Here is a 56,092-nt window from a genome sequence, read left to right on the forward strand (position 1 = left end):
CCACAGTGGAACAGGCTCTCGATGCCATCGGTTTCAGCGCTGAGCGTATATCTTCTCTTTTAAATCAGCGAGCCGTGGCCGTTTACGGTTTGTATGCCACCCCGGGGATGCTTCTACATCCAGGCGATCGCATTGAAATTCTTGACAGTCTGTGCTTCGATCCCATGGAAAGTCGTCGCAGGCGAGCCCGACACAAAGTACTCACAAAACGACAGAAAGAATTGGCCAGATACGAGCGCCGAAGCCGCAAGCAGTCAAAAACGACCACCTAAATCTTAAATTCCCCGGTTTTTCTGTTTGCAAACCAAAACAGGTGGGCTGGGTATCCTTTATAATTCGCTTTTGCGCAAGGAGAAATTGCATGCGTGTCACGCAGAAAGCGTTAACGTTTGATGATGTATTGCTGGTTCCTGCGTTCTCAGACGTTCTTCCCAAAGACACATCCCTGTCTACCCAACTGACTCGAAACATCAGCCTGAACATTCCTCTGGTGTCCGCCGCCATGGACACTGTGACTGAAGCCAGGCTGGCCATTGCCATGGCACAGGAAGGTGGGATCGGTATTGTTCACAAGAACCTGACAGCAACGCAGCAAGCAGCCGAGGTAGCGAAAGTAAAACGCCACGAGTCTGGCGTACTTCGCGATCCGATTACGATCGAGCCCGAACTCACAGTTCGTCAGGTCATAGCACTTACACAACAACACAAAATTTCAGGCCTGCCTGTTGTCAAGAACGGCAAGGTGGTGGGCATTGTCACGAACCGCGACTTGCGTTTCGAAACCAAACTGGATCAGCCCGTTTCCAACGTGATGACCCCGCGTGAGCGCTTGGTCACGGTGTCAGAAGACGACAGCCTGGAACAAGCCAAAGCACTCATGCACAAGCACCGCCTCGAGCGCGTGTTGGTGATGGATGCGGACAACACGCTGAAAGGCTTGATCACTGTTAAAGATATTCAGAAAGCCACTGAACACCCTTGGGCCAGCAAAGACATTCACGGCAAATTGCGCGTAGGCGCAGCTGTGGGCGTTGGTGACGGTACCGAAGAGCGCGTTGAAAAACTGGTTGCGGCTGGTGTCGATGTGCTCGTTGTTGATACAGCCCATGGCCACAGCAAAGGCGTACTGGAGCGGGTGCGCTGGGTCAAACAGAACTTCCCGCAGGTGGATGTGATCGGTGGCAATATTGCCACTGCCAGTGCGGCGCTGGCGCTGATGGAACACGGCGCAGATGGCGTGAAGGTTGGCATTGGCCCAGGTTCAATTTGTACAACACGCATTGTTGCTGGTGTGGGCGTGCCCCAGATTAGCGCAATTGCCAATGTGGCCAAAGCATTGAAAGGCACTGGCGTACCGGTCATTGCCGATGGTGGCATTCGCTATTCTGGCGATATTTCCAAGGCGTTGGCGGCGGGTGCGAGTGCTGCCATGATGGGCGGCATGTTCGCCGGTACCGAAGAAGCGCCCGGTGAGGTGGTGCTATTTCAAGGTAGAAGCTACAAGGCCTACCGCGGCATGGGTTCTTTGGGGGCCATGACGCAGGGCTCTGCGGACCGTTATTTCCAGGATCCAGCAAACAACGCCGACAAATTAGTACCCGAGGGCATTGAGGGTCGCGTGCCTTACAAAGGCTCTGTGTTGTCCATCATTTACCAGTTGGTGGGTGGAGTTCGCTCATCCATGGGTTACGTGGGCTGCAGGTCAATCGCAGAAATGCACGACAGGGCTGAATTTGTTGAAATTTCATCGGCTGGCATTCGAGAGTCGCATGTACATGATGTTCAAATCACCAAAGAAGCGCCGAACTACCATGTCGATTAACAAGGCCTGAAAACAGCGAAGTAGACATGCAAAAGCCAGACATTCCACACAACGAAGAAGAACGAACACGAGCGATCCAGAATTTGGGGATGATTTATTCCCCCTCGGAAGCAAGGTTTGATCGAATCACGCGGTTGGTGTGTCGGCACTTCGACATCGACACAGCGCTGGTCACCATTGTGTATAAAGAAATACAGTGGTTTAAATCACTGCAAGGCCTGAACGCATGCTCCACAGATCGAGAAGTTTCATTCTGTGGACATGCCATTCTCAGTGACGAGCCTTTGGTGGTTGAAAACGCCTTGATGGATCCGCGATTCACGGACAACCCATTGGTAGTGGACGGGCCGCGAATCCGGTTTTATGCGGGCCACCCCCTTCGGGATTCATTCGGGCTCACCATTGGTACGCTTTGCGTGATTGACAGCGTGCCACGCGTATTTTCCGTGGAAGACAAGCAGGATCTACGTGATTTCGCGCATTTGGTCGAAGCGGAAATTGCCAAACCCGTCGATGACAATGTGGTGACTCGTTTTGTACGCTCGCTCAACGAAAATCAACGTTCACTGCTAATTGATCCTGTTGTGGGCTCATGGAACCGGCGTGGCTTTGAAGCATTGTTAAAGAAAGAGCTTGAGCATGCCTGCCGCCTGGAAGAAGAACTTTCTCTGATCCACGTTAAGCTAAGTTCGTTCGATTTGATACTCAACCGGTTTGGTCGTGACCGAATTGTCGACTTCAGCAAATTCACTGCATCAATTGTGCGGGACGTATTGCCCAACGGTTCCAGTGTTGGCTCCCTTGGCGCTGATGCATTTGTGGCCGTTTGTTCCGGCATGACCAATTCAGAAGTGGCGCGTTTGCTGGAACAGCTAAAAACCCGCTTCGGTGAAACCACACTCGAAACTCATGGCGTGAAGGCCTTGGTAGATGTGGACATCAATTTTCTCACCTTGTCTGGCGACGAACTCAGGTGCACCTCGGTGCAGGCAGTCGACCGCTTGTTGAGCCTTAGTTAAGCCCATACAGAATTTGTATTGGGCCCATTACCTTTAAGACATTCAAAGAACTCTTCATGAATCATCAAAAAATTTTGGTACTCGACTTCGGGTCACAGGTCACTCAACTTATTGCCCGTCGAGTTCGTGAAAGCGGCGTTTTCTGCGAAATTCTGCCTTGCGATGTAGACGCCGAGCGCATTCAGAATTACGGCGCATCAGGCATTATTTTGTCGGGTAGCCACCAGTCTGCTTATGAAGAGAGCACCGACCGTGCACCCGAAATTGTGTTCAATCTTGGTGTACCGGTACTCGGTATTTGCTACGGCATGCAAACCATGGCCATGCAATTGGGCGGCAAGGTAGAAGCCGGTACTGTTCGAGAATTCGGTCATGCTCAAATTCGGGCACACGGCCACACCAAATTGTTTGATGGCATTCAAGACCAAACCAATGAACAGGGACATGGCCTGTTGAATGTCTGGATGAGCCATGGCGACAAGGTCACCGAGTTGCCGCCAAACTTTAAACTCATGGCATCCACACCATCTTGTCCAATTGCAGGCATGGCCGATGAGGACCGTGGCTTCTATGCGGTTCAATTTCACCCGGAAGTAACGCATACCCAAAAAGGCAAAGAAATATTGGCTCGTTTTGTACGCGACATTTGCGGCTGTAAGGGCGATTGGTCCATGCCAAGTTTTGTAGACGAAGCGGTTGAAAAGATTCGTGCCCAGGTGGGCTCCGATGAGGTCATTCTGGGCCTTTCGGGTGGAGTTGATTCATCCGTGGCTGCTGCGCTTATCCACAAGGCCATTGGTGATCAGCTCACGTGTGTATTTGTAGACCACGGCTTACTCCGCCTCAAAGAGGGTGAGCAGGTTATGGAAACATTCGCGAAACACCTGGGTGTGCGCGTGGTGCATGTGAACGCCACCCAAGAATTCATGGGTCAGCTTAAAGGCGTTATCGACCCTGAAGCAAAACGCAAAATTATCGGCAAGGCATTTGTAGACGTATTCCAGCGAGAGGCCGGCCTGCGCGCCAACGCAAAATGGCTTGCACAGGGCACCATTTATCCCGATGTAATTGAGTCTGCCGGTGCCAAAACAGGCAAGGCCACCAGCATCAAAAGCCACCACAATGTGGGTGGTTTGCCCGACACATTGAACCTTAGCTTGCTCGAACCCTTGCGCGATTTGTTCAAGGATGAAGTGCGCAAACTTGGCGTGGAGTTGGGATTGGATCCCGAAATGGTATACCGCCATCCATTCCCTGGGCCCGGCCTGGGTGTTCGTATTCTGGGCGAAGTGAAAGCCGAATATGCTGAAATTTTGCAGCGTGCCGATGCCGTATTCATTGAAGAATTGCGTAACACCAAGGCCACCGCAAAAGATGCGGCTGCCGAATTGTGTACGGCAGAGCAAATAGGCAAGTCGTGGTATGACCTGACCAGCCAGGCCTTCGCGGTATTCTTGCCAGTGAAGTCGGTGGGTGTGATGGGCGATGGCCGCACCTACGAGTACGTGGTTGCCATTCGCGCGGTGCAAACCCAAGACTTCATGACAGCCCATTGGGCACACCTTCCATATTCGCTGCTCGGGCGTGTTTCAAACCGCATTATCAACGAGGTGAAAGGCGTCAATCGTGTGGTCTACGATGTCTCTGGAAAGCCGCCTGCCACCATTGAGTGGGAATAAACATCGTTCTGTTGGGCTGATCACTTACCCTAACCTTACAAAAAGGCCCGCACATGCGGGCTTTTTTACGCCTTTGGGGTGAGGTTTGCCCTAATTCCCGAATGAAAATACACATGCCACCATCGTTGACGATATTTAACCAATGGCGCAGCCCAGCGCCAATTGGCACAACGACAATGACAACATGGAGAACCCATGGCAGAAGTAGTGTTGGAGACAAGGGCGTTGACCAAGGAATTCAAAGGATTCACTGCGGTCAGCGATGTGAATTTGAAAGTACAGCGTGGTCATATCCACGCGCTGATCGGCCCCAATGGCGCGGGCAAAACAACCTGTTTTAACCTGTTGACGAAATTTTTAACGCCCACGTCGGGTCAAATTTTATTCAACGGCAAAGACATCACCAAGGCCAAGCCCGCTCAAATTGCTCGACAAGGCATCATCCGTTCCTTCCAGATCTCGGCCGTGTTTCCGCACCTCACGGTGCTTGAAAACGTGCGTATTGGCTTGCAACGCCCCCTGGGTAATTCCTTTCATTTTTGGAAAAGCGAAAAGAAACTCTCTGTGCTGAATGACAAAGCCATGGAGTTACTTTCACTTGTTGATCTTGACGATTTTGCAGACACCATGACAGTGGACTTGCCTTATGGTCGCAAACGGGCATTGGAAATTGCGACCACCTTGGGGATGGAGCCCGCACTGATGCTGCTTGACGAGCCCACGCAGGGCATGGGCCACGAGGATGTAGACCGCGTTACCCAATTGATCAAGAAAGTTTCTGCCGGTAGAACCATTCTCATGGTGGAACACAATATGAATGTAGTCGCGGGAATTTGCGACCGCATTTCAGTGCTTCAGCGTGGCGCTGTGCTGGCAGAAGGAAGCTATGAAGAGGTTTCCCGCAATCCAGAAGTCATGGAGGCCTACATGGGTTCCAGCACAGGCGTGTTGGAAGGGGCGCATTGATGAGCACTGCACTTGAAATTTCTGGCTTGAACGCCTGGTATGGCGAATCACACATTCTGCACAATTTGAATCTCACCGTAAAAACCGGGGAAGTGGTTACGCTTCTGGGTCGAAACGGAGCAGGGCGGACCAGCACTTTGCGCGCCATCATGGGTTTGACAGGTGCACGCAAAGGGTCAATCAAAATCAATGGCACAGAAGCCATCAACATGGCCACTCACAAAATTGCGCACTTGGGTGTGGGTTATTGCCCGGAAGAACGCGGAATATTTTCTTCGCTGTCTGCTGAAGAAAACCTGATGTTGCCGCCTTTTGTTTCAAAGACAGACAAAGGCATGAGCGTGGCAGAAATTTATGACATGTTTCCCAATCTGGCCGAGCGTAAAAAAAGTCAGGGGACGCGGCTGTCGGGCGGCGAACAGCAAATGCTGGCCGTGGCCCGTATTCTGAGAACAGGTGCCAAATTGCTGTTGCTCGATGAAATTTCGGAAGGGCTTGCACCCGTAATTGTTCAGGCCTTGGCCAAGATGATTGTTACTCTGAAATCCAAGGGATACACCATTGTGATGGTGGAACAGAATTTCCGTTTTGCTGCCCCCTTGGCAGACCGTTTCTACGTGGTAGAACACGGCCAAATTGTTGAAGCTTTTGCTTCCTCTGAACTCGATGAAAAAATGCCTGTGCTGCATTCGCTGCTGGGCGTATAAAAACCAACCTTTCAAGGATTGGACTTCAACCAAAGGAGATGATGATGAAATTAAAACCAATCGCAACCGGACTGGCAGTACTTTTTGCTTTTGCTGCAGGCTCTGCCCAGGCGCAAATTTCCAACGACACGATCAAGATTGGTGTGATCACTGACATGTCTGGTTTGTATGCCGACATTGATGGCCCCGGCGGTGTAGAAGCAGTGAAAATGGCGATTGCTGATTTCGGTGGCACCCTGAACGGCAAGAAAATTGAAATCGTTTTTGCAGACCACCAGAACAAGGCTGACATTGCAGCAAGCAAGGCACGCGAGTGGTTCGATACCGAAGGTGTTGACATGCTGATTTCCGGCACCAACTCGGGTACGGCACTGGCCATGGCCAAAGTGGCTGAGGAAAAACAAAAACCGAATTTCGTAATTGGTGCGGGCACAGCCCGAATTACCAATGAGGAATGCAACCCATACAGCATTCACTATGCCTATGACACGGTGGCGCTTGCCAAGGGTACGGGTTCAGCGGTAACAAAGCAGGGCGGCAAAACATGGTACTTCCTGACGGCTGACTATGCGTTTGGTACTTCCCTTGAAACAGACACCACTGCGGTGGTGAAAGCCAACGGTGGTTCAGTGAAAGGCGCAATTCGTCACCCGCTGTCTGCATCCGATTTCTCCAGCTTCATGCTGCAAGCACAAGCTTCAGGTGCGCAAATTCTGGGCTTGGCCAATGCTGGTGGCGACACAGTTAACTCCATCAAGGCAGCCAATGAATTTGGTGTCACTGGCACAATGAAGCTGGCGGGTCTGTTGATGTTCATTAACGACGTACACGCCTTGGGTCTTGGACAAACCAAGGGCATGTACCTGACGGACAGCTGGTATTGGGACCAAAGCGATGAAACCCGCAAGTGGTCCAAGCGATTCTTCGACAAAATGAAGAAAATGCCCAGCAGCCTGCAAGCGGCGGATTACTCAGCAACCCTGCAATACCTGAACGCTGTGAAAATAGCTGGCACCGACGATGGCGCCAAGGTCATGGACACATTGCGCAAGCAAAAGGTCAACGACATGTACGCCAAAAACGGTTACTACCGTGCCGACGGCAGCATGATTCACGACATGTTCCTGATGCAAGTGAAAGACCCCAAGGAATCCAAAAAGCCTTGGGATTATCTGAAGGTAGTTCAATCCATTCCTGGCGAACAGGCATTCACCACCAAAGCAGAAACCAAGTGCGCTTCGTGGAAGTAATTCAATAAGACCAAAGCCCCCGGGGTGTAAAAACGTCGGGGGCTTTTGCTGGATTCGTATTTATGGAAATTTTTGGAATTCCCTTGCAGGCTTTTCTGGGGCAACTGCTTCTAGGCCTTGTAAATGGCTCTTTTTACGCCATGCTGTCACTGGGGTTGGCTGTTATTTTCGGCCTGCTTAACGTGATCAATTTTGCCCACGGCGCCCTGTACATGATGGGGGCATTTTTTGCCTGGATGGGCATGGCCTATTTCAACCTGAATTACTGGGTGATGTTGTTGCTTGCTCCCTTGCTGGTGGGTGCATTCGGAATACTGATAGAAAAAACAATGCTGCGGTGGCTGTATAAACTCGACCACTTGTACGGCCTGCTGCTCACCTTTGGCATCACCTTGATGATGGAAGGCGTATTTCGCTCAATCTATGGTGTATCAGGTCAACGCTACTCAGTACCTGAAGCCTTGCAGGGCGCGACCAATTTAGGATTCATGATTCTGCCCAATTACCGGGCATGGGTGGTTGTGGCCTCACTTGTTGTTTGTTTTGCAACGTGGATCATGATCGAAAAAACCAAACTGGGTGCATTGCTGCGTGCCGGCACCGAAAACCCGCGCCTGGTTGAGGCATTTGGTATTAATGTGCCATTGATGGTGACTTTAACTTACGGCTTTGGCGTGGCTTTGGCTGCGTTTGCCGGTGTATTGGCTGCTCCAGTCATTCAAATTTCACCGCTAATGGGTTCGAATCTCATTATTACTGTGTTCGCGGTGGTGGTGATCGGCGGCATGGGTTCTATTCTTGGCGCGATTGTTACTGGCCTGACCTTGGGAATCGTAGAGGGGCTCACCCGGGTGTTTTATCCCGAATTGTCGGCCACTGTGGTGTTCATCATCATGGCCATTGTGCTCATGATTCGCCCGGCCGGTTTGTTCGGTCGCGAGAAATAAAGGGTTTCAAAGAATGAACAAAAATACAATCATCGCCATTGCGGCAGTCATTCTTGCATTGGCAGCACCGTTTTTCATGTACCCGGTGCTACTCATGAAGCTGTTGTGTTTTGCACTGTTTGCCTGTGCGTTTAATCTATTGATTGGGTACACCGGATTGCTTTCGTTTGGGCACGCTGCATTTTTAGGCGGAGCTGGCTACATGGCTGGATATGTGATTCGAGACCTTGGAATGCCCTTTGAATTGGGCTTGCTTGCCGGTGTTGCATTTGCAGCCCTGATTGGTTTGGTCATGGGGGCACTGGCCATTCGTCGACAAGGCATTTATTTCACCATGATTACCCTGGCCTTGGCGCAAATGCTGTACTTCATCTTTCTACAAGCACCTTTTACCGGCGGCGAGGATGGCCTGCAAGGCATACCGCGCGGTACATTGTTTGGCGTGGTTGATTTAAGCGATGACCTCACGCTGTACTTCGTGGTACTGGCCATTTGTATGTTGGGCTATGCATTGATTGTTCGTACCGTGCATTCTCCCTTTGGACAAGTTCTAAAAGCCATCAAGGAAAATGAACCGCGCGCCATTTCACTTGGTTATGACGTCGACAAATACAAGCTCCTTGTGTTTGTTTTGTCAGCAGCCTTGTCAGGGCTTGCTGGTGCCACGAAGGCTACCGTGCTTGGGTTCGAGACACTGACCGACGTGCATTGGAGCATGTCTGGCCTGGTGGTGTTAATGACACTCGTGGGCGGTTTGGGCACCCTGGCTGGCCCCGTTGTGGGTGCAATTGTGATCATTGCCCTGGAAAACCGCATCGGCGAGTTTGGCACCTGGATGGCAGTGACCACTGACATTGCCTGGTTCCGTTCGCTGGGTGAGCAAGTCACGATTGTGACAGGCTTCATTTTCATTGTGGTGGTGCTGGCATTCCGGCGTGGCATTGTGGGTGAAATCATTGCCTGGAATCAACGTCGTTTGTTGAAATCGGAGCAGTAATCTGAACGAGTCAACAGAACATGAACCCGGCCAAGTGCCGGGTTTTTTTATGTCAAACTGACAGCACCGTTTTGGCTTACTTTCGAAAACATGCAAACCAGCAATTTTCCCAGAAAATTTTCGGTGCTGACCCACCAAGGTCAGGCTGAAGACTTGCCCTGGATGGAACTTGCACTTCAACAAGCCGAGCTTGCCGCACAACACGGTGAAGTGCCGATTGGCGCAGCCTTGGTCATCAACAGCAAAGCAGTGGCCCAAGCGCACAACGCGCCGGTTTCATTGAATGACGCTTGCGCGCACGCTGAAATCCAGGTTATTCGACAAGCCTGCCAAAGCCTGGGTAACTACCGTTTGGGTGCACAGGCTACTTTGTACGTAACGCTTCAACCTTGCCTGATGTGCATTGGTGCCATATTGCACGCACGCATAGGGCGGGTGGTAGTGGGCTGTTCACAATCGAGATTCAACGGTGATCTGACTCAATCGCTTGCGGTATTTGAACAGGCCGAAGCCTGGCACCCGTGCGCCTTTGAAACGGGTTGTATGGCACAAGCCAGCGAAAAACTGCTGGGTAATTTCTTTAAAACACGCCGCAAGCAACGCGAACAGGCGGTTGCCGATTTGGCCAGTCTTTTGCACCTGCCCAATGCCAACAAGCAAACCATTGACGAACTTGCATTGCTTGGATTTCACACGCCGCAAGATTTTTTGCTATTGGGCCTGGAACAGGCTAGCCAAAGGTTGGCGAAACGAAGTGCCGAGTTGAAAACAGGCCCGCATGAACAACAGGCCGCCATACTGGCCAGTTTGTGCGATTATTTGAATGGTGAGCCTGTTCGCTCATGGAAACAGTATTTGTGAAATTACACTGGCAACCGGAATTGAATTGAACACAAAACCACACAACGCACCGAATCAAATTGTCATGTTTTCTCCCAGTGGCGCACTGGTCGATGAGGCCTTGCTGGATCGCGCTTGTTTTAACCTGCGCGATCAACACGGCTTTCAGGTGACTGAAATGCCTGAAACTCGACTGCGTGTGCAACGCTTTGCGGGCGACGAAACCACTCGTGTGCTCAGTCTGGAACACGCACTTTGCTTGAACACCCCAAGCGTGCTCATGGCCACTCGGGGAGGGTACGGACTTAGTCGTTTGTTGCCGCTGCTGAACTTTCCTGAACTCGCATCACGATTGAATTCAAATGCACATCTCTTGTGCGGTCACAGCGACATTACCAGCTTGCAACTGGCGCTGATGAAAGCAGGGGCCGAGCCATCTACTTTGTTGCATGGACCCATGGCCTGTTTCGATTTTGGGGCAGAGCAGGGTGCAGACCCACTGACTGCTGAACACTTTTTGCGTGCCGTCAACAAATACGCCGTGGATATTGAATGGCCTGCAGCGCATTTCGGGATCGACAATCACAACCCTGTAACCACGTTTGAAGGCCCTGTGTGGGGTGGCAACCTGACCTTGTTGTGCAGCCTGCTCGGAACGCCTTGGCTACCCAGCATGCCAGGCGGAATTCTGGTGCTTGAAGATGTGAATGAGCCCGCCTACAAAATTGAGCGCATGTTGCTTCAATTGCTGCATGCCGGTGTACTGGCCCAACAACAGGCTGTTGTTCTGGGTAACTTTTGCGAGCCGAAGCCCGGTACACACGACAACGGCTACACTTTAAGCAGCGCAGCGGAATTTGTGCAACGTCAGTTGAACCATGTGCCCGTGCTGCTGAACTTTCCTTTTGGCCACTGCACCCCCAAGGCTTGTTGGTTTCAGGGTGGAATGGGCACCTTGATGCTTGGCAGCGGGCACTCTGCGCGCCTAACCCAAACCCCACGCTAGGGCGCCACTCAGAGCACCCACTTGGCGCACCTGAAGCTTGGGCATGTATAATGCCCCCTTCGTTAAAAATCACTGAATTTTCCAATACTTATGCTCACCGCAGCCAATATCACCATGCAGTTCGGCGCCAAGCCGCTTTTTGAAAACATCAATGCGAAATTCGGCGATGGCAACCGCTATGGCTTGATCGGCGCAAACGGCTGTGGCAAATCCACCTTTATGAAAATTCTGGGTGGTGACCTGGAACCCAGCAGCGGCAATGTGGACATTGACCCCCATGTGCGCTTGGGCAAGTTGAGCCAAGACCAGTTTGCATTTGAAGAATTCAGGGTGCTGGACGTGGTGATGATGGGCCACAAAGAAATGTGGGCCGCCATGACAGAACGCGATGCCCTGTACGCAAACCCGGAAGCCACCGATGAAGACTACATGCGTGCGGCCGACCTGGAAGCGGTTTACGCTGAATTCGGTGGTTATGAAGCGGAATCAAGAGCAGGCGAACTGCTGTTGGGCGCAGGCATACCCACTGACCAACACAATGGCCCCATGAGCGAAATTGCGCCAGGCTGGAAATTGCGCGTGTTGCTGGCACAAGCCCTGTTTTCAAAACCCGATGTGCTGTTGCTGGACGAACCCACGAACAACCTGGACATCAACACGATTGCCTGGCTTGAAAACGTGCTGAATCAGTATGAAAGCACGATGATTATTATCAGCCACGACCGTCACTTTTTGAACGAAGTATGCACCCACATGGCCGACCTGGATTACGGCACACTGCAGGTGGTTCCGGGTAACTACGACGATTACATGCTGGCTGCATCACAGGCCCGCGAACGGGCACAGGCTTCGAACGCCCGCGCCAAAGAACGTATTTCTGATTTGCAAGACTTTGTACGCCGTTTTGCGGCCAACAAGTCCAAGGCACGTCAGGCCACATCGCGCCAAAAGCAGATTGAAAAGATCAAACAAGACACTGTGATTTTGAAGCCCTCTTCACGCCAGAACCCGTTTATCCGTTTTGAACAGAAAAAGAAGATGCACCGCTTGGCCGTGGAGCTGGACAATGTCAGCCTGGCCTATGGCGACAACAAAGTGATTCGCGACTTTTCAATCATGGTTGAAGCCGGTGACAAGGTGGGTATTGTGGGTGCCAACGGTGTGGGAAAAACCACCTTGCTGAAACTGCTGGCCAAAGCAATGGAGCCAACTTACGGTGATGTGAAGTGGTCTGAAAACGCAGACCTTGGCTACATGGCCCAAGACGTTAGCGACGAATTTGATACCAAACTAAGCCTGCGCGAGTGGACAGAGCGTTTCTCACAAGAAGGAGACGACGATCAGGTCATTCGCGGTATTTTGGGTCGCCTGCTGTTTTCCAATGATGAAATTGGCAAGCAAGTGAAAGTGTGTTCCGGTGGCGAGAAAAACCGCCTGGTGTTTGGACGTTTAATGCTGGGCAGGCACAACGTGTTGCTGCTTGATGAACCGACGAACCACCTTGACATGGAATCGATTGAATCTTTGCAGTACGCCATTGAGAAATACGAAGGCACTGTGTTTGTGGTGTCGCACGACCGCCAATTTGTTTCTGGCATTGCCACGCGCATTTTCGAGATGCGCGAAGACGGTATTACAGACTACCGCGGTACCTACGAAGAATACCGCGATAGTTTGGGTTTGGCTTAAAAGCGGATTAACAATTAGCCAACAGGCTTCACTTTTGCAGCAACCCGTTTGGCCTTTGCACGCGCTTCATCCACATTTGGATCGCGTGCAAGCGCCACACCCATGCGGCGCTTAACAAACGACTCGGGTTTGCCAAACAAACGCACATCCGTACCAGGCTCTGCCAAGGCATCGGCAATGCCCTCAAAAGCAATACCCACCTTTTCAACGCCACCGTAAATCACCGCGCTGGCACCTGGTGTTTTCAAGCTGGTGTCTACAGGCAATCCAAGAATGGCGCGTGCGTGCAGTTCGAATTCGTTTTGCCACTGGGTAATCATTGTGACCATGCCCGTGTCGTGGGGGCGGGGGCTGACTTCTGAAAACCACACCTCATCACCTTTCACAAACATTTCAACACCAAACAAGCCGGTGCCACCCAAGGCAGTGGTTACGCGGTCAGACATGTGTTTGGCGTCTTCAAGCGCTTTCGTGCTCATGGGTTGCGGCTGCCAACTTTCAACATAATCACCGCCTACCTGAATGTGGCCCACAGGCTCGCAATACGACGTTTCAATCGCACCGTTTTTTGGGTTGCGAGAACGCACGGTCAGCAAGGTAATTTCGTAATCGAATTCCACAACCGATTCAACAATAACTCGACCGGAATTCACGCGACCCGCACTGCCTGCATAATCCCAGGCCGCCTCTAGTTCACCGGCGTGGTCTACCTTTGATTGCCCTTTGCCAGAAGACGACATCACGGGTTTGATAATGCAAGGGTAGCCAACAGGCTTTTGCCCATCGATACCTTTTTCCACGGCACGCTTCAGGGTGTCGAAATCGTCTGCAAATGCGTAGTGCGAACAGCTTAACTTCAACTCTTCCGCTGCCAAACGTCGAATGCCTTCTCGGTTCATGGTCAACCAAGCGGCATTGGCCGTGGGCACAACGCGCACTGCGCCTGCGGCCTCAAGCTCCTTCAATGCAGGCGTGGCAATCGCTTCAATTTCAGGCACAACAATGTGGGGCTTCTCTTGTGCAATCAGGGCTTTCAAGGCATTTGCATTCGTCATGTCGATCACATGAAAACGATGCGCAACCTGATGGCCGGGCGCGTTGGGGTAGCGATCTACCGCAATAACCTCAACCCCAAAACGCTGAAAGGCAATGATCACTTCTTTACCCAGTTCACCACTGCCCAGCAGCATCACTTTCAATGCGTTGGAAGCCAGTGGGGTGCCGATTTGTGTTGGAAATTGAATGGCTGTTGTCATGGTGAAACTCACTTGTTTAAATCATTATTTAATTGATGGACTCGGGGGTATCTTGATGATGCGCATGCGAGGCCTCATCAAAAAACACAACCAATAAAACCAGCAGCACCGGACCAATAATCAAGCCAACAATGCCCATGGTGATTACCCCGCCAAATACGCCAAACAACACGGCCAGGAATGGCAAATGCGTGCCACCCTGTATGAGCAAAGGCCGCACCAGGTAATCGGCAATCAGCACCACCAGCATGCCCACTGTGATCAGCACAATGGCCTCGGCCCCGTTACCGCTTAAAAACAGAATCATGCCCAATATCGCGAGCAGCCCAGGCGCAGCCATCGGGATAAACGCAATCAATGCCGTGATCGTGCCCAACAGCACGGGTGCATAAACGCCAGACGCTGCAAATAAAAGGGACAAAATAACGGCCTCTGCGAAACTTACAATGACCAAACCGTTGACGGCCGCGCGCAGGGCAGGGGGCATGTGCGACACATATGGCTTCCAGCGTTGCCCAAGCCAATCCGTGCCAATTCGGTTCATTCGAATGCTGATGCTGGAACCATCGCGGTAAAAAAAGAACAACACCCACAAAGCAAAAAACAACGTCGCAACCCGCCCAAGCAATTCCAGCAAAATAGCTGAAGCTGTACCTTGTACGTCACCCAAACGTTGGGTCAGGGTTTCTCGCAGCAATCCGGAAATTTGTTTGGGCACACTCAAATACTCTTTCCAGCTGGCCACGAGCATGTCGCCGAGCACTGGGATTTGAGGCAACCAGTCCGGCACTGCAACGCCCGCATCGTCGGCCTGTCGCAGAAAATTAGTGATCTGAAGAATGTCTTGAACCATGAACACGATCAAGCCGATCATGGGACCTACCAACAGGAATGCAACCACCAGCGTGGTTAGAAATGCTGCGCCATTGGGCTTTCCGGGAAAACGTCCGCGGATGCGGCAGTGCAGTGGCCAGAATGCTGTGGCAATAATGCCAGCCCATAGAATAGCCAGCAGGAATGGCGACAATACTATTGCTGCCCCTACCAAAATCAACACAGTAAACAGGGTGCTGATCAGGGACTTCGGTTGTCTCAGGTGTTCTGCCATGTCAGCCAGTCATGCGGATTACGCGTTATTTGAATGCTTGTTTGTGGTTCAATCATTGTAGCAATGCCTGAATTGCAAATTGACTGTTATTTCACTTTCACGAGAAGACACATGAAATTATCCAACACCTTGCGAATCGCTTTACTTGGCACCTCAGTGGGTTTGCTAGTCCCATCGGCTGCGTACGCTGACCTGTGCGAGAAAACTCCCGCGGTCAACCTCAACGCGATCAGCAGTGAAGATGTGGACAACGACATGGTGCGATTGAACTGGCAAGTTCAAATTCAGGCGGGCACTGCGAACGAGGCCATGACCGCCGTCAATACGGTTCTGGAGAAATCGATCAATAATTTGTCGAAAAACAAAGACATCACAAAACTGAAAAACAACATTCAAACCTATCCGCAATACGGAAAAAACAATGTGATACAGGGCTGGCAGGGCGTGGGTTCACTCACCTTTGAAATGCCTGTGCAGGCATTGAAAACACAGAAGAACTTGAATGTTGCCGATGGACTTACGCTAAGTAATCTGGACTATTTCCCAAGCGAAGCCCGCATTGAACAAAGCCGTGAAAAATTACTGCAAAGTGCAATGAAGGAATTTCAAAACAAGGCAAGCATTGCGGCAAAGGGATTTGGTAAAACCGGCTACACCTTGGGCGAAGTATCCATCAATGATGAAAACCAGGGCGCACCGACTTACCCAAGAATGTACGCTGCATCAGCAGACATGATGAGCAAGGGCATGGAAGTTGCCCCCGCAGCGGGCTCAAGCAAACTGAGTGTGTCAGTTAATGGGCGCGTTTGCCTGAAGCCGTAAAAGGAATCACGCGAGCCACATTGGCCACGGGTTCGGCTCGATCTGTAAGGCGATCAACCTGATCAACCAAGCGCAAGCCGTTTTGTTTCAAGGGGGCAGGGCTCAACTCCTGCTCCAGTTTTTGAACTTGTTCGCGCAGCTTGCCAAAAGATTCCCACATTAATTTGGAAGACTCCATGGCCGATTGCAGCGGACTTTTAGAGCGCTGGCGAATCATGCGGATTTTAAACAGAGTTTGCTCTAGCGCTAAACGGTGCTCAGGATCGACACTGGCCACGTAACCTTCCAGTACGGCCTCACGGCGCTGCTCAAAAGCGACAGGGTCTACCTGATACAGGTCGGCCCATTCCTTGAAATCAAAATGTGTCATGGCTGCTCCTTGCTTTGCTCAATGAGCTTGGCTTTGTTGCTGTCTTGATCGTCTGTTCCCATCAAAAACGCATGCACTGCTTTTTGCAGAGTCCTTAAACGGGCAGTTTTTAGGTTAAGCTCATGTCTAAGAGCTTCGTTCTCTTCCATGAGTCTGTCAACCAGTGCGAGAGTTTCAAATTTCTTTCCCAAACTTTCTACCCGGTTTACTTCAACGCTTGAATGATGGCCCATGATGACTAGTAATGTTGCTATTAACCTTTGTACTGCCAAACACAGCAATTGGTTTTAGTAATACTCTTCAGTTACAACAATCGAATGACAACAACAATGGTGTTTATGAAAAGCGCTTGGACTTTTTCTTTTTTCTTGGGTGTATTCGCATGGGCGCTTGCACCAGCCGCTTTGGCTCAAGAAGTGAGTTCAAATTTCACCCGCTGTGAAAACAGCTTTGGCAAAGAGCCCGTTGGTATCACTGTAGAGACTTGCAGACTTGAATTGACCGGGCCAGTTACACAAGAAAAACGGGTGAAAATTCTCGAAACCCTGGGAAAAGCTTACCTTGCACAAAACGAGGCAGATTTGGCGATATCCACATGGAATGAAGCCAGCCAATACAGCCCGTTGAGTCGTGAAAATCAGTCGGCAGCAGAGTCATGGACACGCCTGCAGGTCTTGATTGGCCAAACCTATGCGCAGTCCAACCGGGCGGAGCGCGCTGAAGAACATCTTCTGAAAACCTTGACCACGGTTGAACAGTCAATTGGACGATATTCGTTGCCAGCGGGTATGGTTCAAGACGCACTGGGCACTTACTATGCGTTACAAAGCAAGAAGGCACAATCTGAAGCGGCCTTCAAGCGCTCGCGTATTGTCTATGAAATACGACTGGGGAAAACAAATGCCAGAACCCTTGAAACACGCATGAATCACGCAGTGGGCCTGCTGGACATGGAGAAAGAACGGGATGCACTGGAGAGCTTTCAGGTGCTTGCTGAAATTATCAATTCTTCACCTGAATACAAAGTTGAACCCATTCGCGCTGAAATTCTGACATTTCTCGGCACACTTCAAATGCGCAGCGATCAATTACAAGAAGCAGCAAGAAACTACCAAACAGCCTTTGAAGTACGACAAGCGGCATTTGGTCCCAACGACATTAGAACAAGCCAGTCTTTGAATAACCTTGGCGTGGTGCTGTACAGGGCAGGGGATTTAAAGCGGGCAGAGATCGCCTTGAGCCGGGCTTATATTATTCGGTCCGATGCCTTGGGGGGCGACGACCCTTTGACACAAAGCACACAAAAGAACTTACAGGCCGTCATCGCCGCGCAGAATGCGGCGAAAACTGGCCCTTCAGAAAGTGTCAAACGCAATTAAGCTTTGTTGTTACGCGCCAGCTTACGGTTGACCTTGAATGATTTGAACTCATACACGGCCACCAAGAGCAACGCGGAGAACACACAGCCCAAAGCTGCCAAAATACTCGGACTTGCTACTTCATAGTTGATGTAATCCACAAAACCATGAACCAGCATGGCCGACGCGATCAACAACAACACCAATACACCTGGATAAGAACGAAGAGCTTTCATACAACACCTCTCAAAATTTACTGCATCAATTGCTGACCAATGAGTCAACAAGTGAACTTTACCATTGAGCGATGTCACAGATTGGAGCGCCACTTCTAACGTTGTATTTATCCAAACAAGTTCAAATCAATCTTCATTTTTCCTTTTAAAACAATGAAGTAAAGAAATACAGGCCAATAAACCCAACAAATTCAAGGCACCACCGCCACCGCCGCCGCCACTGCCGCCACTGGAACCAGTACCGTTGCCTGAATCACCAACAACGGCATCGCCAACGGCCGAGGAGGGTACACCTGCACCCGCGGACGCACCGTTAATCAATGGCGAAAGAAGACTGGCCAGTAAAGTAGGGGAGGTCGCCCCAGGATTGGCCACAATGACAGACGCTATGGCGGTTCTGCCACTGGCGGTTTGTGCACGCAAATCAAAACCACTGACACCCGCAGGCGCTGTTACATCCACAGTCAGACCACTGGCCGACAACACAGGATTGGAAGCATCTGGAGACGATTTCAACACATTGATGACGTCAAAGCTGACAGAAGCGACTTCCTGTCCCGACGTATTCAGAGAACCGGTAGACGAAAAAGTTCGGGTTTGCCCGGGTGGAATCACATTGCCGGAGTTGGAAAACAAATTCGTCAATCCACCGGAGGCTTGCGTATTGATCAGATTCGCAACGTCCAACATACCTGCGCCACACAGGGCTCGCGTGCAATTGCACTCAACCCCAAGGGTATCGCCAGTGCAGGTGGGGCTACCACCCAAGGACAAAAATGGACGGGCCGTGGTTTTCAACAGATTTTCAACTGTCGCCACCGACGCAGAAGGATTCAAGGACCAATAAAGTGAAGCCGCGCCTGCCACCAAGGGCGAAGAAAAGCTGGTACCGATTTTGGTGTTGTATGTATTGGTCAACGGCCCCGCGAAACCAGTATTGGACGCACTCCAAATGGGAAATGCGCCATCTCCACCCGGTGCAGAAAGCTGAATACTCGAACCAAAATTGCTGTAATTGGCCTTCAAACCTTCTTGATCAATCGCGGCAACGCCAAAGGCCCCTGGGCAATTCGCAGGTGAATCCACTGTGCTGCCATCGTTGCCTGCGGCAACCACCACCAATGAACCTGCCTGGCGAGCAGCCGCAATTGCAGCGCCCTCAATAGAAGGTACGCAAGCGCCTTCTGCACCCAGGCTTAAGTTGATCACTTTGGCAGGGAAGGGGTTGTTGGGCACACCTAACACACCAAGCCCTGCCGCCCAACGAATGCCATCGGCCAAATCACTCGAAAACCCACCGCACTTGCCAAGTACGCGAACTGGCACCACCACCGCATTCCAGTTGACCGAAAACACACCTTCGGCAGGAACCGGGTTACCGGCAAGCAATGCAGACACAAAAGTGCCATGCCAACTGGATTGACTCAAACTGGAACAAGCGGGATCGGCCAGAAGATCGGCTGGGCCAACACCGTCACCTGGATCGGTCGGGTCTGCATCGCGGTCAGAACCCGAGCTGCTTTGACCATCAGCGGCAATCACTGGGTCGGCCACAAAATCGTAACCGGGAAGCAAATGACCTTGCAACATGGGATGCGAGGGCAAAACCCCGGTGTCCAGAACTGCGACAACTGTGGGCGCTGTACCATGAAAATTAGCCCACATGGCCCCGGTATTTATCGACGCTGGCTGCGTGCCAATGTCCTGGTGAAACCAGGAGCGGCTGCGGCGGGCCGGATCAAGCGCATTCAACAATCCAATCAAGGGTGACTGCGCACGCAATTGGATACGGCGATCTGGCTGAACGGATTCAACAAGCGGGTCTGACAACAAACGCAAACGGAACTGTTCAGAATCCGCATGGCTTGGCGTCACAACCACCGCGCCAGACTCGCCAAAAGGGCGAACAAGCTGAAACGTCCGTTTGTGGGCTTTTGTTAGTACCGCCAAGGTCGAGGAAAGCGCAGCGCGACGTGCATCAAGCGAAGTCTGGTTCGTGGCGCGATCGGTGTTTTCCTTGAATTGAATAACCCAGCGATCCGCAGACCATGATGCGGAGGAAAACAAGACAAGCAAAACGAACAAACCGCTATGAACAGACGAGCGCGACAGCATGGGAAGACCCTGAGTGTGATTATTATTAATGGTACTGGGAAGAAGGGCTTGCGGATTCAGAAACAACAAACATTAGTTAACATAATACAAGTTATACGACAATTATAACGGCAGTTAAAAAGGGTTACCTAGAGTGACCCCCACCAATACTGGCGATGATCTTCAGCCGGGATTGGCCGAAAAAGTACATAGGTTCTTCAAACTTTATTCGAGGGTATCACCATGTACAAATTCATGTTCTTTGCATTGGTTGCATGTGCTGTGTATCCCGATTGGCCAATTGAAGCAGTTGCTGCTGGCCAAGACATCATCGAGGGATTCCAATCCCGTACCATTGTGGTTGGTCTGCGTTCGTAAATCTTTAAATTGAGGTCGATTTGGGCCTCTGTTGAAAGCCTGGCAACGGGCACTTGTTTCGTATGATGTGAAGGTAAATTGACCCCTATGGTATGGAACCTTCATGTCACAAACTGCCCAAAACGAACTCAAAGGCCGCAATGCCAGAATGGCCGCTCCCACTACAGCTGTGGAGCGTCTTCTGGATCCAAAAATTCCAATCGTGACCAAAACCGATTTGAAAGGTCGCATTACCTATGCCAACCCTGCCTTTGTAGAAATTTCCGGCTTCAGACTTGACGAGCTTTTGGGCCAGCCGCACAACGTTGTGCGCCATCCCGACATGCCCCGCGACGCCTTCAAAGACCTGTGGGACACCGGGCGCCGCGATGAACCCTGGAAAGGTCTGGTTAAAAACCGTTGCAAAGACGGCGGCTACTATTGGGTCGATGCGTACGTTACGCCACTGACTCAAAATGGCGAGAAAATTGGTTACATGTCGGTTCGCTCCAAGCCCAGCGACTCACAAAAATCCGAGGCTGAGGCCTTGTACAAGGCAATAAACGCTGGCAACGCTACATTCCCATTCACAAAACCTGCAAAGGGACGCCCTTTTATTGTGGACCTGGCTGTGGTTGCATTCTTGCCAGTCATCATCGCCCTACTCTCGTTGATCGGCATTCCTGCGGTGGTCTACGGCAGCACAGCCTTATCGTTTGTAGCGGCCGCCCTGGGTTTGCTCTGGCTTAAAGGTCGGGTTGAACACACAAACAAAGCCATGCTGGATGCGATGCGCAACCTGGCAGAGGGCAATTTCAAGCATGAAATTCCAGAAACGGGTACACGGGAATTCAACAAGGTACACACCGCTTTCAAAAGCATGCAGGTGAATTTGCGTGCGATTATTGCAGACGTGATTTCAAGCTCCTCAGAAGTTAAAAACAACGCCGAGGCATTAAGCCAGTTGGCCATTAATTTGATGAGCCGCTCGCAGCAACAGTCTGACGGCATCAACGGTGTTGCTGCCGCACTTGAGGAATTGTCTGTGTCAGTTTCAGAGATTTCTGAGGCCACTGGAAAAAGTTCAGCGCACGCCAAAAACGCCATGGACGTTGTGGATACCGGCGCACAAAGCATGGACAAGTCCACGCAAGCGACCCAAAAAGTTGCTCAGGTGGTTCAGGACGCCAAGCAAAATATTGAAGAGTTGAACCGCGCTGTGGTGAAAATCAGCAATGTCACGCGGACCATTACCGAAATTGCCGAGAAAACCAACTTGTTGGCCTTGAACGCAGCCATTGAAGCTGCACGTGCTGGAGAGTCTGGCCGAGGATTTGCGGTTGTTGCAGACGAAGTGCGCAAACTGGCTGAAATGACACGCCAGTCGACCACCGAGATTTCGGCAACGGTACAAGAGGTTCAAAGCGGCACGAACAAGGGCCTTGAAACCATGAGCCGTGCCGTGGATGAAGTCAATATTGGAACAACCCTGATTCTGGAAGCAAGCGAAAGCCTTCAAGCCATTAAGGTGGCCAGTCGCGGTGTTGCCCAATCGGCCAAAGACATTTCTGCGATGCTGGAACAGCAATCACAGGCCTCCCTTGAGGTGGCCAACAGCATGGAACGGATGAGTTCCTTGACAGAAAGCAACGTAGCCGCGATCAATGATCTGGACAATTCAGCCAAGCAACTGGCATCGACATCAGGCGAATTGCGCACGCTTGTGAAACATTTTGAGGCCAGTTTGTAATTACTTTCACCCGTCAATCAGGCGAATGTTTTAATTCGCCTTGTTAGGCTTTAAGGGCGCTGTTCTCAGCGCCCTTTCTTTTTTCATGATCTCGAAAGCCAATTCCTTGCGATCGGCTTTCATGGCATAGCCTGCCGCGTTGTAGCCAGCCTGGTTTTTTAATGCCGGGTTCGCGCCCAGTCTTAATAAGGTGCGGGCAGCCATCTCCCTGCCCTCACGCGCTGCCATCATCAAGGGCGTGGTGTCATTCGGCGAAAGCAGGTCAACAGAAACGCCTGATTTCACCAACAACTCTATCGATGCGGTCGAGCCTGAAGCGGCTGCATTGTGCAAAGCAGTCCACTGGCCATGCTCACCTGCTGTGGCCCCCTTGGCCAGCAAAGCAGCAACCCACTCAGTTTTATTCAGCGTACAGGCCACCATCAAGGGCGTTTCGCCACGGCGATCGGGTTGATTGGGATTTAATCTGCCAGAAGACAACAGCACCTGCACCGCATTGGGGGAATCTTGCATCATGCCGTAGGTAATGGCCGGAAACCCCTGTTCATTCACTGTGTTTGGGTCCATGCCTTTGAGCAACAAAGACTTCAAGCGGGATTCATCATCAAACTGAATGGCCAGAAAAAAGTCTTCAAAGGCACCGGCCAGCGAAACACCAGGCAACACCAGTAACAGCAAGCTGCTGACAAAGGCACGCCGCCTCAAACCGAGGCCGTTCCACTTTGCGCAAAACCAAACAAACGGTCGAAATTGGCCGATGTTTGCATGCCGATCTCCTCCACGGCAACGCCCTTCTCTTGCGCAATAACCTTGGCCACGTGGGGCACAAAGCTGGGTTCATTCGTTTTGCCACGATGAGGAACCGGCGCCAGGTAAGGCGAATCGGTTTCGATCAGGATTCGATCCATGGGCGCAAACCTGGCCACCTCGCGAAGGTCAGCCGCATTCTTGAAGCTGACAATGCCCGAGAACGACAGATACATGCCCAGATCAAGCGCCTTGCGCGCGAAATCAAGTGACTCGGTGAAACAGTGAATAATGCCGCCACAACCCTGAACATTTTCTTCAGCAAGAATTTTCAACGTGTCGTCACCCGCAGCACGGGTGTGAACAATCACGGGTTTTTTACACACATTGGCTGCGCGCAGGTGCACCCGGAAGCGCTCACGCTGCCATTCAAGGTCACCCTTCAAGCGAAAATAATCCAGACCAGTTTCGCCGATACCGATTACTTTGGGATGGTCGGCCAGCTCCAGCAGTTTTTCAACAGTGGGCTCTGTAATGTCTTCGTAGTCGGGGTGAACGCCCGCAGTGGCCCACAATTGCGCGTGGTTTTCAGCAAGTGCAAGTACGTTGGGAAAATCCTCAAGTTGAACGGAAATACACAAAGCGCGGCTGACCTGAGCTTCGTGCATTCGACTCAAGATATCTGGGAGCTGCTCAACCAGACCGGGAAAATCAAGATGACAATGTGAATCAGTAAACACTACAAGGTTGCTGTTTTTTTCATGGAATTTTGCATTTTACCAATCATTTGCTCAATTGCCACCCGCACACCTTCTCCGCTGTCGTCTTTCGGAAATTGCACACCAATACCTTGGGCCTTGTCGCCACGCGCATTGGCCCCGCAAATCCAGACCACCTTGCCATTGATCGGAAATTTTTTAGCCTCTTCTCCGACGGTCAGCAATACAAACACGGGGTCTCCCAGGTTGTATTCCTTGTCACTTTCAACAAACACCCCGCCACCCTTGATAAAAGGCATGTAAAGGCTGGCCGCCGTATTCTTGTCGCCCAACGTCAGGGATAACATCCAGGGGCGACTGGCTTCTTTGTTGTTGCGTGGGTTGTTCATCAAATTACTGGTCATGGCGTGCGCTGTCCGAAAATGGAGTTCTTCGATGAATTACTTCGTTAAATTTTGCCACTGCTGCCCCACATACTCTAGCGCCAAACGGGGGTTAATTGGGTGATTGGCCAATCGAAATTCTTTTTGCAGGCTTTGATACAGTTGACTGAATCGATCCATACCGATCGACTTTACCCACATCAATTTGGGTGCCAGCCAGGGAAAATTGCTCCCTTTCAGGCCGTGGGCCTGCGCCACGCAGTCGCTGCACAAGCGCATGGCCAATTCAAGCACCACGGGCAGCCCCACTTTCTCGAGCCCTGCCGGTGCGTTGGCATGTTGATCCGGGTTGGAAAGCCATTCCAGAAACTTTTTGCGTAAATCAATTTGATCGGCTGCAGTTTGAGCCAGGCTCAAGGCCTCAAACGGATCATTCATGGCCACACCCAAGGCCACATCGGGCTGGTTCACGCCCTGCACTTCCAGCCAAGCCAGGCATTCTGAAATTGTCGGCATCGGCATGGTCAATTCCTGGCAGCGAGACCGAATTGTGGGCAATAGTTTGTCGACCCGGCTACCCACCAATACAAACCGCAGCCCATTGGCTGGCTCTTCAAGCGTTTTCAGCAATGCATTGGCTGTGTTGGTGTTCATATTGTCAAAGGGATACACCACCACATACCGCGAGGCGCCACGGCTAGAAGCAGTATTGAAGTAGTTTTGGAGATCCCTGACATCATCGATGCGAATATCCTGACTGGGTTTTACACCACTTTTTACTTCTGGATTAAAGCCAAGCTCCAGGGACACGGCCTGCGGCATCAGGTATCTCAAATCCGGGTGATTGCCCGCCATGCGCATGTGGCACCCTGGGCATTGCATACACGGCTTGCTAGTAGCGGAAGTGGACTCGCACAGCACAGCGGCCAGGTAGTCGTTCACCAACTCGTAAAGCCCTTTTGGCTGGTGCCCGTGAACCAGAATTGGCGCCGTGGTCGCCTGCATTAAATGCGCCAACTGTTCTTGAGCGCGCCGCAGCCAGTTTGCTGTGCTCATGCCAGGCCCAGGTTCAAATGTGTTCGCATGAATTTATCCAGTTCAGCCAATACGGTTTCACCGACTTCGGACTCTGGTGGCTGCGCATCAATCAAGCGGATCCGGCGTGGATTAAGCTGAGCGCGTTTGATGAAACCTGCCCGCACCGCCTCAAAATAGCTGCTTGGCATTTCTTCAAATTTGTCACTGACCCCCGCCCTGCCCTGTATGCGGCTTTGAGAAACCGCAATAGGCAAATCAAACAGAAAAGTCAATGTGGGCTCAAACCCCTTCAAGGCCCATTTGCTCAACTGTTGGCAATCTTCCCAACTGGCACCGCCCGCACCCGCCTGGTAAGCAAAGCTGCTGTCCTCAAACCGGTCGGTAATTACCCAAACACCACGATCAAGTGCAGGCTGAATTGTTTCAACCATGTGCTGCCTGCGCGCCGCGTACATCAACAACAATTCGGTGTTCACATCCATGTCATGGTGCAACACCAGTTCACGAATGGCCTCACCCACAGGCGTTCCGCCTGGCTCACGGGTTTGCAGGCATTCAAAGCCCAATTCCTCCAGGCGTGCCTTGACCCGGGCAATGTGCGAGGACTTTCCCGCGCCATCCACGCCCTCGAAGCTGATCAGGTAACCCTGTTTGTGCTTTTTCATGAAGCAGTCACCGCCCAAGTTGGTATTTGCGCACAGCGTTGTTGTGCTCATTCAGATTCTTGCTGAAATAACTGCCGCCGTCACCCTTGGCTACAAAATAAAAGTAAGGCGTTTTGTCAGGGTTCACCGCCGCATACAGTGCGGCTTTTCCTGGGTTCGCAATTGGAGTTGGTGGCAAACCTGCCCGGGTGTAGCTGTTGTAAGGCGTATCGGTTTGTAGGTGCCTGCGGGTCAGGTTGCCATCGAAGGACTCACCGACACCGTAAATGACCGTTGGATCCGTTTGCAGCAACATGCCCACACGCAACCGGTTCACGAACACACTGGCCACTTTGCCTCGGTCACTGGCCAGACCGGTTTCTTTTTCAACGATCGAGGCCATTTTCAGGGCGTCATACGGCGTTTTCAACGGGGTTTTCGGATCACGTTGTGCCCAGGCCTTTTCAAGCTCAACCTGTTGCAAACGAACGGCCCGGCTCAACAACTCAGACAACTTCGAGCCCGGCGAATATTTGTAGGTGTCCGGGTAAATCCAGCCTTCAAGGCTTGAACCCTCCAGTCCCATTTTTTCTGCAATGGCGTGGTGGTCCATTCCAGGCAAATCATCAATCAAATCCGTTTGATTGCGCAGTTTGGCCAGCAAGGCCCGGGCCGTTTGCCCTTCGACCAAGGAAACGCTGCTCAAAACCCCCTGCCCTTTGCTCAGGTAATCAAGCAATCCCAGCGTGCTGATGCCATCCGGCAGGTCATATCGGCCCGCTTTTAACTGACCCGCGCTACCAGTTAGGCGCGCCGCCAGCACAAACAAATCGGGATTGACCGCCAAACCTTGCTGAATCAACTCATTGGCAATGGCGCGCGCACCAAGGCCGCTGCTGACGTGTGCATCCACACGGGGCTGACTACGCTCTATGGCCATATTCAGCACAAAGTAAATTCCCACCACAATCGCCGACACCAAAAGAACAGCCGCCATGGCAATACGCTTTAACGATTGCCATATCGACACTGCTTTTTTTGATGTCTTCTTCGTTTTTTTGCCTTTGCGCACGACTTTGCTTCACCTTGGGTTATTGGAAGGCGAGACCTTACCAGAAGCCACTACAATGTGGAGATTGCTGTTCATGATAGCGGGAAAGTTTTTCCATGACTTCCCCGCATGGTTTGTTTTGTTTGTTACTGAGGATTTGAGCATGTCTGCACAGTTTTTATCGCGTTGGAGCGTCATTGGCGTGGAAGGAGACGACGCAGTGATTTTTCTTCAATCACAACTCAGCAACGACATTGCTGGCATGGCCGAAAGCCAATTGCGCATGGCGGGCCTGTGCACTGCAAAAGGTCGCTTGCTGGGCAGTTTTTTTATGCTGCGCCAAGGTAAACAGGTATTTTTGGTTTGCCGCAAAGAAACAGTGGCCGCATTGGTAAAACGCCTGAGCATGTTCGTGCTGAGAAGCAAATGCAAGGTTCGCGATTGCGCCGCAGAATATCAAGTCACATTCAAGGCCGACACAACCCCCGCCCTGCCCATGCGGGTTCAATGGGATGAACACGGCCACGCCACCGCAAGCCTGCGCGCTATTGGGGCTGTCACACCTGGTTTTCAACTTGTTGCCACCAGTGAGCAAGCTGACCAAGTCCATGCCGACGATGAGTTTGAATATGCCCTTCAACAACTGGGGATCGCTTATGTGTCGCAGCCCACGGTTGAAATGTTCGTTCCGCAAGGCATCAACTTTGATTTGGTAGGCGGTGTGAGTTTCAGCAAGGGATGCTACCCAGGCCAGGAAATCGTGGCTCGCAGTCATTATTTGGGCAAGGTGAAGCGACGTGTGTTTCAAGCCAGTGCTGGCGCGTTGCCCACAGTAACGGCGGGACAGGACGTTTGGCTGGAAGGAAAAGAAAATGAACCCGCCGGCACGGTGGCCACTGCCGTGCAGTTCAATGGACAGCAGCATTTGCTGATTGAACTGCCTGTGGACGACGCTGAACGGGCGGATGCTGCCTTTGCAATAAAAACCGACACGGGTGTGGTGGCACTGAAAGTTCAGCCACCCCCCTACGATGTGCATCAAAAAGGCAATGTGTTTGAATGAGCAGCCAGCTATTCATTTACTACCGTATTCCAAAAACTGAAATCAGTGTGGCAATACAGTGTGCCCAACGCTTAATGCACGCCTTACGCGAGCAGGGGTTAGGGCATGGGCAATTGTTTCAACGCGAAGAAGCCGACAAACCCTACTTTACCTTGATGGAAGTGATTTACCCGAACCCAGGCCATTCTGATTCCTTGGGCACTTTCACCACGCAAGTTGAACTGCTGGCTGCCAATTGCTTTGCTGACCTGCCAAGTAATCCCGGCCGTCACATCGAGCTATTCAGCGAGGTAAACGGATAATGTGCCTGGCCGTGCTTGCAATTGATGCACACCCAGACTACCCCTTCATCTGTCTGGCCAATCGGGACGAGTTTCACAACCGCCCTACCGCGCCCTTACAGGCCTGGCCCACAGCCTATGGCTGCCTGTGGTCAGGGAAAGACTTGCAGTCTGGCGGCACCTGGCTGGGTGTAGGCAGCAACAGCGAATTTGCGCTGCTGACCAACGTCAGAAACAGCACTCTCAACATGCCCGGCACAGCGCCTTCACGCGGGCAGTTGGTGCTTGATTCAATTGATTCCGGCGCAGCCCCCGGCAGGGAAACTTCGCTGGCATTTGCAGGGTTCAATCTGATTCACGGCAATCTTGCAACGCGGAAGTTTCAGTGCACCACCAACCAAGGCCTGAAGCTCGACAACGGCCTTGAATTCACCACCGCCCTTGAAGACGGGTACCACAGTATTTCAAACGGTCATTTGAATGCGCCTTGGCCAAAATCACGCGCATTGAAATTCGGCGTGCGAAAGTTGATTCAAGACAAGCACAGCGGTTCTCTATCGATCTCAACTTTTGAGGACTCTCTCTTGGGCTTGCTGGGCTGCACTGCACTTGCTGAAGACACTGAACTGCCATCCACGGGCGTGCCTTATGAATGGGAAAAAATGCTGTCTTCCGTGAAAATTGTGTCGCCCTTGTACGGCACACGATCAAGTGCGGTGATCTTGCTCGACAACACCAACACGGTTCACTTCACTGAAGTGACCTTTAACCCGACCGGAAATGAAATTGGGCGGCAAAGGTTTGAAATACCCCTGCCGCCCAAGTCTTGAAACAAGGTTGTTTTAAACCTCGTAGTCCATGCACTGGCGTGCACTGCGCACTTCACCAATAAAGCTCTTGATGGCCTCATGTTGAGGATGCACAGCATAGGCATCCAATGCAGCCTTGTTCTCGAAAGTTGAGTACAACACCACGTCATAGGTGCATTCCAGGCCCTTGCCGCCCAAAGCCACTTCAAAGTCCAGAATACCCGGCACGATGTTGGCGCAAGCCATCAGCTTTTCCTTCACCAGTGCCATGTTTTGGGCCTTGGTGTTGCCAAGGGCTTCTTCTTTCAACTGCCAAAATACGATGTGCTTGATCATTAAACTTCTCTGGGTTTGGTTGAGTAATCTCAGTTGGGTAACTTGTAGTCTTTGAACTGCTCGCGCAATTTCAATTTCTGTATTTTACCAGTCGCGGTGTGCGGCAACTCATCCACAAAAGCCACATCGTTGGGCAAACAGTATTTTGCAACCTTGCCCTCGTAAAAATCCAGCATCTCTTCACGGCTAACCTCAACACCAGGCTTGCGCACAACCACCAGCAAGGGGCGTTCATCCCACTTGGGGTGATAAACCGAAATTACTGCGGCCTCATGCACGGCAGGGTGAGCCATCGCAACGTTTTCCAGGTCGATCGAGCTGATCCATTCACCACCGGACTTGATCACGTCTTTGCTGCGGTCGGTAATCTGCATGAAACCTTCGCGATTGATCTTCGACACGTCGCCTGTGGCAAACCACTTCTTACCTTCTTTGTCCGTGGTAAAGGCTTTGGCCCCTTCGCCCCCGTAGTAGCTGTCGATCACCCAATGGCCACGCACCAGCAAATCGCCGAAGGCCTCGCCATCCCATGGCAATTCTTCGCCATCGTCGCTGACAATTTTCATGTCCACACCAAAAATTGCGGTACCCTGCTTTTGCATGATGCTCTGCTTTTCTTCCAGCGACAAATCCAGGTGCCGTGCCTTCAAACGGCACACCGTACCCAATGGCGAGAGCTCGGTCATGCCCCAGGCGTGAATCACTTCAACACCCAGGCTGTTCAGTGTTTTGATCATGGCCGCTGGCGCAGCAGAACCACCAATTACAGTTCGGTTGAAATGATTAAACTTCAACCCGTTTTGTTGAACATGATTCAACAAACCCAACCAAACAGTGGGCACACCCGCCGAGAAATTCACCTTCTCGCCTTCCAGCAATTCGTAAATAGACGCACCATCCAGCGCACCACCGGGCATCACCATTTTTGCGCCGCACATCAGCGCAATATATGGAATGCCCCAAGCGTTGACGTGGAACATGGGCACCACAGGCAGAATGGTGTCGCGACTGCTCAAGCCCAAGGCATCAGGCGTACAAGCAGCCATGGCGTGCAATACCGTTGAACGGTGCGAGTACAAGGCACCCTTTGGATTGCCAGTGGTACCCGATGTGTAACACAGACCCGAGGCTGCATTCTCATCGAGCAATGGCCACGCGAATTGCTCAGACGCCTCTTTAATCAGTGCCTCGTAGTTCAGGCAACCCGCCACTGCAGGCTCAGCAGGCATGGCGGCTTCATCGCACATCTGAACCCAGCGCTTCACCGTGGGGCAAGCAGGCGCAATGGCTTTCACCAATGGGGCAAATGTACTGTCAAAAAACACCATGGTGTCTTTCGCGTGGTTAATGATGTACACCAATTGCTCAGGAAACAGGCGGGGGTTCAGGGTGTGTACCACCGCACCCATGCCAGACACTGCATAGTAAATTTCAACGTGGCGATAACCGTTCCAGGCCAGCGTCGCAACGTTTTCACCCTGCTGAACACCCAAACTGGTCAAGGTATTGGCCAGCTTTTTGGTTCGCTTGGCCACTTCCCCGTAGGTAGTTCGATGAATGTCGCCTTCCGTACGGCGTGACACAACTTCAACATGCGGGTGGTGCCGCTCTGCGTGTTCCATCACCGATGAAATCAACAGGGGCATATTCATCATCAAACCTTGCATTTGCGCTCTCTCCTCCAGGTATTACGTTTGTTCTGCGACCTTCCCCGACTACAATGGTAGGGTTGTTTAACGAAACTATACTTCAGGACCGACCTTTGTTTCATAATCACGATTCTATTTTGGTTCAAGAATACGCAAGTTTGGGCGCACCCTACCTGGTTGAGGTGCCAGCGACCCCGCTGCGGACAGAAGCAAGCCTGTTGCACCTGAACGCCACCTTGGCCCAGGAAATCGGTTTAGACGCCCAGCATTTGGCAAGTGCCGAGGGAATCAACACCCTGTCTGGCAACACGCCGTTTCCGGGTTATCAAAGCCGGGCCAGTGTGTATTGTGGTCACCAGTTCGGCCAGTTTGTACCGCAACTGGGAGATGGCCGTGCCTTGCTGATCGCCGAAATTCGCAAGGGCAAGCAATATCGCCAGTTACAACTCAAGGGAGCGGGCCCAACGCCTTATTCTCGCCACGCCGATGGCCGTGCGGTATTGCGATCGTCCATCCGGGAATACCTGGCCTCGGAAGCCATGCAGGCTTTGGGTATTCCAACAACGCGTGCCCTCAGCCTGACTGCCAGCGCCGACCCCGTGTTTCGCGAAACCACCGAGACCGCCGCTGTGGTGTGCCGCGTAAGTGAAAGTTTCATGCGCTTTGGGCATGTGGAATTTTTCTGTTACACCAATCAGCTCGATGCATTGCGTAATCTGTTGACCTGGCACATTGAGCAACACCACCCGGAAATCGATCTTGGCGATTCCGAGACGAGTTTTCACACTGGCCTGTTGCAATGGTTGGCCACGGTGATTGAACGAACCGCGAGCACTGTAGCGCGCTGGCAAGCCGTGGGTTTTTGCCACGGCGTGATGAACACCGACAACATGAGCTCGCTGGGCTTGACCATCGATTACGGCCCCTACGGTTTCATCGACGGTTTTGATATTGACCACATCTGCAACCATTCCGACCACCAAGGCCGCTACAGCTACCGCAATCAACCCCGTATTGCCCATTGGAACCTGTATGCCTTGGCGCAGGCCTTAAGCCCGTTGATACCCGACAGCAAGGAAACCCTGCAAAATCTGCTGGATGGTTTTGCTGATGCATTTCACGCTGAACACAGCGCCTTGTTTGCGGCCAAGTTAGGCCTGCCAGCCACGAAAGGCGATCCAATCGACATACTCATCGAGAACACCTTGAAATTCATGCATGAACACAAGCTTGATTTCACAAGGTTTTTTAGATCAATGTCGGCCCTGGACCCTCACGCCGGCGCTGCCGATAATTTCGCCCTGTGGCAGAGCAGTCCTTTTTTCCCCCTGGCTTTGGGTGATGAACAGCAAGTCAACAACGCCCACGCATGGCTTGCGCAGTGGCTAGCGATGGCCAACAGCACACAGGCAAGCACCGCAGATTGGCGCGCCACGCTTGACCAAACCAACCCTGCTTTCGTGTTAAGAAATCACTTGCTGCAACACGCCATAGAACAGGCACAGAAAGGTGAGTTTTCCGAGGTGAACCGATTATTCGCCGCGTTGTCTGACCCGTATGATTCAACACAATTGCCCAGTGAATACATTGCACAGCCCCCAGAGTGGGCTCAATCATTGGTGCTGAGTTGCTCGTCCTAGCGCGCGGCAACAATCACGGAGACTTGAATATGGTTGAAAAAGTAGTAAAAACCGATGCACAGTGGCGCGAAGAACTGACGCCCACCAGCTTCGAAGTGACCCGCAAAAAAGGCACTGAACGGGCCTTTACAGGCCAATATTGGGATCACCATGAGCCGGGAATTTACCGTTGTATCTGCTGCGGCACGCCTTTGTTTGCTTCAGACACCAAATTCGATTCAGGCTGTGGGTGGCCCAGTTACTTCGCGCCCCTTAATCCAGACAATGTCGAAGAACACGTAGACCGCAGCTATGGCATGACTCGCACCGAAGTGACCTGTAAAATATGCGATTCGCATTTGGGTCATGTATTCGAAGACGGTCCTGCGCCCACGGGTTTGCGCTATTGCATCAATTCCGTCAGCTTGGCATTCGAGCCCTTTGCATCCGATTCATCCGCATAAATAACTACAACAGCACCACTACAACATGAAACTGTTACTCGACTTCCTACCAATTGTTCTGTTCTTCGTCAGCTTTAAATGGGCTGGCAGCAATCCTGAACAAACCCAGTCTTTGCTGGAGCCCCTACTTGGCAGCATTTCCAATGCTGAAATACAAACAGCGCAACTTCCCATTTTGCTGGCCACAGTGGTCGCTATCCTTGCGACTGTTCTGCAAATCATTTATCAGAAATCCACCGGAAAAAAGGTGGAAAACATGCAATGGATAGGCCTGATCCTGATCGCGGTTTTCGGTGGGGCCACCCTTATTTTGCAAAATGAAACATTCATCAAGTGGAAACCCACCGTGCTTTACCTTGCCATGGCCGCTGGATTCCTGATTGCCTATGTATTCAAGCGCAACCCGATTGAACTCATGATGAAAGGTCAGGTGGAGTTGCCTGCGCATGTTTGGGTCAATTTGTTGTGGGCCTGGGTAGGCTTTTTCGTGGTGATGGCCGTTCTAAACATTGTGGTGGCCTACTCGTTCTCAACCGATGTATGGGTCGACTTCAAATTGTTCGGCTCTTTGGGGGCAACCCTGGTATTTGTATTTGGGCAAGGGTTTTACATGTCCAAGCACATGAAGCAAAGTAGCGAGGCCAAGTAAGCCATGGTAACCAGTGAAGACATCAAGCAACGTCTTGAAACTGCACTCGATGCTGAAGTGGAAGTCATCGACGAGTCGCACCTGCATGCGGGCCATGAAGGCGCCAAGTCAGGTGGCAGGCATTACAGGGTCAAGCTGAAGTCTGCACGCTTCAATGGGCTAAGAACATTAGCGCGCCATCGTCTCGTGTATGATGCTTTGGCAGAATGGATGAAAAAAGAAATCCATGCTTTGGCCATAGATTCCACTGAGGAATCCACCACGGATTAACCAGAAGACGCGCCACCGGGATCCGAGCCAAGCCCATCGTTTTAACTTTTTGAGACACAAGGTTATTTAGTTATGTTGAAAACCACCCTGAAAGCAACTTGTCTGGCCGCCGTTCTGGTTCTGGGCAACCCCGTTTATGCCCAAAATGCCGCCGTGGTCAATGGCCAGTCCATCCCCAGCGCGTTGGTCGACTTCATCATGACCGAGCAAGAAAAGCGCGGTCAAGCCGCTTCACCCGAAATGCGCGCCACCATTCGTCAAGAACTGATCAATCAGGAAGTGATGAAGCAGGAAGCAGTTAAAAAAGGGTTGGGAAGCAGTCCCGAAGTGAAGTACCAGGTTCAAATGATGAACCAGGCCATTTTGGCCAATGCCCTGCGTGAAGACTTCTACAAAAACACCAAACTGACCGACAAAGAAGTTGAAACCGCGTATGCGGAAATCGCCAAAATGATGGGTGGCAGCGAATTCCGTGCAAGCCACATTCTGGTTGAGCAAGAAGCCGAAGCCAAAGCGATTATCGACCAGTTGGGCAAAGGTGGAAAGTTTGAAGAAATCGCCAAGACCAAGTCCAAAGACCCTGGTTCAGCCCCCAATGGCGGCGACCTGGATTGGGCGAACCCCAACAGCTTTGTGCCTGAGTTTTCTCAAGCCATGGTAGGTCTGAAGAAAGGCGAATACACCAAAACGCCAGTGAAAAGCCAATTTGGTTACCATGTCATTTTATTGGCAGACACACGCCAGGCCACGCCGCCAAAACTGGATGAAATTCGCCCTCAACTTGAGCAGAAAATGATCAATGACAAGTGGGAAGAATATCAGGGCAAACTGTTGTCCAACGCAAAAGTAAAGTAAGCGCTTGCCTGTGAAAAAGCCGCCAGCATGAAATGCTCGGCGGCTTTTTTTACGACATTTTTATTCAGGCATTGGTAATACGGTCAATCGCGGCCTGGTACATATAGCTTTGGCGCAAACTTTCCCAATTCAGTGACTGCCCGGAAAGAAGTCGACTTAGACGGCGGTTTCGCACTTCCATGTTTTCATGCACTTCGGGTACCGGGTTGTTGACCAACGCGTCAATGTCCTCGAAGTTGTTGCAAACCAGCACTGCATCGCAACCTGCCCGCAAAGCCGCGCTGGCGCGGGCCCGAATGCCACCAATTCCATGCGCGCCAACCATGTCCAAATCATCACTAATCACAGCGCCATCGAAACTGAACTTGACCCGCAGTACTTCTTGAATCCAGAAGCTTGAAAAACAGGCGGGCATCGGATCCACATCGGAATACACCACATGGGCCGGCATAATACTGGCCATATTCAAGGTTGAATTCAACTGGTAAGGCAGTGCATCCACCTTCAAAATTTCATTCAATGGCCGCGTATCGTGAGGCAAAGCCAAATGGCTGTCCAAACTCACCCAACCGTGCCCGGGAAAATGTTTTCCGCAGGCCTGCATACCCGCCAGCGCCATGCCGTTCATCAAGGCCGAAGACAAACGCGAGACCATTCTTGCGTCTTTGCCGAAGGAACGGTTACCGATAATCTCGCTATTGCCCCAGTCAAGATCCAGCACGGGTGCAAAACTCATGTCGATACCGCAGGCACGTAACTCGGCCGCCATCACGAAGCCGGCTTCTCTGGCCAAAAGTACAGCATCGTCGAAATCTGTTTCGGCCCTTTGACCAATTTGCCGCATTGACGGAATGGCAGTAAAGCCATCTCTGAATCGCTGTACGCGCCCACCCTCGTGATCCACGAAAACTGGTTTGTTCAAACCGCCATTCAATCTAATTGATTCCACTAAATCAATAAGTTGCACCTTACTTTCAAAGTTTCTTGTAAATAAAATAAGTCCGCCAACAGCCGGGTTCTGAATTCGAGCAATGTCTTCTCTGGACAAAGTTAAACCCGTTAAACCAATGATGAATGGACCTAACATATTGTATGAATTCCTTAATATAAATTATTGTTTTGAAAATAGAATTACCGTGGACATCACGTAATTTTTTTCATCACTGATTGAGATTTTTGCATGAGCCCTGCGAGACGTTAACCAATTTTGCAGGCGTTCGGAGTAAATCAAAAAAGGCGCGCCAGACTCACCATTCAAAACCGACAAATCCTGAAATGAAAAATCTGCGCCAACACCCGTGCCCATGGCTTTGGAAAAAGCTTCCTTTGCACAATAACGGGTCGCCACAAACAGCGTGCCCCGAATTGCTGATTTGTCAGATCTGCGCTCGTACTCATCAATTTCAGCAACAGTAAGCACACGCTTGATAAAAACGTCCCTGCCCTTGCGCAATAAAACCTCAAGTCGATCGACCTCGAGAATGTCGCAGCCCAAACCTAAAATATCGTCGATCATGAAGGCATCTAAACCTGTTTATACCCTATCGAGGGCGAATCGCTTCTAACTTCGCAGCAACCATCAATTCTTTCATTTTCTTGATTGCACCTTCCCAACCCATGAATACCGCGTTGGCCACTATGCTGTGACCAATATTCAACTCCGAGATGGTTTCTATGGCAGCGACTGGCCCCACATTGTCATAATTCAAGCCATGTCCGGCATTGACCCTTAAACCTTCCGCCACACCAAAATTGGCAGATTTCCTGATTCTGGACAATTCAAGGTCAACCGCCGAACCCACGGCATGAGCATATCGACCAGTGTGCAACTCAATCGCATCGGCGCCGCATTTCAAGGCCGCTTCTATTTGATCCATATCCGGATCAATGAACAGTGAAATTCGCATGCCCTGGTCTTTCAACCGGGCAACTGCTGGCGCGATCAAATGAAAGCCACCAATCACATCCAGCCCGCCTTCAGTAGTTACTTCTTCCCGGCGCTCTGGCACAAAACACACATCCTGAGGCTTCACTTCCTCGACCAGGCGAATCATTTCCTCGACCACAGCACACTCAAAGTTCATACGCGTACTGATCAAAGGTCGAATGCGGCGCACATCGTCATCTTGCATATGGCGGCGGTCCTCGCGCACATGCACCGTAATTGCGTCAGCTCCGTATTCCTCCGCAAGCAAGGCAGCCCTCAATGGATCGGGCTCATGTCCCCTGCGGGCTTGGCGAATCGTAGCAACGTGATCAATGTTTACACCAAGTTCAATCATGTTCTTAACAAATGCTCCATCCAGACTCTAGACATCAAACCGTTGGGCGCGATGTGCGTCCCCAACAGCTTCCGGGTAATCGGTTTTAAGGCACTCGCAGCAGACTTTGACCAAAGACCGCTTTGAATTTCAGCAATCCATGAGCCTTGGACAAGCTGCTCAACGCTGCTGTTCACTGAATTGTTTACAGCTCCCCCGTCCGAGGGAACCCAGCCTTCCTGATCCAGCCACACATAGTGACGATCGGGATCAATCCCATTGCCAAACCTGTCGTGCTGCCAATCAAGGCCATAGCCAAGTGATTGGAGCAGGCCCACCTCGAACTGGCGAATACACACATTCATGTCGTCGCCGCCGGCAAGACCAACAAGCGTATTTTGGTAAAGATCAAACAGATCAGGGTGTGTGTCCTCCCGACTCAGTCCGCGCATCAACAACTCATTGAGGTAATAAGCTGCAAACAAGGCTTTGCCATCGGGCGACATCAAACCGCCCAGCCATTCTGCCTGCGTCAAGGTTTTTACGTCAGACTTCCCGGCAAAACGCACTGAAAGTGGCTGAAAACTGACCAACACAGCACGCAAGCCCGAGTGCGGTCTTTTCGCCCCCTTGGCAACAACGGGCAAACGCCCATGCTCTTTGCAAAACAGCTCTACAATCAAGCTGGTCTCTTTGTACGGCACGCTGTGCAGTACATACGCAAAATCAGTGCTGGATCGCGTGTTATTCATACCCCAGGCTTTGAAGCAGGGTTGCATTGTCGGCCCAACCGCTGCGTACTTTGACCCAGGTTTCAAGGTGCACGCTGCCACCGAACAGGCGCTCCATGTCCTGGCGCGCTTCCGAGCCGATTCGTTTGAGTTTTTCCCCACCCTTGCCAATAATCATGGCTTTGTGAGAAGAGCGATCCACCAGAATGGATGCATAAATAACCCGGCGACCTTCCTCAATCTCGAATTTGTCGATCACCACCGTGCAGGTGTAAGGCAACTCGTCGCCCACCAAACGGAACAGCTTTTCCCGAATGCGCTCAGCCGCGAGGAACTTCTCGGGGCGATCCGTCAAGGTGTCCTCGTCATAAAAGAAGGGCTGCTCTGGCAACAGAGCAGAAACTGCTTCCTTCAATGCATCCAGATTTTTAATGGTTTGCGCGCTCAGGGGCACAATCGCATCAAAATTTCGTTGCCCACTCACCTTCTGAAGAAAAGGCAACATTTCCGCTTTCTTTTCCAGCAAGTCGACCTTGTTCACCACGGCCACAAGTGGCACACCTTTGGGGCACAACTCCAGCACTTTCATGTCTGCCGGGGTCAACTTGCCCTGCTCGATTACCCACAAGATGACATTGACATCGGCCAAGGCAGTGAGCACGGCACGGTTCATGGTCTTGTTCAGAGCATTTGAATGTTTGGTTTGAAAGCCCGGCGTGTCTACGAAAATGAACTGGGTCGGCACGTCCTTGATGGTCTCAGTCATGACCCCAAGCACCCGATGACGAGTGGTTTGTGGCTTGCTGGACGTAATCGACAAATGTTCGCCAATCATTCCGTTCATAAGGGTGGACTTGCCCACGTTTGGGCGCCCCACCACGGCAATCACGCCGCATTTTGATTCGGCCATGTTATTGCCTCCTGCTGGCTTGATTGGGATCAGAATACTCCCGTTCAAGCAATTCGATAAGCACCGCTTGTGCGGCGTGCTGTTCAGCCACCCGGCGGGAGTGCCCTTGCCCAACTTTGGTAATTTCAAGATCGTCCACTGAACACTCAACACTGAACTCAGGGCTGGCCGATGTACCACCCTCTACCAACACGCGGTAAATGGGCAGCTTCAAACGTTTACCCTGAAGCAATTCCTGCAAGCGGGTTTTGGGGTCTTTGCCCATGGACTCAATCGGTGTTTCAAGCATCACGGGCTTGAGCAGGCGAATGACACAATCGCGAGCCGCTTCAAAACCGGAGTCCAGAAGAATGGCCCCAAACAGAGCCTCCAGTCCATCGGCAATAATGCTGTCCTTAATGGCCTTGGCGCTGCGCAGCTCGCCCGCACCCAAGAAAAGATACTGGTCTAACAACAGGTTACGGCCCACCATGGCCAGGCAATCCTGTTTCACAAGGTGCGAACGCACCCGCGACATTTTCCCTTCGTCCATGTCTGGATGAGTTTCAAATAAAAGAATAGAGGCTGCACAATTTAAAACACTGTCGCCCAGAAACTCCAGGCGCTCATTGTGGAGGCTGCTGTAGCTTCGGTGAGTCAAAGCGAGCCGCAGCAGCGCCTGATCTTTAAACGAATACCCCAATGCAGCCTGAAGATTTGAATACTTTGAACTGTCCACTCAATACCTCCAGCTGGCTTTAATGGAACAAGCCAATTCGGGAAAAGTCATTGAAGTTCATCCACACCAAAAATGCCTTGCCAACCACCTGCTCATCAGAAACAAACCCCCAAATACGGCTGTCGCTGGAATTGTCCCGATTGTCTCCCATCATGAAGTAATGTCCTTGCGGCACCACACAACGAAAACCGGTCACATCGTATTTGCAGTTGTCACGATTCTTGAAGGTCTGTGCACCAATCACATACGGTGGCGCATCCTCATCGTTGAGCATCCGGTGCGTCTTGCCACCCAGGGTTTCCTGAAACTGAAGAGAATACGAAAAACTATTTGGATCGTAATATTTGTCCAGTTCTTTTACAGGCACAGCCTGGCCGTTGATGGACAGCTTTTTGTTACGGTACTCGACCACATCGCCACCCACACCCACCACACGCTTGATGTAATCAAGCGATGGATCAAGTGGATAACGAAAGACCATGACATCTCCACGCTGTGGATCATTCAATGGAATGATCTTCTTGTCGACAATGGGCAAACGAATACCGTAGGTAAATTTGTTCACCAGAATAAGGTCGCCGATCAGCAAAGTGGGAATCATTGAGCCTGACGGAATCTTGAACGGCTCGACAACAAAAGAGCGCAACACAAACACGAACAAAATAACCGGGAAAAAACTTGCGCTGTATTCCAGCCACAATGGCTGCTTCATGTATTGCTGGCGAATTCGCTTCTCGGCGTCACCATTCAGGTTAGTGTTCCCGCCTGAGCCGACAAGCGCTTGCTCTGCCGCCATTTTTCGTTTTGGCTTGAACACAAACACATCAAGCACATAGAAAAAGCCGGTGAACAACACCAGCAAAAACAGAATCAGAGAAAAATTCATTGTTATTTGTCTTCCACTTGGAGAATGGCCAAAAACGCTTCTTGTGGAATTTCCACATTACCAACCTGCTTCATGCGCTTCTTGCCTGCTTTCTGCTTTTCCAACAGTTTTTTCTTGCGGGAAATATCGCCACCGTAACACTTGGCCAATACGTTTTTACGCAAAGCCTTTACTGTTTCACGGGCAATAATATTGGCGCCAATGGCTGCTTGAATTGCCACATCAAACATTTGGCGAGAAATGATTTCCCGCATCTTGCCTGCCACTGCACGGCCTCGATACACAGCATTGCCGCGGTGAACCATGATCGACAACGCATCCACCTTTTCACCATTGATCAGCATGTCAACTTTCACAATGTCCGCAGGCCTGTATTCCTTAAAGGAATAATCCATTGAGGCATAGCCACGCGAGGTTGATTTCAATTTGTCGAAAAAGTCGAGCACGATTTCAGCCATCGGCATCTCGAACGTAATGCGCACCTGGCGCCCGTGGTAAACCATATTGGTTTGCGTACCGCGACGGCCTGTACACAGGGTCATCACTGAGCCCACATATTCTTGAGGCATCAACAAATTTACAATCACAATCGGTTCGCGAATTTCGTCGACCTTGCTCAGGTCAGGCATCTTGGAGGGATTGTCCACCCGCAGAATGGTGCCATCACGCTGTTTGATTTCATAGACCACTGTTGGAGCAGTGGTAATCAAATCCATGTCGAACTCACGCTCCAGGCGTTCTTGCACAATGTCCATGTGCAACATGCCCAAGAAACCGCAGCGGAAACCGAACCCCAGGGCCTGCGATACTTCAGGCTCGTAATTCAAAGCGGCATCGTTCAGGCGCAATTTGTCCAACGCCTCGCGCAAGGCCTCATATTGGTTGGATTCAACAGGGAACAAGCCTGCAAACACTTGCGACTGCACCTCTTTGAAACCAGGCAAGGGTTTGTCAGCGGGCTTACCCGCCAAAGTAACCGTGTCACCAACCTTGGCACTTTCAAGTAGCTTGATGCCGGCATTGATGTAGCCTACTTCACCAGCTGAAAGCGATTCACGCGCAACCGACTTGGGGGTAAACACACCCACATCGTCGGCAATGTAAGTATCACCCGTGGCCATCAACTTGATCTTGTCTTTGCGGTTAAGCACGCCATTGATCACGCGAACCAGCATTACCACGCCCACATAATTGTCGAACCAGCTGTCGATAATCAAAGCCTGCAAAGGTGCATCGCGACTACCGCGAGCGGGTGGCACCTTGTTGACAATCAACTCAAGAACCTCATCTACACCCAAACCGGTTTTGGCTGAAATCGCAATGGCCTCTGAGGCATCAATGCCAATCACATCTTCAATTTCAGACTTCGCGTTTTCTGGATCGGCTTGTGGCAAATCAATTTTGTTCAACACGGGCAATACTTCCACGCCCAGGTCCAAGGCCGTGTAGCAGTTGGCCACAGTTTGTGCTTCCACACCTTGAGAAGCATCCACAACCAGCAATGCACCCTCGCATGCGGACAGTGAGCGACTCACTTCGTAAGAAAAATCAACGTGCCCCGGCGTGTCAATCAAATTGAGCAAATAGGTATTGCCGTCTTTGGCTTTGTAAGTCAGTGCGGCAGTTTGCGCCTTGATGGTGATGCCACGCTCCCGCTCAATGTCCATGGAATCAAGCACTTGAGAATCCATTTCCCGATCGCTCAAGCCACCGCATTTGTGTATCAGGCGATCGGCTAGCGTAGATTTCCCGTGATCAATGTGGGCGATGATCGAAAAATTGCGTATGTGCTGCATTTGCATCATTAAAAAGGGGGCTTCTTGGCCCCCTGGAAATTTCGGTAACGTGTCATTTTACCCGATCAGGCCTTGCTTTACAGCATATTTCGCAAGGCCTGCCGAGTTGTTCGGAAGTAATGGTCAGGGTGTCAGCACCACAAAGAAAGAGTTTTCACCGCGACGCACCAACATGGGCGCCGCTTGCCCTTTTGGAATCGCCTTCACCAAATCAGCAAACTGCTTGGCAGAAGTGATATCAATTCGGCCTATGCGCAAAATTACATCCCCAGCAACGATGCCAGCAGACGCCGCCATGCCAACAGCATTGCGAACCACCACACCACCTGTCAGGTTCAGTGCAGACTTTTCCTGAGCTGTAGGATCGCTCACAGTCAAGCCCAACTTGTCGGATTCGACTGGCTTGGGTTTCTCGACTGGCGCAGCTGCTGGTGACGCGGCTTCGTTCTCGAATTCTCCGACAGTAATCGACACTGATTTCTCAGCGCCCTTGCGCCACAAAACCATATTAACCTTGCTGCCTGGCTTTGTTTCACCCACGATACGTGGCAAGTCCGAAGCTTTCTCGACCTTCTTGCCGTCAAATCGCAAGATAATGTCACCCGCAATCACACCTGCTTTGTCAGCCGGGCTGTCTTTGCCCACAGACCCAACCAAGGCGCCCATTGCAGAATCAAGACCCAAGGCCTTGGCCACATCTTTATCAACTTCGCCAATACCCACACCAATTCGACCACGGCTTACCTTGCCCGTGTCGCGCAGCTGCTTGGCCACACGCATGGCTTCATCAATTGGAATCGCGAAAGAAATGCCCATGAAACCGCCAGTACGGCTGTAAATCTGGGAGTTGATACCAATGACCTCACCATCCAGGTTCAGCAAGGGACCACCGGAATTGCCGGGGTTCACCGCCACATCGGTTTGAATAAAGGGCAAATATTCACCAGTGTCACGCCCCTTGGCGCTAACAATGCCCGCCGTCACCGAGTTTTCAAGACCAAAAGGCGAACCAATTGCCACGACCCATTGACCCACCTTGGTATTGGCGACATTTCCGATTTTCAGGAATGGAAGATTTTTACCCTCGATTTTCACCAACGCCACGTCGGTACGCTGGTCCGATCCGATCACTTTGCCCTTGAATTCACGCTTGTCCGGAAAAGTCACAATAATCGATTCAGCGCCGTCTACGACATGGTGATTCGTCAGCAGATAACCGTCTGAATCAATTACAAAGCCCGAACCGACGCCACTGGGTACTTCACGCTCAGGGGCCTGTTGCCCACCACGTGGAGCCTGGCCAGGTTGCCCGGGCATTGGCGTGCCAGGAGGCATGAATCTACGGAAAAACTCAAAAAATGGATCATTGGGATCCATACCTGGAAAACCAGGAAACCCTTGAGGGTTTTGACTAACCTTTTGCGTGGTTCGAATATTCACCACTGCAGGACCCACTCGGTCTACCAAATCGGAAAAGTCAGGCAAGCCGCGTGAGGTGGTTTGCGCGTGGGCTGGCACTGACCAGGCAAAAAACACCGTGGCCAGCAAAAAAAAGGCCATCACTACAATATTTCGGGAATTCAACACTTCAGATCTCATTTAAAAATTTCCTTGTTATTGAGATTTCCAACGAATGGACTTCAGAAAAAGTCCCAAGGTTTTCTCGGGAACCTCACCCAGCACGGTGACCAGGTGTTCTCCCTGAGTCTCAGACTTGGACATGACGGCCCCGTGGCTCATGGGCACTTGGGGCATCGAATGACCAGCCTGAACTTTCTGAACAAATACCGACAAAGTCGACAGACCATCGGAGTAAACCGTTTGATGAATTTGATCGTCTTTGGATTTCACACGACAAACAGTGTCCGCCTTTTTAAATCCAAACGCCAGATCGGGTAAATCATAAGTCAATTCAGCAGAGCTTAAGGTGCGCACCTCGGTACTACTGATTCGCCAACCAGGCCCTGCTTTGACCAAAGCCGGATTTTCAACGAGCGAAGGTTCAAAGGAAATTTCCTTGAAACCGACATTTTCAAGAATTTCTCCCTGCGGAGAATACAATTCAGATCGCATTAAAAGTTTATTCTCACGATCAACGTACAGGCGGTACTCGTAACGCAAATCGTCTTTGGGCACCAGCTTTAACACCCGAACAGCCCTGCCCGCAACGCGACGCCCCGGCAACTCACTGATCGTGTAAAACTTCTCGAGGGAATTTGAACCGTCTGCGCCTGCAAATACCCGAGGGAACGCAATCGAAGTGTGACGCCTTTCGGTAAGAATCATTTTGCGATCGGGAATGACACATTGAATTTGGTCATTGTGCCGAATCCATTTGGCAGGCTGGCCATCCAGACGCTCAAGTACTTCAAATTCCCCGCCAGCTGTGGCTTGATGCAGCAATTTGCTGGTTTGAGAATGTTTACCTGATTCTGTGATCAACAAACCAGAGTAACTGAGCGACTTGGCTTGATCGTGGCTGGCCCATACCAAGTTCCAAAGGCTTTGTTCAGCCTGCGCGGAAAAAGCCACCGAGGCCAAAAATACGCCGGTTGCAACATGTTTGGCAAAGTGAAACGGGCGGTACATCTTCATGGGTTCAATGTCACTTAGCGGCTGGAAGAAACATAGTTAAATCGCACAGTGGGGTCTGTGCTGTGGGGAGAAGGCTCCCACACATTCATCCACTCACCTGCGCCCGAATTATTAACGATAACCCGCTCGGTGTTGTCCAGCATTGGGCGTTCTGCGTCAACCCGGGCCATCGGAGACACAGCAGACAATCCGCCTCGAATGCTGTTTTGTTGATGGGCCATAAAATATTCTTGCCACAGCGCGAGTTCTGCGTCAGTGAAAGTATTCTCGATGGCTTGTGTTCGTACCATTTGCACCTGACTGTCCACAGGCGGAATAGCCTGATTAAGCGCAAAGCTGAAAAAACCCACAGCGGCCATCGATGCCAGCAAGCGACGCGAGCGGCTGGCTGTGAACACGCGTTGCAATGCTGTTTGGCGCTCAAGCTGAGCGGCCAGTACTGGCGCGATCACGGTCGGTTCATTTTGAATACTGGATTCGATCCGTGCAAGCAAATCCGGAGAGTGAAACGCAATCATCTCGCTCGAACGAATCAAGTCGCTCACAGCGCAATAGCCCTGCCAGGTCTGGGCCTCTTCGGCACCAATGGCATTGAGAAGGAATTTAAGCTCGACTTCATCAAGCTCGCCATCCAACATCGCGGAAATTTGTTCGTTTCTGTTCATTTGCACACTCACCGGTTTACCAACGCTTGCTGCCTTTGGGTTCCAACAAAGGTTTGATTTTTGCTGCAATGGATTCTCGGGCACGGAAGATTCGTGATCGAACCGTACCAATTGGGCAATCCATTGCCGCGGCAATCTCTTCATAACTCAGGCCATCGATCTCACGCATGACAATTGCGGACCGCAACTCTTCAGGCAACGCAGCCATGGCCTCATTGACCGCCTCTCCGATTTGCTTGGTCTGATAAAGCGATTCCGGCGTATCAATGTTACTAAGAGCAGCATTGTCTTCAAAAGTTTCACTGTCCCCGTCATTTGATTCTCTCAGGGTAGAAGGACGCCGCCCCTGCGTGACCAACAAATTCTTTGCTGTATTGATCGCGATCCGGTAGATCCAGGTATAAAAGGCACTGTCACCCCGAAAATTACCAATGGCCCTGTAGGCCTTGATAAAGGTTTCCTGAACCACATCTTCGATGTCTTCCTGATTGCGAACCATGCGGGTGAGCAAGCGCGCCACGCGCCTGTGGTACTTGTTCACCAACAAGTTGAATGCAAGCTTGTCACCGGCCTGAACCCGTTGAACGATCAATAGATCATCGTCTTTATCGGAGGACATTCATCCTCCAAAAGTAGCTGGAAAGTGACGGTTTTTCTGCGATTTCATGAGATTGAAGTCGACATGCCACGACACACAATGGCCGAAATGCAACCGAAGACGCAGACACAAACACCACCTTGGCTTTCAGCAAGGCGGATTGTTCCATAAACAGGAATATGCCGAACGGTAAAACCCAAGCCCGATAAAAGGAGACCATGTGGTGCTCACTGCCTGTGGATGTTGAGGCACATAGAAAAAAGCGAGGGTCGAATTTGACATGCGCATTGCAATCACTTTCGGAAGTGAATGTGAACACAAGCCGCTGAGGTTTGAGCGAAGCAGATACAACTCGGGCAGCGAATGTGAATTCATTCAACATGCTGCCCGACCGTGTGTTTGACAAGGAGCGCCCCGTTACACCCGTGCAATGGCCAAAGTACCGTTGGTACCGCCAAAGCCAAAGGAGTTAGACAAAGCCAGCTTAATATTCATTTCGCGGGCCGTGTTCGCACAGTAGTCAAGGTCACAGCCCTCACCGGCTTCAATCAGGTTGATCGTCGGCGGAGAAATCTGGTTGTGAACTGCCAGCGCCGTAAACACAGCCTCGATGCCGCCAGCAGCACCCAAAAGGTGTCCCGTCATGCTTTTCGTTGAGTTCACGACTGTTTTGTAGGCATGATCACCCAAGGCACGCTTGACTGCCATGGTTTCAGCCACATCGCCCAACGGGGTCGATGTACCGTGCGCATTCACGTAGTCCACATCGTCGGGATTCATGCCAGCGTTGCGCAAAGCGGCTTTCATACAGCGCGCTGCGCCGTCGCCGTCTGTACAGGGGGCAGTCATGTGGCTTGCGTCGGCACTCATGCCGTAACCCACAACTTCACCATAAATTTTTGCGCCACGTTTTTTGGCATGCTCGTATTCTTCAAGCACCAGTACACCAGCGCCCTCGCCCAGCACAAAGCCATCCCGATCCTTGTCCCAGGGGCGACTCGCCGCTGTGGGGTCGTCGTTTCGGGTTGACAAGGCGCGCATGGCCGCAAAACCACCAATACCCAGCGGAGACACAGTTGACTCGGCCCCGCCAGCAATCATGACATCGGCATCACCGTATTCAATAATGCGCGCAGCTTCACCAATGGAGTGGGTTCCCGTGGTACAGGCAGTCACCATGGCAATGTTCGGACCCTTCAAGCCATACATAATGGACATGTGGCCGGAAATCATGTTGATGATGCTACCCGGAACGAAGAACGGAGAAATGCGGCGATAGCCTTTGTTGATCAAATCGGAATGGGTGTCTTCAATCATTGGCAAACCGCCAATGCCTGAGCCAATGCTCACGCCAATTCGTTCAGAATTTTGTTCGGTCACTTCAAGACCGGAATCTTTGAATGCCTGAATACCTGCCGCCAAACCGTAATGGATAAACGTGTCCATGCGGGCGGCTTCCTTGCCTGGAATGTACTCGGCCACGTCGAAGCCTTTGACTTCGCCGGCGATTTTTGCAGTCAGCGCTTCCGTTTCGAACCTGCTAATGGTCGAAATGCCAGATTTGCCTTGGGTCAGGCTTGTCCAAGCCTCGCTAACAGAATTACCCACAGGGCTGATGATGCCCAAACCGGTAATAACAACACGTCTACGGCTCACAAGCCCTCCCTTGATCCAATTTTTGCTTGAACAGGCAGGGGCCGAGGAAGACAGAGTCTCCTCTACGCCCCTTCAAATCCAGCCATTAAGACTTAGAGTTTGTCTTAACGTAATCAATCGCTTGTTGAACTGTGGTGATCTTTTCAGCTTCTTCGTCAGGAATTTCTGTTTCAAATTCTTCTTCCAAAGCCATGACCAATTCCACTGTGTCCAAGGAATCAGCGCCCAGATCATCTACGAAAGAAGATTCGTTCTTGATTTCCTCTTCTTTTACGCCGAGTTGCTCGGCCACAATCTTTTTAACGCGCTGTTCAATGTTTTCCATTACGGAGCCTCCGTGGGTTTTTAATAAAATCGAGTGAGAATAGCAAAGCGATATGACAGATCATATTCTAAACGCTTTGCCATTAGCCCATCCACATTCCACCATTCACGTGTAATGTGGTTCCAGTTACATACCCCGCCTGGTCGCTGGCCAAGTACAACACCGCCGCAGCAATGTCGCCTACCTGCCCCATACGACCCAACGGGATTTGTTGTTTCAACTGATCCACCTGTGTTTCATTCAGTGCATCAGTCATGTCTGTTTGGATGAATCCGGGCGCCACACAGTTTACCGTGATATTGCGACTTCCCAGTTCACGTGCGAGCGCTTTTGTCATTCCGGCCACGCCCGCTTTGGCTGCAGCATAATTGGCCTGCCCTGCGTTTCCACTTGTACCTACCACCGAAGTGATATTAATCATGCGGCCAGTTCGTGCCTTCATCATGGGTTTCATGGCCAGCTTGGACAGCTTGAAGACCGCCGACAGATTGGTTGCGATGACTGCATCCCAATCCTCGTCCTTCATGCGCATGGAAAGCTGGTCACGCGTAATTCCGGCATTATTCACCAAAATCGATAGCTGGCCCAGTTCTTCTGCAATTCTTGCAAACAGGGGCTCAAGACTTTCAGAATCAGTCACGTTGAGCACCGCTCCAAAACCCTTCACGCCAGCGGCTTTCAAGCCTTCTGATATGTCAGCAGCGCCAGCTTCGGATGTAGCCGTACCCACCACGGTAGCACCTGCCTTGCCCAAAGTAACGGCAATTTCCCTGCCGATCCCACGGCTTGCACCTGTTACCAAAGCCACTTTTCCGGTCAAATCAAACATGGTCATTTGGTGAATCCCTTTTATACGGCGCCAAGCGCCGCTTGAATGCTTTCCGGATCAAAAACATTGACCACGGGCACATCACTGATACGTTTAACCAAACCAGCCAACACCTTGCCTGGGCCACACTCAACAAAAAGCGTGGTGCCGGCAGCAGACATGGCTTGAATTGTTTCAACCCAACGAACCGGGCCATAAGCCTGACGAACCAGTGCGTCACGAATTCTCGCGGGATCGGATTCTACAGCCACATCAATGTTGTTGTACACAGGCAGCGCTGGGATATTGAAATTTGTATTGGCCAGGGCAGCTGCCAATTTAACCGAGGCTGGCTTCATCAGGCTGGAATGAAATGGCGCAGAAACAGGCAACTCGAGCGCACGCTTGGCACCCAGTGCCTTGGCTGCCTCGCAAGCCGCTTTGACACCCTGTGCACTGCCCGCAATGACAACCTGGCTTGGCGCATTGAAGTTCACAGCCTCAGCGATTTCGCCGTTCACACTGGCTTGCTGGCAAGCCTGCTTTACCTGGTCGTCCGCCAGGCCAAGTATGGCAGCCATTCCGCCTTGCCCAACAGGAACGGCCTCTTGCATGGCCTGGGCACGAATACGAACAAGTCCCAAACCCTCGGAAAAACTCAAAACACCCGCCGCGACCAACGCTGCATACTCACCCAAGGAGTGACCTGCAACCAAATGTGGAGCAGATCCGCCAGCAGCAAGCCATGCGCGTAGAACCAGCACATCTGCCATTAACATGGCAGGCTGTGTGTTGGTGGTCAAATTGAGTGATTCGGCCGGCCCTTGTTCAATCAAGGCTGCGAGGTCTTGCCCCAACGCCTGCTCGGCCTCGAGCGCTGCCGTCGTGTAAAGGCTTGCAGTGGCATTGTTGGTTTTGAAGGCGTTCAGCATGCCTACCGATTGCGAACCCTGCCCTGGAAACAGGAAGGCGATTTTCTTTGTCATTTTCGAGGAATTCATCTAATTTGCAAGTTGCGCTATTTTACATGCGAACGAGCACACTGCCCCATGTAAAACCGCCCCCAACACCCTGTAAGAGCACGTTATCGCCTTTTTTAATCTGTTTTTGCTCAATTGCGTGGTTCAAAGCCAAGGGAACAGAGGCTGCGGAGGTGTTGCCATGCATTCCAACCGTAATCACGACCCGGTCTTCGGGTAGTTTCAGTTTTTTCGCAATGGAATGCAAAATTCGAACATTGGCCTGGTGCGGGACCAGAAAATCCAGGTCTTCCAGCTTGAAATTCAGGCTTTCAAACAATTCCAGCGCGTTGTTCCCGAGCACAGATACAGCCTGCCGGAAAACCGCCTGACCATCCATGCGCAAAAAAGGGTCTCCCACAATTTTTCCGCCATCAATGCGACCTGTGGTGTTCAAAATACAACCCAGGGTGCCATCTGAATGCAACTTGCAACCCAAAATGCCTGGCTCTTTGCTGGCTTGAACGAATACAGCACCCGCTCCGTCTCCGAACAACACACAGGTGGTGCGGTCGTGCCAGTCCATCAAGCGGCTGAACACTTCAGAGCCGATCACCAAAGCATTGCTCACCTGACCTGAACGAATCATTGAATCAGCAACAGTCAGCGCGTAAACAAAGCCACTACAAACGGCCTGAATGTCAAAGGCCATGGCTTTTTTGGCGCCAATTTCAGCTTGAACCGCACAGGCGGTCGAGGGGAAAACCTGATCGGGTGTTGAAGTGGCCAACACAATCAGGTCAACTTGATCAGGCAAGACGCCAGCCGCCTTCAGGGCTTGCAAAGCGGCCTTACTGGCCATTTGACAATTGGTTTCGTCGGACTCACAAAGATACCTTTGCTTGATTCCGGTGCGCGTTTCAATCCATTCAGCACTGGTTTCCACACCTTTTTCGGCAAGAAACTCAGTTAACTCCTGGTTTGAAACCGCACGCCTTGGCAGGCTTGCGCCAGTGCCAAGGATTGCACTGTAATGAGACATTAAATTACTTGGTCTGGTTTCGCCTCGACCGGAGAAGCTGCTGCCTCTTGAGTGCTGTTGGGCGCTGGTGCGGCCAATGGCACATAATGCGACATGGTGAGCCTGATGCTATCCAGCAAATTGCCGTTGGCAGCATCGTAAGCCCGTTTGATCGCATAGAAGAAGGCATAGGCGTCTGCCGAGCCGTGGCTTTTGATCACAATCCCTTTAAGCCCAAGCAATGCTGCTCCGTTGTAGCGGCGGTGGTCCACCCTTTTTTTGAATCGAAGCAACACTGGCGCTGCGAATACTGCAGCAACTTTGGGCCACAGGCCTCTCTTGAACTCTGTCTTTATTATGTCGCCCAGCATTTGCGCCAGGCCCTCAGAGGTTTTTAAGGCCACATTGCCCACAAAACCATCGCACACCACTACGTCGGTGGTGCCTTTGTAAATGTCATTGCCCTCTACGTTACCGTAAAAGTTCAGTTCGCTTGCGCGCAGCAATTCAGAGGCCTTTTTGACCACATCATTGCCCTTGATCACCTCTTCGCCAATGTTCAGCAATCCCACAGTCGGCTTTTCAATGCCTTCCGTGCCTTTTACGAAGGCTGACCCCATTACCGCGAACTGAAACAGGTGAGCAGGTTCGCAATCCACGTTGGCACCCAGATCGAGCATGAGCGTGCCTTTGCCTTTCATATTGGGCAAAGCAGATGCAATTGCAGGGCGGTCAATGCTGTCGAGGGTTTTGAGAACGAAACGAGAAATCGCCATCAGGGCGCCGGTGTTGCCAGCACTGACGAACGCAGACGCCAACCCGTCTTTTACCAGGTTGGCACACACTCGAATCGAGGAGTCTTTCTTGTTACGCAAAGCCTGCGCTGGAGGCTCGTCCATTTCCACCACTTCACTTGCGTGACGAATGGTAATTTGGGGATGCTCCAACGCCTTTTTCTTGGCCAGTGCCGCTTCAATCTCAGCTTGTTTTCCAACAAGCACAAGCTGAACATCGGGATGCTGCTTGAGAAAGCGCAAACAGGCCGGGATGGTGACCGACAAACCGTGGTCTCCACCCATGCAATCAATCGCTATGCGAACCATCCGTTCTTAGACCTTTTGGTTTTCATGGCAACATGACTGCAGTTGCCTTGTTGATTTGTAAGTAATTACTCGTCAGCTTTGGTTTTTACAACTTTTTTGCCACGATACATGCCGTTGGGGCTGATGTGGTGGCGCAAGTGTGTTTCACCAGAGGAAGAATCAGCGGACAAGGTGGGCGCTGTCAGGTTCTGGTGTGAGCGGTGCATGCCACGCTTCGAAGGTGATTTTTTGTTCTGTTGAACAGCCATTTTAAAGCTCCATGTATAAAAGTGTTACTTCTTGCTACCCTTGAGCAAATCGCTCAGGTTGGCAAAAGGACGCTGTACTTCCTGTATTGGACCATCAGCAGTGTCATCCTGATGGTCGTCAGTATCTTCAAGGTCGGCACCCTCTTCTCTCCAGCTTCGCCCGGCTTCTTCAGCGCAGGCCTCGTGCTTGGGGAACATTGGGCAAGCCAACAAAATTTCATCTTCCAGCCAATCCCGCAAGTTTATCGCACCTGGGCAGGCAACAACGTCAGTTTCATCGTTCAGCGTGTCTTCGTCGTAATTGTCTGCCTGACTCTCGGAGGTCATTAGAATCAAATGACGATCAAAGTCGATGGCGTACGGCACACCTGAACCACACACTACACAAGAAAGTTCGGCATTAAACCGGCCTTTAAACCGGAGAACGCTTTCAGACTTGGCGTTGATACGCCCGGATATTTCCCAGTGCTCTACTGCGCTGACCAGAATGTTTTCATCGTCAGCCAGCCTTGGGAATTCAAACGTCACATCTTCACTGCAGATGCTTTCACCCAAACGAGAAAACGACCAAGCGTCGAATTCATCAAACTGTTTTAATGGGCCTTTGTGGCGCATGCCGATAAGAAAAGCAGGAAACGCGCGATAATACTCTGCCTAACGTAATCTGTCAAAGCCAGCACGCCATTCAAATGACCCGTTCACTCTATTTAGCCTCCAGTTCAAAGTACCGCCGCGAGCTACTGACCCGACTTCAAATCAATTTCAGATGCGAATCGCCCCAAATTGATGAATCGCCCGAATCGGGGGAGACTCCGCTGGACACCTGCAAGCGCCTTGCCAGAGAAAAGGCCATGGCTGTGGCCGCAGAGCATCCATCAGCCATTGTCATTGGCTCGGACCAGGTTGCTGACGTTGATGGCGCCGCCATTAGCAAGCCTGGCACCCACGACAGGGCGCGCGCGCAGCTACGCAGCATGAGCGGAAAAACAATTGTGTTTCACACCGCGGTGTGTGTTTGCTGCCTGGAAACTTCAAAAACTGTTGAATTCACTGTACCTACCTCGGTTGAATTTCGGGATCTGAATTCTGCTGAAATTGAACGCTACCTGATTGCAGAAGAACCCTATGATTGTGCGGGTTCGGCAAAAAGCGAAGGCTTGGGCATTTCCCTGCTTAAGCGAATTGAGTCAAGTGACCCGACCGCCCTGATCGGACTTCCCTTAATTGAGGTGGCCAATGCACTTCGACAGTTTGAACTGACCCTGCCCTGACATGCTTTACTTAGTCCCAAGTCCCTTAAGTCAGAAAACCCCGAAACTTCCCCTACTGGCAGCCGATCTGCCCTTGGTGCAGCAATGCAACACCTGGCTGGTTGAAAACGCAAAACCCGCCAGGGCTGCGCTTGGGCAATTCAACATGCCTGTGGCCATTCGCGAACTTCAAATACTTGAAATTGCGCAATTGAACCCCCAGCAGCGTCAGGAAATAATTCAGCGCTGCAAGACTGGGGAGCCAATCGCGGTCATGAGTGATGCCGGTTGCCCTGGCATAGCCGACCCGGGCGCAGAAATTGTTGCCCTTGCACACCGCCTTGAATGCCCAGTGCACCCATTGGTTGGCCCCAGTTCTATTCTGTTGGCCTTAATGGGAAGTGGCTTGAATGGTCAGAATTTTCGCTTTCATGGCTACCCACCGCTAGAACCGGGACCGCGCGATGCCTGGATCAAGCAAACAGAACGGGAGTCGAAAGCGCAACAGTGCACTCAAATCGTGATTGAAACACCATTCAGAAACGACAAGCTAATAGAAGCGCTACTCAAACAGCTTTCAGACTCGACATTGCTGTGTATTGGCTGGGACTTGACTGGCGATGATCAGCACATTCAAACCAGCACTGTGGGGCAGTGGAAAAAACGGATACCCACTCCAGGCAAGATGCCCTGCCTGTTTTTGTGGTTATCTGCCTGAATTATTGAAAACCGAGGCTTTGGCGAGCGCCAAATTCCGGAAACACGCTGCGAACACCCTGACCAAACACCACGCCTACGCGCTGGGCAAAACGTTCGGCAAAAGAATCCTGTTCGGTGTAGTCCAGAATATCTTCGGCTTTCAACACGTCGCGGGCAACCGTGTCAATTGACCCCAGCTCATCAGCCAAGCCCAATTCGACACTTTTGGCGCCGGTCCACACCAAGCCACTGAACAACTCCGGGTTTTGAGCCAGTTTTTCTCCACGCCCTTCTTTCACCACCCGAATGAACTGCTGATGAATTTCCTCGGCCATTTGCTTGGCGAATTCCGTTTCATATGGATCGGCTTCACTAAACGGGTCCAGAAACCCTTTGTTTTCTCCAGCGGTAATTAATCTGCGTTCAACGCCCAACTTTTCCATGGTGCCAGTGAAGCCAAAACCATTCATGACCACACCAATTGAACCGACCAGACTGGCCTTGTCCACATAAATTTTGTCTGCCGCTGCGGCCACATAATAACCACCCGAGGCGCATACCTCCTCAACCACTGCATAAAAAGGTTTTTGGGGGTATTTGGCCCTCAGGCGCTTGATTTCGTCATTGATCAGGCCAGCCTGAACAGGGCTCCCCCCTGGACTGTTGATGCGAAGAATGACACCGACGGAGCCTTCGCTTTCGAAAGCGGTTCGCAGGCTGGAGTTGATTCTGTCCGCACTGGCCAGGCTATCGCTGGCGATTACGCCGTCAAGATCGACCAAAGCGGTGTGACGACTCACTTCCAGACTTGGCGTGGCAGTAAACCCCAACACGGAGGCAATCAAGATCCCTACATATGCCAAGCCGATCAACTTGAAAAAGATACCCCAACGCCTTTTTCTACGTTGTTCGACCAGCGCCTCTGAGGCAAGCTTTTCAAGAAGCTTGCGCTCCCATTGATTATTTTCTTCACTCATTTTTAGTCCTCAATGCCGTCGGCTGGCACCGTAATTAACTCGGTCGGGGTCCAGTACACTGCACCGTCTTTTTCTTCGACATTCAATCGCACCAATGGGTTACCGTCGCAAGGGCCACCCAGGCAACTTCCGTCTGTGGCGTCATAGCTGGCGCCGTGCGTGGCACAAATTACAATTCGCCCGGAATCGTCAAGAAACTCACCATAGTTCCAGTCGAGTTCAACCGGCACATGTGAGCAACGATTTAAAAAACACCGAACGGCATCATCGACCCGCACCGCAAACGCTGTGGTTTCTTCGCCGTTGTACAAAACCCTGAAGCGATAGCCATTGCCACCCTCTTCAAGATCACTGGATTGACACACTTGAATTTGCTGCATGATGAATTAGCGAGCTAAGATGGTTTGAACCAGCCATGGGGCCAGCTCGTTGATTGAGCGAAAGGATTTCAAATGAGGCACTTGGTTCAACAGTTTGGGCGGATGCGCACCAGTTTGAACAGATAATGCGTGTACACCAGCCGCCACGGCCATATTCAAGTCGTGTGTGGTGTCACCGATCATCACAACGTGGGCTGGATCAGTATTGAATTCTTCCATCAACTCCAGAATCATTTGTGGGTGCGGCTTGCTGTGGCATTCATCGGCACAGCGCGAACTCATGAAGTAACGGGCTGTGTCGGAATTCGCCATGGCCCTGTTCAAACCCTGCCTGCTTTTGCCGGTGGCCACTGTGCAGATCACACCCATGTCATTCAGTTCTTTTAACAGGGGCACGGCGCCAGTGAACAACTCCAGCTCATGATCTTTGCTCAGATAATGCTTGCGATAACTTTCAACCAACAAGCCAATTTGAGACTCACTGGCGCCTGGGGCCGCATGGCGCAAGGCATCGCTCAAACCCAAACCGATAACATAAGAAGCGATTTCTTCACCAGGATCGGGCAAACCTGCATCCAGACAGGCACGTTGAATGGACCGGGTAATTGCTCCGGTTGAGTCGAGTATGGTGCCATCCCAATCAAACACCACCATTT

The 56,092-nt window shown here is 51.4% G+C and carries 63 protein-coding genes (2 of these 63 cut by a window edge); 26 read left to right on the forward strand and 37 right to left on the reverse strand.

The features are described from left to right. The 12 genes from FRIGORI9N_RS10055 to FRIGORI9N_RS10110 form a co-directional block, all read left to right on the forward strand. On the forward strand, window positions 1–272 hold the 3' portion of the coding sequence (locus tag FRIGORI9N_RS10055; RefSeq protein WP_159570286.1) for an RnfH family protein. 85 nt of this gene lie to the left of the window's left edge; the window shows 272 of its 357 coding nt (coding positions 86–357); the start codon falls outside the window, past its left edge; its stop codon occupies window positions 270–272. Between the two features lie 89 nt (window positions 273–361). Continuing rightward, window positions 362–1,822 (forward strand): IMP dehydrogenase, encoded by a 1,461-nt coding sequence (gene guaB, locus FRIGORI9N_RS10060; RefSeq protein WP_159570289.1) that lies wholly within the window; start codon window positions 362–364, stop codon window positions 1,820–1,822. Window positions 1,823–1,848: 26 nt separating this feature from the next. Then, a complete protein-coding gene (locus FRIGORI9N_RS10065; protein WP_159570292.1) occupies window positions 1,849–2,841 on the forward strand; it encodes a GAF domain-containing protein in 993 nt (330 codons plus the stop codon). Window positions 2,842–2,897: 56 nt separating this feature from the next. Next, window positions 2,898–4,520: a glutamine-hydrolyzing GMP synthase gene (guaA, locus tag FRIGORI9N_RS10070; RefSeq protein WP_159570295.1), complete on the forward strand. Its 1,623-nt coding sequence runs from the start codon at window positions 2,898–2,900 to the stop codon at window positions 4,518–4,520. Window positions 4,521–4,715: 195 nt separating this feature from the next. Beyond that, entirely contained in the window at window positions 4,716–5,486 is a 771-nt protein-coding gene (locus FRIGORI9N_RS10075; protein ID WP_159570298.1) for an ABC transporter ATP-binding protein, read from the forward strand. Beyond that, window positions 5,486–6,193, forward strand: coding sequence for an ABC transporter ATP-binding protein (locus FRIGORI9N_RS10080; protein WP_159570300.1), 708 nt, complete (start codon window positions 5,486–5,488; stop codon window positions 6,191–6,193). The genes FRIGORI9N_RS10075 and FRIGORI9N_RS10080 overlap by 1 nt, the downstream gene beginning before the upstream one ends. A gap of 44 nt (window positions 6,194–6,237) precedes the next feature. Next, the gene (locus FRIGORI9N_RS10085; protein ID WP_159570303.1) at window positions 6,238–7,443 is read left to right on the forward strand and encodes an ABC transporter substrate-binding protein; all 1,206 of its coding nucleotides are present in this window, start codon (window positions 6,238–6,240) and stop codon (window positions 7,441–7,443) included. A 62-nt stretch (window positions 7,444–7,505) separates the two neighbouring features. Beyond that, on the forward strand, window positions 7,506–8,390 hold the full coding sequence (locus FRIGORI9N_RS10090) for a branched-chain amino acid ABC transporter permease (RefSeq protein WP_159570306.1): 885 nt from the start codon (window positions 7,506–7,508) through the stop codon (window positions 8,388–8,390). A 13-nt stretch (window positions 8,391–8,403) separates the two neighbouring features. Next, on the forward strand, window positions 8,404–9,387 hold the full coding sequence (locus FRIGORI9N_RS10095; RefSeq protein WP_159570309.1) for a branched-chain amino acid ABC transporter permease: 984 nt from the start codon (window positions 8,404–8,406) through the stop codon (window positions 9,385–9,387). A 123-nt stretch (window positions 9,388–9,510) separates the two neighbouring features. After that, on the forward strand, window positions 9,511–10,248 hold the full coding sequence (locus FRIGORI9N_RS10100; protein ID WP_159570312.1) for a nucleoside deaminase: 738 nt from the start codon (window positions 9,511–9,513) through the stop codon (window positions 10,246–10,248). 25 nt (window positions 10,249–10,273) lie between these two features. After that, window positions 10,274–11,233 (forward strand): LD-carboxypeptidase, encoded by a 960-nt coding sequence (locus FRIGORI9N_RS10105; RefSeq protein ID WP_159570315.1) that lies wholly within the window; start codon window positions 10,274–10,276, stop codon window positions 11,231–11,233. 90 nt (window positions 11,234–11,323) lie between these two features. Further along, a complete protein-coding gene (locus tag FRIGORI9N_RS10110; protein ID WP_159570318.1) occupies window positions 11,324–12,922 on the forward strand; it encodes an ABC-F family ATPase in 1,599 nt (532 codons plus the stop codon). A 14-nt stretch (window positions 12,923–12,936) separates the two neighbouring features. Here FRIGORI9N_RS10110 and purT read toward each other — a convergent pair whose 3' ends face one another. Together purT and FRIGORI9N_RS10120 are read right to left on the reverse strand one after the other, a co-directional pair. Next, window positions 12,937–14,166 carry a formate-dependent phosphoribosylglycinamide formyltransferase gene (gene purT / locus FRIGORI9N_RS10115; RefSeq protein WP_159571775.1) on the reverse strand — a complete coding sequence of 410 codons (1,230 nt, stop codon included), beginning with the start codon at window positions 14,164–14,166 and terminating at the stop codon, window positions 12,937–12,939. 40 nt (window positions 14,167–14,206) lie between these two features. Beyond that, window positions 14,207–15,286: an AI-2E family transporter gene (locus FRIGORI9N_RS10120; protein ID WP_159570321.1), complete on the reverse strand. Its 1,080-nt coding sequence runs from the start codon at window positions 15,284–15,286 to the stop codon at window positions 14,207–14,209. A gap of 111 nt (window positions 15,287–15,397) precedes the next feature. On the opposite strand from FRIGORI9N_RS10120, the gene FRIGORI9N_RS10125 reads away from it, so the two are divergent. Then, window positions 15,398–16,108 carry an SIMPL domain-containing protein gene (locus tag FRIGORI9N_RS10125; protein WP_159570324.1) on the forward strand — a complete coding sequence of 237 codons (711 nt, stop codon included), beginning with the start codon at window positions 15,398–15,400 and terminating at the stop codon, window positions 16,106–16,108. On the opposite strand, the gene FRIGORI9N_RS10130 is transcribed toward FRIGORI9N_RS10125, so the two are convergent. Continuing rightward, the gene (locus FRIGORI9N_RS10130) at window positions 16,080–16,478 is read right to left on the reverse strand and encodes a DUF3135 domain-containing protein (RefSeq protein WP_159570327.1); all 399 of its coding nucleotides are present in this window, start codon (window positions 16,476–16,478) and stop codon (window positions 16,080–16,082) included. The two genes, FRIGORI9N_RS10125 and FRIGORI9N_RS10130, sit on opposite strands and share 29 nt — an antisense overlap. After that, entirely contained in the window at window positions 16,475–16,627 is a 153-nt protein-coding gene (locus FRIGORI9N_RS15465) for a hypothetical protein (RefSeq protein ID WP_236550864.1), read from the reverse strand. Before FRIGORI9N_RS15465 ends, FRIGORI9N_RS10130 begins: the two co-directional genes overlap by 4 nt. A gap of 168 nt (window positions 16,628–16,795) precedes the next feature. On the opposite strand from FRIGORI9N_RS15465, the gene FRIGORI9N_RS10140 reads away from it, so the two are divergent. Continuing rightward, window positions 16,796–17,857, forward strand: a complete 1,062-nt coding sequence (locus FRIGORI9N_RS10140) for a tetratricopeptide repeat protein (RefSeq protein WP_159570333.1) — start codon at window positions 16,796–16,798, stop codon at window positions 17,855–17,857. Here the strand turns inward: FRIGORI9N_RS10140 and FRIGORI9N_RS10145 are convergent. After that, on the reverse strand, window positions 17,854–18,072 hold the full coding sequence (locus tag FRIGORI9N_RS10145; RefSeq protein ID WP_159570336.1) for a hypothetical protein: 219 nt from the start codon (window positions 18,070–18,072) through the stop codon (window positions 17,854–17,856). The two genes, FRIGORI9N_RS10140 and FRIGORI9N_RS10145, sit on opposite strands and share 4 nt — an antisense overlap. A 126-nt stretch (window positions 18,073–18,198) precedes the next feature. Then, window positions 18,199–20,187 (reverse strand): S8 family peptidase, encoded by a 1,989-nt coding sequence (locus tag FRIGORI9N_RS10150; protein ID WP_159570339.1) that lies wholly within the window; start codon window positions 20,185–20,187, stop codon window positions 18,199–18,201. A 222-nt stretch (window positions 20,188–20,409) separates the two neighbouring features. On the opposite strand from FRIGORI9N_RS10150, the gene FRIGORI9N_RS15505 reads away from it, so the two are divergent. Continuing rightward, window positions 20,410–20,544 (forward strand): hypothetical protein, encoded by a 135-nt coding sequence (locus FRIGORI9N_RS15505; protein ID WP_256366116.1) that lies wholly within the window; start codon window positions 20,410–20,412, stop codon window positions 20,542–20,544. Between the two features lie 103 nt (window positions 20,545–20,647). Then, window positions 20,648–22,273, forward strand: a complete 1,626-nt coding sequence (locus tag FRIGORI9N_RS10155) for a PAS domain-containing methyl-accepting chemotaxis protein (RefSeq protein WP_201301470.1) — start codon at window positions 20,648–20,650, stop codon at window positions 22,271–22,273. Window positions 22,274–22,303: 30 nt separating this feature from the next. Here FRIGORI9N_RS10155 and FRIGORI9N_RS10160 read toward each other — a convergent pair whose 3' ends face one another. The 6 genes from FRIGORI9N_RS10160 to mltG are packed head-to-tail and all read right to left on the reverse strand — an operon-like array spanning window position 22,304 to window position 26,876. Further along, entirely contained in the window at window positions 22,304–22,978 is a 675-nt protein-coding gene (locus FRIGORI9N_RS10160; RefSeq protein WP_159570342.1) for an ankyrin repeat domain-containing protein, read from the reverse strand. Then, complete coding sequence (locus FRIGORI9N_RS10165) at window positions 22,975–23,760, reverse strand: TatD family hydrolase (RefSeq protein WP_159570345.1); 786 nt, start codon at window positions 23,758–23,760, stop codon at window positions 22,975–22,977. The genes FRIGORI9N_RS10160 and FRIGORI9N_RS10165 overlap by 4 nt, the downstream gene beginning before the upstream one ends. Further along, window positions 23,760–24,143: a PilZ domain-containing protein gene (locus FRIGORI9N_RS10170; protein ID WP_201301471.1), complete on the reverse strand. Its 384-nt coding sequence runs from the start codon at window positions 24,141–24,143 to the stop codon at window positions 23,760–23,762. Before FRIGORI9N_RS10170 ends, FRIGORI9N_RS10165 begins: the two co-directional genes overlap by 1 nt. Before the next feature lie 36 nt (window positions 24,144–24,179). Then, entirely contained in the window at window positions 24,180–25,178 is a 999-nt protein-coding gene (locus FRIGORI9N_RS10175) for a hypothetical protein (protein ID WP_159570348.1), read from the reverse strand. Next, window positions 25,175–25,876, reverse strand: coding sequence for a dTMP kinase (gene tmk, locus FRIGORI9N_RS10180; protein WP_236550865.1), 702 nt, complete (start codon window positions 25,874–25,876; stop codon window positions 25,175–25,177). Before tmk ends, FRIGORI9N_RS10175 begins: the two co-directional genes overlap by 4 nt. Next, window positions 25,833–26,876, reverse strand: coding sequence for an endolytic transglycosylase MltG (gene mltG, locus FRIGORI9N_RS10185; RefSeq protein WP_236550866.1), 1,044 nt, complete (start codon window positions 26,874–26,876; stop codon window positions 25,833–25,835). Before mltG ends, tmk begins: the two co-directional genes overlap by 44 nt. Before the next feature lie 142 nt (window positions 26,877–27,018). Between mltG and FRIGORI9N_RS10190 the strand changes: the two genes are divergently transcribed. Genes FRIGORI9N_RS10190 through FRIGORI9N_RS10200 form a run of 3 tightly spaced genes read left to right on the forward strand, consistent with a single transcriptional unit; the run spans window position 27,019 to window position 29,029 of the window. Further along, entirely contained in the window at window positions 27,019–27,918 is a 900-nt protein-coding gene (locus tag FRIGORI9N_RS10190; RefSeq protein WP_159570357.1) for a folate-binding protein YgfZ, read from the forward strand. Then, window positions 27,915–28,220, forward strand: coding sequence for a DUF4936 family protein (locus FRIGORI9N_RS10195; RefSeq protein WP_159570360.1), 306 nt, complete (start codon window positions 27,915–27,917; stop codon window positions 28,218–28,220). Before FRIGORI9N_RS10190 ends, FRIGORI9N_RS10195 begins: the two co-directional genes overlap by 4 nt. Before the next feature lie 11 nt (window positions 28,221–28,231). Further along, on the forward strand, window positions 28,232–29,029 hold the full coding sequence (locus FRIGORI9N_RS10200; protein ID WP_159570363.1) for an NRDE family protein: 798 nt from the start codon (window positions 28,232–28,234) through the stop codon (window positions 29,027–29,029). 12 nt (window positions 29,030–29,041) lie between these two features. Here the strand turns inward: FRIGORI9N_RS10200 and FRIGORI9N_RS10205 are convergent, their stop codons facing one another. Both FRIGORI9N_RS10205 and FRIGORI9N_RS10210 read right to left on the reverse strand, forming a co-directional pair. Then, window positions 29,042–29,344 carry a Dabb family protein gene (locus tag FRIGORI9N_RS10205; RefSeq protein ID WP_159570366.1) on the reverse strand — a complete coding sequence of 101 codons (303 nt, stop codon included), beginning with the start codon at window positions 29,342–29,344 and terminating at the stop codon, window positions 29,042–29,044. Window positions 29,345–29,373: 29 nt separating this feature from the next. Continuing rightward, on the reverse strand, window positions 29,374–31,011 hold the full coding sequence (locus FRIGORI9N_RS10210; RefSeq protein WP_159570369.1) for a 3-(methylthio)propionyl-CoA ligase: 1,638 nt from the start codon (window positions 31,009–31,011) through the stop codon (window positions 29,374–29,376). A 95-nt stretch (window positions 31,012–31,106) separates the two neighbouring features. On the opposite strand from FRIGORI9N_RS10210, the gene FRIGORI9N_RS10215 reads away from it, so the two are divergent. The 5 genes from FRIGORI9N_RS10215 to FRIGORI9N_RS10235 all read left to right on the forward strand — a co-directional run bounded on the left by FRIGORI9N_RS10215 (window position 31,107) and on the right by FRIGORI9N_RS10235 (window position 34,850). Continuing rightward, on the forward strand, window positions 31,107–32,633 hold the full coding sequence (locus tag FRIGORI9N_RS10215) for a YdiU family protein (protein ID WP_201301472.1): 1,527 nt from the start codon (window positions 31,107–31,109) through the stop codon (window positions 32,631–32,633). A 29-nt stretch (window positions 32,634–32,662) separates the two neighbouring features. Continuing rightward, on the forward strand, window positions 32,663–33,076 hold the full coding sequence (gene msrB, locus FRIGORI9N_RS10220; protein WP_159570375.1) for a peptide-methionine (R)-S-oxide reductase MsrB: 414 nt from the start codon (window positions 32,663–32,665) through the stop codon (window positions 33,074–33,076). A 25-nt stretch (window positions 33,077–33,101) separates the two neighbouring features. Then, on the forward strand, window positions 33,102–33,725 hold the full coding sequence (locus FRIGORI9N_RS10225) for a septation protein A (RefSeq protein WP_159570378.1): 624 nt from the start codon (window positions 33,102–33,104) through the stop codon (window positions 33,723–33,725). Between the two features lie 3 nt (window positions 33,726–33,728). Continuing rightward, the gene (locus tag FRIGORI9N_RS10230; protein ID WP_159570381.1) at window positions 33,729–33,995 is read left to right on the forward strand and encodes a BolA family transcriptional regulator; all 267 of its coding nucleotides are present in this window, start codon (window positions 33,729–33,731) and stop codon (window positions 33,993–33,995) included. Window positions 33,996–34,067: 72 nt separating this feature from the next. After that, entirely contained in the window at window positions 34,068–34,850 is a 783-nt protein-coding gene (locus FRIGORI9N_RS10235; RefSeq protein WP_159570384.1) for a peptidylprolyl isomerase, read from the forward strand. A 64-nt stretch (window positions 34,851–34,914) separates the two neighbouring features. On the opposite strand, the gene nagZ is transcribed toward FRIGORI9N_RS10235, so the two are convergent. The 20 genes from nagZ to FRIGORI9N_RS10335 all read right to left on the reverse strand — a co-directional run bounded on the left by nagZ (window position 34,915) and on the right by FRIGORI9N_RS10335 (window position 52,745). Next, window positions 34,915–35,937, reverse strand: coding sequence for a beta-N-acetylhexosaminidase (gene nagZ, locus FRIGORI9N_RS10240; protein ID WP_159570387.1), 1,023 nt, complete (start codon window positions 35,935–35,937; stop codon window positions 34,915–34,917). A 24-nt stretch (window positions 35,938–35,961) separates the two neighbouring features. Beyond that, window positions 35,962–36,366 (reverse strand): holo-ACP synthase, encoded by a 405-nt coding sequence (gene acpS / locus FRIGORI9N_RS10245; protein ID WP_159570390.1) that lies wholly within the window; start codon window positions 36,364–36,366, stop codon window positions 35,962–35,964. A 25-nt stretch (window positions 36,367–36,391) separates the two neighbouring features. After that, window positions 36,392–37,132 (reverse strand): pyridoxine 5'-phosphate synthase, encoded by a 741-nt coding sequence (locus tag FRIGORI9N_RS10250; RefSeq protein ID WP_159570393.1) that lies wholly within the window; start codon window positions 37,130–37,132, stop codon window positions 36,392–36,394. After that, the gene (gene recO / locus FRIGORI9N_RS10255; RefSeq protein ID WP_159570396.1) at window positions 37,129–37,863 is read right to left on the reverse strand and encodes a DNA repair protein RecO; all 735 of its coding nucleotides are present in this window, start codon (window positions 37,861–37,863) and stop codon (window positions 37,129–37,131) included. The genes FRIGORI9N_RS10250 and recO overlap by 4 nt, the downstream gene beginning before the upstream one ends. Continuing rightward, window positions 37,856–38,752, reverse strand: a complete 897-nt coding sequence (gene era, locus FRIGORI9N_RS10260; protein ID WP_159570399.1) for a GTPase Era — start codon at window positions 38,750–38,752, stop codon at window positions 37,856–37,858. Before era ends, recO begins: the two co-directional genes overlap by 8 nt. A 1-nt stretch (window position 38,753) precedes the next feature. Next, a complete protein-coding gene (gene rnc / locus FRIGORI9N_RS10265) occupies window positions 38,754–39,470 on the reverse strand; it encodes a ribonuclease III (protein WP_159570403.1) in 717 nt (238 codons plus the stop codon). Window positions 39,471–39,489: 19 nt separating this feature from the next. Next, window positions 39,490–40,356, reverse strand: coding sequence for a signal peptidase I (gene lepB, locus FRIGORI9N_RS10270; protein ID WP_159570406.1), 867 nt, complete (start codon window positions 40,354–40,356; stop codon window positions 39,490–39,492). Between the two features lie 2 nt (window positions 40,357–40,358). Further along, window positions 40,359–42,152, reverse strand: coding sequence for a translation elongation factor 4 (lepA, locus tag FRIGORI9N_RS10275; protein WP_159571784.1), 1,794 nt, complete (start codon window positions 42,150–42,152; stop codon window positions 40,359–40,361). A gap of 123 nt (window positions 42,153–42,275) precedes the next feature. Then, complete coding sequence (locus FRIGORI9N_RS10280; RefSeq protein WP_159570409.1) at window positions 42,276–43,751, reverse strand: DegQ family serine endoprotease; 1,476 nt, start codon at window positions 43,749–43,751, stop codon at window positions 42,276–42,278. Window positions 43,752–43,766: 15 nt separating this feature from the next. Beyond that, a complete protein-coding gene (locus FRIGORI9N_RS10285; protein ID WP_159570412.1) occupies window positions 43,767–44,747 on the reverse strand; it encodes a MucB/RseB C-terminal domain-containing protein in 981 nt (326 codons plus the stop codon). Window positions 44,748–44,761: 14 nt separating this feature from the next. Continuing rightward, window positions 44,762–45,412 (reverse strand): sigma-E factor negative regulatory protein, encoded by a 651-nt coding sequence (locus FRIGORI9N_RS10290; RefSeq protein WP_159570415.1) that lies wholly within the window; start codon window positions 45,410–45,412, stop codon window positions 44,762–44,764. A 16-nt stretch (window positions 45,413–45,428) separates the two neighbouring features. Beyond that, window positions 45,429–46,031 (reverse strand): RNA polymerase sigma factor RpoE, encoded by a 603-nt coding sequence (gene rpoE / locus FRIGORI9N_RS10295; protein WP_159570418.1) that lies wholly within the window; start codon window positions 46,029–46,031, stop codon window positions 45,429–45,431. Window positions 46,032–46,427: 396 nt separating this feature from the next. After that, the gene (gene fabF, locus FRIGORI9N_RS10300) at window positions 46,428–47,666 is read right to left on the reverse strand and encodes a beta-ketoacyl-ACP synthase II (RefSeq protein WP_159570421.1); all 1,239 of its coding nucleotides are present in this window, start codon (window positions 47,664–47,666) and stop codon (window positions 46,428–46,430) included. 85 nt (window positions 47,667–47,751) lie between these two features. After that, window positions 47,752–47,991 (reverse strand): acyl carrier protein, encoded by a 240-nt coding sequence (gene acpP, locus FRIGORI9N_RS10305; protein WP_008249131.1) that lies wholly within the window; start codon window positions 47,989–47,991, stop codon window positions 47,752–47,754. Between the two features lie 82 nt (window positions 47,992–48,073). Next, on the reverse strand, window positions 48,074–48,826 hold the full coding sequence (gene fabG / locus FRIGORI9N_RS10310) for a 3-oxoacyl-ACP reductase FabG (RefSeq protein WP_159570424.1): 753 nt from the start codon (window positions 48,824–48,826) through the stop codon (window positions 48,074–48,076). 14 nt (window positions 48,827–48,840) lie between these two features. Next, window positions 48,841–49,785 carry an ACP S-malonyltransferase gene (gene fabD, locus FRIGORI9N_RS10315; RefSeq protein ID WP_159570427.1) on the reverse strand — a complete coding sequence of 315 codons (945 nt, stop codon included), beginning with the start codon at window positions 49,783–49,785 and terminating at the stop codon, window positions 48,841–48,843. A 37-nt stretch (window positions 49,786–49,822) separates the two neighbouring features. Further along, a complete protein-coding gene (locus FRIGORI9N_RS10320) occupies window positions 49,823–50,800 on the reverse strand; it encodes a beta-ketoacyl-ACP synthase III (protein ID WP_159570430.1) in 978 nt (325 codons plus the stop codon). Beyond that, entirely contained in the window at window positions 50,800–51,882 is a 1,083-nt protein-coding gene (plsX, locus tag FRIGORI9N_RS10325; protein ID WP_159570433.1) for a phosphate acyltransferase PlsX, read from the reverse strand. Before plsX ends, FRIGORI9N_RS10320 begins: the two co-directional genes overlap by 1 nt. A 65-nt stretch (window positions 51,883–51,947) precedes the next feature. Further along, the gene (gene rpmF / locus FRIGORI9N_RS10330; RefSeq protein WP_008249122.1) at window positions 51,948–52,130 is read right to left on the reverse strand and encodes a 50S ribosomal protein L32; all 183 of its coding nucleotides are present in this window, start codon (window positions 52,128–52,130) and stop codon (window positions 51,948–51,950) included. Between the two features lie 24 nt (window positions 52,131–52,154). Then, on the reverse strand, window positions 52,155–52,745 hold the full coding sequence (locus FRIGORI9N_RS10335; protein WP_159570436.1) for a DUF177 domain-containing protein: 591 nt from the start codon (window positions 52,743–52,745) through the stop codon (window positions 52,155–52,157). Window positions 52,746–52,819: 74 nt separating this feature from the next. Between FRIGORI9N_RS10335 and FRIGORI9N_RS10340 the strand changes: the two genes are divergently transcribed. Together FRIGORI9N_RS10340 and FRIGORI9N_RS10345 are read left to right on the forward strand one after the other, a co-directional pair. After that, entirely contained in the window at window positions 52,820–53,401 is a 582-nt protein-coding gene (locus FRIGORI9N_RS10340; RefSeq protein WP_159570439.1) for a nucleoside triphosphate pyrophosphatase, read from the forward strand. A 1-nt stretch (window position 53,402) separates the two neighbouring features. After that, on the forward strand, window positions 53,403–54,098 hold the full coding sequence (locus FRIGORI9N_RS10345; RefSeq protein WP_159570442.1) for an SAM-dependent methyltransferase: 696 nt from the start codon (window positions 53,403–53,405) through the stop codon (window positions 54,096–54,098). Between the two features lies 1 nt (window position 54,099). Here the strand turns inward: FRIGORI9N_RS10345 and FRIGORI9N_RS10350 are convergent, their stop codons facing one another. The 3 genes in view from FRIGORI9N_RS10350 to FRIGORI9N_RS10360 are tightly spaced (at most 6 nt apart) and all read right to left on the reverse strand, a layout consistent with a single transcriptional unit that may run on beyond the window. Beyond that, window positions 54,100–55,056, reverse strand: a complete 957-nt coding sequence (locus tag FRIGORI9N_RS10350) for a S49 family peptidase (protein WP_159570446.1) — start codon at window positions 55,054–55,056, stop codon at window positions 54,100–54,102. 2 nt (window positions 55,057–55,058) lie between these two features. Beyond that, complete coding sequence (locus FRIGORI9N_RS10355) at window positions 55,059–55,436, reverse strand: Rieske 2Fe-2S domain-containing protein (protein ID WP_159570449.1); 378 nt, start codon at window positions 55,434–55,436, stop codon at window positions 55,059–55,061. 6 nt (window positions 55,437–55,442) lie between these two features. After that, on the reverse strand, window positions 55,443–56,092 hold the 3' portion of the coding sequence (locus tag FRIGORI9N_RS10360) for an HAD-IA family hydrolase (protein ID WP_159570452.1). The gene runs 10 nt beyond the window's last position; the window shows 650 of its 660 coding nt (coding positions 11–660); its start codon lies off the right edge, out of view — the gene reads right to left on this strand; the stop codon is at window positions 55,443–55,445.

Source organism: Limnobacter sp. 130 (assembly GCF_902506325.1).
In the GTDB taxonomy this organism is placed as follows: Bacteria; Pseudomonadota; Gammaproteobacteria; order Burkholderiales; family Burkholderiaceae_B; genus Limnobacter.

Coding starts and splice junctions, on each gene's coding strand:
- guaB (WP_159570289.1), top strand. CDS start 362: ATGCGTGTCACGCAGAAAGCGTTAACGTTTGATGATGTATTGCTGGTT.
- FRIGORI9N_RS10065 (WP_159570292.1), top strand. CDS start 1,849: ATGCAAAAGCCAGACATTCCACACAACGAAGAAGAACGAACACGAGCG.
- guaA (WP_159570295.1), top strand. CDS start 2,898: ATGAATCATCAAAAAATTTTGGTACTCGACTTCGGGTCACAGGTCACT.
- FRIGORI9N_RS10075 (WP_159570298.1), top strand. CDS start 4,716: ATGGCAGAAGTAGTGTTGGAGACAAGGGCGTTGACCAAGGAATTCAAA.
- FRIGORI9N_RS10080 (WP_159570300.1), top strand. CDS start 5,486: ATGAGCACTGCACTTGAAATTTCTGGCTTGAACGCCTGGTATGGCGAA.
- FRIGORI9N_RS10085 (WP_159570303.1), top strand. CDS start 6,238: ATGAAATTAAAACCAATCGCAACCGGACTGGCAGTACTTTTTGCTTTT.
- FRIGORI9N_RS10090 (WP_159570306.1), top strand. CDS start 7,506: ATGGAAATTTTTGGAATTCCCTTGCAGGCTTTTCTGGGGCAACTGCTT.
- FRIGORI9N_RS10095 (WP_159570309.1), top strand. CDS start 8,404: ATGAACAAAAATACAATCATCGCCATTGCGGCAGTCATTCTTGCATTG.
- FRIGORI9N_RS10110 (WP_159570318.1), top strand. CDS start 11,324: ATGCTCACCGCAGCCAATATCACCATGCAGTTCGGCGCCAAGCCGCTT.
- FRIGORI9N_RS10120 (WP_159570321.1), bottom strand. CDS start 15,286: ATGGCAGAACACCTGAGACAACCGAAGTCCCTGATCAGCACCCTGTTT.
- FRIGORI9N_RS10125 (WP_159570324.1), top strand. CDS start 15,398: ATGAAATTATCCAACACCTTGCGAATCGCTTTACTTGGCACCTCAGTG.
- FRIGORI9N_RS10130 (WP_159570327.1), bottom strand. CDS start 16,478: ATGACACATTTTGATTTCAAGGAATGGGCCGACCTGTATCAGGTAGAC.
- FRIGORI9N_RS15465 (WP_236550864.1), bottom strand. CDS start 16,627: ATGGAAGAGAACGAAGCTCTTAGACATGAGCTTAACCTAAAAACTGCC.
- FRIGORI9N_RS10140 (WP_159570333.1), top strand. CDS start 16,796: ATGACAACAACAATGGTGTTTATGAAAAGCGCTTGGACTTTTTCTTTT.
- FRIGORI9N_RS10145 (WP_159570336.1), bottom strand. CDS start 18,072: ATGAAAGCTCTTCGTTCTTATCCAGGTGTATTGGTGTTGTTGTTGATC.
- FRIGORI9N_RS10150 (WP_159570339.1), bottom strand. CDS start 20,187: ATGCTGTCGCGCTCGTCTGTTCATAGCGGTTTGTTCGTTTTGCTTGTC.
- FRIGORI9N_RS15505 (WP_256366116.1), top strand. CDS start 20,410: ATGTACAAATTCATGTTCTTTGCATTGGTTGCATGTGCTGTGTATCCC.
- FRIGORI9N_RS10155 (WP_201301470.1), top strand. CDS start 20,648: ATGTCACAAACTGCCCAAAACGAACTCAAAGGCCGCAATGCCAGAATG.
- FRIGORI9N_RS10170 (WP_201301471.1), bottom strand. CDS start 24,143: ATGACCAGTAATTTGATGAACAACCCACGCAACAACAAAGAAGCCAGT.
- FRIGORI9N_RS10175 (WP_159570348.1), bottom strand. CDS start 25,178: ATGAGCACAGCAAACTGGCTGCGGCGCGCTCAAGAACAGTTGGCGCAT.
- tmk (WP_236550865.1), bottom strand. CDS start 25,876: ATGAGCACAACAACGCTGTGCGCAAATACCAACTTGGGCGGTGACTGC.
- FRIGORI9N_RS10190 (WP_159570357.1), top strand. CDS start 27,019: ATGTCTGCACAGTTTTTATCGCGTTGGAGCGTCATTGGCGTGGAAGGA.
- FRIGORI9N_RS10195 (WP_159570360.1), top strand. CDS start 27,915: ATGAGCAGCCAGCTATTCATTTACTACCGTATTCCAAAAACTGAAATC.
- FRIGORI9N_RS10205 (WP_159570366.1), bottom strand. CDS start 29,344: ATGATCAAGCACATCGTATTTTGGCAGTTGAAAGAAGAAGCCCTTGGC.
- FRIGORI9N_RS10210 (WP_159570369.1), bottom strand. CDS start 31,011: ATGCAAGGTTTGATGATGAATATGCCCCTGTTGATTTCATCGGTGATG.
- msrB (WP_159570375.1), top strand. CDS start 32,663: ATGGTTGAAAAAGTAGTAAAAACCGATGCACAGTGGCGCGAAGAACTG.
- FRIGORI9N_RS10225 (WP_159570378.1), top strand. CDS start 33,102: ATGAAACTGTTACTCGACTTCCTACCAATTGTTCTGTTCTTCGTCAGC.
- FRIGORI9N_RS10230 (WP_159570381.1), top strand. CDS start 33,729: ATGGTAACCAGTGAAGACATCAAGCAACGTCTTGAAACTGCACTCGAT.
- FRIGORI9N_RS10235 (WP_159570384.1), top strand. CDS start 34,068: ATGTTGAAAACCACCCTGAAAGCAACTTGTCTGGCCGCCGTTCTGGTT.
- nagZ (WP_159570387.1), bottom strand. CDS start 35,937: ATGTTAGGTCCATTCATCATTGGTTTAACGGGTTTAACTTTGTCCAGA.
- acpS (WP_159570390.1), bottom strand. CDS start 36,366: ATGATCGACGATATTTTAGGTTTGGGCTGCGACATTCTCGAGGTCGAT.
- FRIGORI9N_RS10250 (WP_159570393.1), bottom strand. CDS start 37,132: ATGATTGAACTTGGTGTAAACATTGATCACGTTGCTACGATTCGCCAA.
- recO (WP_159570396.1), bottom strand. CDS start 37,863: ATGAATAACACGCGATCCAGCACTGATTTTGCGTATGTACTGCACAGC.
- era (WP_159570399.1), bottom strand. CDS start 38,752: ATGGCCGAATCAAAATGCGGCGTGATTGCCGTGGTGGGGCGCCCAAAC.
- lepB (WP_159570406.1), bottom strand. CDS start 40,356: ATGAATTTTTCTCTGATTCTGTTTTTGCTGGTGTTGTTCACCGGCTTT.
- lepA (WP_159571784.1), bottom strand. CDS start 42,152: ATGCAGCACATACGCAATTTTTCGATCATCGCCCACATTGATCACGGG.
- FRIGORI9N_RS10280 (WP_159570409.1), bottom strand. CDS start 43,751: ATGAGATCTGAAGTGTTGAATTCCCGAAATATTGTAGTGATGGCCTTT.
- FRIGORI9N_RS10285 (WP_159570412.1), bottom strand. CDS start 44,747: ATGAAGATGTACCGCCCGTTTCACTTTGCCAAACATGTTGCAACCGGC.
- FRIGORI9N_RS10290 (WP_159570415.1), bottom strand. CDS start 45,412: ATGAACAGAAACGAACAAATTTCCGCGATGTTGGATGGCGAGCTTGAT.
- rpoE (WP_159570418.1), bottom strand. CDS start 46,031: ATGTCCTCCGATAAAGACGATGATCTATTGATCGTTCAACGGGTTCAG.
- acpP (WP_008249131.1), bottom strand. CDS start 47,991: ATGGAAAACATTGAACAGCGCGTTAAAAAGATTGTGGCCGAGCAACTC.
- fabG (WP_159570424.1), bottom strand. CDS start 48,826: ATGACCATGTTTGATTTGACCGGAAAAGTGGCTTTGGTAACAGGTGCA.
- fabD (WP_159570427.1), bottom strand. CDS start 49,785: ATGACAAAGAAAATCGCCTTCCTGTTTCCAGGGCAGGGTTCGCAATCG.
- FRIGORI9N_RS10320 (WP_159570430.1), bottom strand. CDS start 50,800: ATGTCTCATTACAGTGCAATCCTTGGCACTGGCGCAAGCCTGCCAAGG.
- plsX (WP_159570433.1), bottom strand. CDS start 51,882: ATGGTTCGCATAGCGATTGATTGCATGGGTGGAGACCACGGTTTGTCG.
- rpmF (WP_008249122.1), bottom strand. CDS start 52,130: ATGGCTGTTCAACAGAACAAAAAATCACCTTCGAAGCGTGGCATGCAC.
- FRIGORI9N_RS10335 (WP_159570436.1), bottom strand. CDS start 52,745: ATGCGCCACAAAGGCCCATTAAAACAGTTTGATGAATTCGACGCTTGG.
- FRIGORI9N_RS10340 (WP_159570439.1), top strand. CDS start 52,820: ATGACCCGTTCACTCTATTTAGCCTCCAGTTCAAAGTACCGCCGCGAG.
- FRIGORI9N_RS10345 (WP_159570442.1), top strand. CDS start 53,403: ATGCTTTACTTAGTCCCAAGTCCCTTAAGTCAGAAAACCCCGAAACTT.
- FRIGORI9N_RS10350 (WP_159570446.1), bottom strand. CDS start 55,056: ATGAGTGAAGAAAATAATCAATGGGAGCGCAAGCTTCTTGAAAAGCTT.
- FRIGORI9N_RS10355 (WP_159570449.1), bottom strand. CDS start 55,436: ATGCAGCAAATTCAAGTGTGTCAATCCAGTGATCTTGAAGAGGGTGGC.